This is a genomic window from Pseudoduganella sp. GW821-FHT05F09, assembly GCF_059419605.1.
Genome location: NZ_JBWKSD010000004.1, coordinates 112,405 through 168,337, shown reverse-complemented (window position 1 = coordinate 168,337; position 55,933 = coordinate 112,405). Strand labels below are relative to the sequence as shown.

The window sequence follows — 55,933 nt, the reverse complement described above, 5'->3', positions numbered from 1 at the left end:
GCCGGGTGCAGGCTATCCCAATAGCGGGCGCACAGGCCGGCCAGCAGCGCGTAGCCGTCGCCCAGGCCACGGAAGCCGCGCGTCTTGGCCTGCGCCTCCGCCAGCCAGACCGCCAGCCGCAAGTCCTTGCTGCGGCCTTCGATCAGCGCGGCGCAGCGCGCGGAGACGAAAGGCCAATCGGCCTCCTTCAGCGTGGTCACCCAGGCGCCCTGGTCCAGCGTGGGGTCGTCCGCCAGCCGCGCCTTGACGATTTCATCCACCTCGCTGCCGAAGGAGATATCCTCGCCGCAGGCTTGCTGCACGCTGATGGGCTGGAGCAGTTGCGCAATATTGAACATGTGCCGCCTCCTTTATTTGATGGTGTACTTGAACTGTCCCTGGCGGCTGGCGCCGGCCTTGATGCTGGCGATCGCCACGCCGTCCGCCATGCGCGCCAGCACCGCTTCCGCTATCGCCGGCAGCAGGCTGCCGTTCAGGATGTGGTCCACATTGCGCGCGCCGGAATCGACCTCGGTGCAGCGCGCCAGCACGGTGTCCACCACGGCGCTGTCGTAGCTGAATTCGGCATGGTGGCTGGTGCGGATGCGCTGTCCGATGCGGTCCAGCTTGAGCGCGATGATGCGCGCCAGCACCTCGTCGGCGATCGGATAAAACGGGACCAGCTGCATGCGGCCCAGGAAGGCGGGCTTGAAGTGCTTCATCAGCTGCGGCCTGGCCAGCTCCTCAAGCTCACCGGGCGAGGGCCGCCCGGACACGGGCTTGTTCAGGCAGGCCTGCATGATGGCGGACGAGGCCACATTGGAGGTGGCGATGATGACCGTGTTGCGGAAGTCGATCTCGCGGCCTTCCGCGTCGTCCAGCACGCCCTTGTCGAACACCTGGAAGAACAGTTCCGCCACGTCCGGATGGGCCTTTTCTATTTCGTCGAGCAGCACCACGCTGTAGGGCGCGCGCCGCACCGCCTCGGTCAGCACGCCGCCTTCGCCATAGCCCACGTAGCCGGGCGGCGAGCCTTTCAGGCCCGAGACGCTGTGCGCCTCCTGGTATTCGCTCATATTGATGGTGATGAGTTTGCGCTCGCCGCCGTAGAGCAGCTCCGCCAGCGCCAGCGCCATCTCGGTTTTGCCCACGCCGGAAGGGCCGGTGAACAGGAACACGCCCTGCGGCTTGTTGGGGTCGTCCAGGCCGGCGCGCGCGGTGCGCACGCGCTGCGCCACGGCGGCCACGGCATGCGGCTGGCCGAGTACGCGCGCCTGCAGCGCGGCTTCCAGCTTCTGCACGGCGCGGATCTCGTCGCGCACCATTTTGCCGAGCGGGATGCCGGTCCAGCCGGACACGATGGCGGCCACCGTGTGCGCGTCCACGCGCTGCGGCGCCATCGGTTCGCTGCCCTGCAGCGCCGCCAGTTCCTCCTCCAGCGCCGCCATGGACACCCCGCCGCCCACCGGCGGATAGCTGCCGCGCTGCACCGCCATGGCGGCGTGCAGCGCCTTCTCGCGCTCCCAGCGTTCCAGGTGCTTCTGGTGCTCCTGCATCAGCGTTTCGCGCGCCACGCGCAGCTCGCGCAGCCGCGCGGCGGTGCGGCCGTCCTGCGGCAAGTCGCCCTGCTCGCGCTCCAGCGCGGCGATTTCAAAGCCGATGCGCTCCACGTGCTTCTGCGCCTGCTCCACCTGCTGCGGCGCGGCGCTGCGGGCCAGGGCCACGCGGGCGCAGGCGGTATCGAGCACGCTGACCGCCTTGTCCGGCAGCTGGCGCCCGCTGATGTAGCGGTGCGACAGGCTGACCGCCGCCACCACCGCCTCGTCGCTGATGCGGATGCCGAAATGCTTTTCCATCAGCGGCGCCATCGCGCGCAGCATGGCGCAGGCGATTTCCTCGCTGGGCTCCTCCACCTTCACCACCTGGAAACGGCGCGCCAGCGCGGCGTCCTTTTCGAAGTACTTCTTGTATTCGCTCCAGGTGGTGGCGGCGATGGTGCGCAGCTCGCCGCGCGCCAGCGCCGGCTTGAGCAGGTTGGCCGCGTCGTTCTGGCCGGCCTGGCCGCCGGCGCCTATCATGGTGTGGGCCTCGTCGATGAACAGCACGATGGCGTGCGCGCTCTTGCGTACTTCGTCGATCACGGCCTTGAGGCGGTTTTCGAACTCGCCCTTCACGCTGGCGCCGGCCTGCAGCAGGCCCATGTCCAGCGCCCGTATCTCCACGCCGCGCAGCACTTCCGGCACGTCGCCCGCCACGATGCGCAGCGCCAGGCCTTCCACCACGGCGGTCTTGCCCACGCCCGCTTCGCCGGTCAGGATGGGATTGTTCTGGCGGCGCCGCATCAGGATATCCATCGCCTGGCGGATCTCGGCCTCGCGCCCGATCACCGGATCGAGCTTGCCCTCGCGCGCCTGCTGCGTGAGGCTGGTGGTGTACTGGTCCAGCGCGGGCGTCTTCGCGTCCAGCTGCCGGAGCGGATCGGCGGCCTGCTGCGCGGCCTCATTGTCTGTCTCCGCTGCGGCGCCGCGCTCCTCCTGCGAGCCGCGCGTGTACTTGTCCATATTGTGCTTGAGCTCATCAACCGGGAAGCGCGCGAACAGCCTGGAGCCGCGCGCGGCCAGCTGGGCCAGACCGGGCTCGGTCAGCAGCGCCAGCAGCAGATGGCCGCTGCGTATCAGGTCCGGCTGTGGCAGCGACAGCGAGGAGATCAGCCAAGCGTGTTCCAGCAGCACGGGCAAATGCGCCGAGAACACCGGCGTGCGCGCGCTGCCATTCTTGAAGCGCGCAATCTCCTTGCGCAGGTCGCCGTCCAGCGCCTCCAGGCTGATGCCGCATTTGCGCGCGATCAGCACGAAGTCGCTCTGTTCCTGCTCCAGCAAGGCCAGGAACAGGTGCTCGATGTCGACCTCGTACTGGCCCAGGCCAACGCAGATGCTGGCGGCGCGGGTGGCGGCCAGGCGGGTGGTGTCGTTCAGTTTTGCGATCAGGGTTTTCAGATTGATGCTCATGCCTGTGCTCCGCTGTGGTGGATGGCGTAGTGCAGCGTGGACGGCTGCAGCACGGCGTCGAAGTTGACGGGTTCAAACACGGGAAAGACGGCCAGCACGCCGCTGATGATGAAGTTGACGCGGTTGATGCTGCCGGCCTGCTGCTCGATGCGGGCTTGCACCTGCAGCAGGCGCGGTTCATGGCGCTCGATTGCGGCTTTCAGGCTGGCGCAGATGCGGGTCCGGTCGTCGCTGCTGCTCAGGCACATGCCCGCGAAGTCGACCAGGCCGTAATTGACGATGGAGGCGGCGCATTCGGGGTAATCGGCCAGCAGCGCTTCCGGCAGCGCGGCGCGGGTGTTCAGCAGGTCTTCCAGGTCGCGCGCGACGGCGTCCTTCAGCTGCGCGGCGGTGAAGCCGGCGGCCGCGCTGCCGCGCGCGCCCAGCAGGCGGTCCATCAGGCCGGGGGCAAAGCCGCTCATGGCTGCTCCTTTCAAAAAAATGCCGCAGCGGCTGGCACTGCGGCATGCTGCAGGGCGACAGGCTAGCCGGTCAGGCGATGCGGTTGGCGGACAGGTCCCAGCCGCCGGAGGTGTTGCCGCCGGCGCCGCCGCTGATCTTCTGCTGCGTGTATTTCCAGCGCACCTTGGAGAACTTGAAGCCGACTTCCTCGGTCAGGATGTCGCCCTCCTCCACCGCCGGCGCCACCGCGCCGATCAGCACGTTTTCGATTTCGATCTCGAAGTACTTCACGCGTTCGCCCTGCGCGTCGGCGCGCATGAACTCGAACTTGGCCTTGGGGATGGTGCGGCCGGCCGCGCAGGTTTGCAGCAGGATGGGCGAGGCCAGGTCGGCCAGCTTGGAGATCACGATGTCGCGGTGTTCGCAGCGTTCCGCCGTGTGGCCGCCGCCGGTGGAGGCGGTGGCGGACTTGGGCTGCTCCACGCCGAAGTTGACCGATTTGCATTCGATCCAGTCCTTGTGGCGGTCATCCGCCGATTCGCCTTTGATGCCATCAATGTACAGGTAGACGTCGATTGCCATTGCATGCTCCTAGGTTGTGGTTGATGGTGCTTAGCTTTTGGTCGGTTGAGGCAACTCCGCGACCAATCGGAGGGAAACGGACAGCTCGTCGAGCTGGAAGTGCGGGCGCAGGAAGGACACCGCGCGGTACACGCCGGGCCGCCCCGGCACCTCGTGCACCTGCACCGAGGCCTCGCGCAGCGGGAAGCGGGCCTTCTGGTCCTGGCTGGCGTTATCGTCCAGCAGCACGTACTTCATCAGCCAGCGGTTGAGGAAGTCCTCCACGCCGGAGGCGGCGGCGAAGCTGCCCACCTTGTCCCGCATCATGGCCTTCATGTAGTGGGCGATGCGCGACACGGCGAAGATGTATTGCAGTTGGGACGACAGCACGGCGTTGGCATTGGCCGCCTCGGAGCTGTACTTGCGCGCCTTCTGCGCCGACTGCGCGCCGAAGAAGGCCGCGTAGGCGGTGTTCTTGCAATGCACCAGCGAGATGAAACCGAGGTCGCTCAGTTCCTTCTCGCGGCGGTCGGTGATCGCCACTTCGGTCGGGCACTTGAGCGCCACTTCGCCTTCGTCGGTCTTGAAGGTGTGGGTGGGCAGGTCGTCCACCAGGCCGCCGCCCTCCACGCCGCGGATGGCGGCGCACCAGCCGAACTCGCCGAAGGCCTTGGTGAGCTTGGCGCCGAAGGCATAGGCCGCGTTGCACCACAGGTATTTGTGGTGGTCGGTGCCGTCCACTTCTTCGACGAAGTTGAAGCCCTCCACGCTGTTGCCGTCCACCGGATTGAACGGCAGGCGGCCCAGGAAACGCGGCAGCGTCAGGCCCACGTAGCGCGCGTCTTCGGATTCGCGGAAGGCTTTCCACTTGGCGTATTCCACCGTGTCGAACACCTTGGCCAGGTCGCGCGGCTTGCCCAGTTCACCGTAGCTCTCCAGCCCGAACAGCTCGGGCGAGGCGGCGCTGATGAAGGGCGCATGCGATGCCGCCGCCACGTGCGACATCTGCTCGATGAAGTACATGTCCTCCGGCTGGCGCGAAATCTCGAAGTCGCCCAGCAGCGCGGCATAGGGCGCGCCGCCGAAGGTGCCGAACTCCTCCTCGTAGACCTTCTTGAACATGGTGCTCTGGTCGAATTCCAGCGCGCTCTGGAAGTCCTTCACCAGTTCGCGCTTGGTGGCGTTGAGCATGCGCAGCTTCAGGTTCTGGCCGGTGGCGGAGTTCTTCACCAGGTAGTGCAAGCCGGTCCAGCTGCGCTCCAGCTTCTGGAATTCCGGCGCATGCATGATGGCGCTGAGCTGCCGGGAGATCAGGCTGTCCAGCTCCGCCACGCGCGCGTCCAGCGTGCCGCTCAGGTTGTGCGACACGGGCATGCTGCCTTCCAGCACCTGGTTCACCAGCTCGCTGATGATGTCCTTGGCGCGCTCGTGCTCCACGCCGGATTTGGCCACCTTGCTTTGCTCGACGATCTCGTCGAGCAGGGAAATTGCCGCCACGGCGCTTCCCTGCGCTGCTTGCGGCTGCGCCGCCTGCATTTGTGCCGACATGGTCAGTCCCCCTTCTTCTCAGCGCGCGGCGCCAGGCTGTTGAGCTGGTCCGTGTTGTTCAGCACATTGGTCAGGATGTCCTCCAGCCTGTCGTTGCCGGCCAGCTTGTTGCGCAGGTCGGCCAGCTTGCTGCGCGCATCGAGCAGGCGGCTGAGCGGCTCCACCTGGCGCACCACGGACTCGGGACGGAAGTCGGCCATGGTGCGGAACTGCAGTTCAACCGGGAACTCGCCGCCGCCGGCCAGTTCATTGGCGACCTGGAAGCGCGCCGACGGCGCCACGCCGGCCAGCACTTCGTCGAAATTGTCGCTGTCGATGTTGACGAACTTGCGGTCCTTCAGCCGCTTCTGCGCCGCCTCCGGATTGCCGCCGAAATCGCCCACCACGCCAACCACGAAGGGCAGCTCCTTGTTTTCCATGGCGTCGCCGATCTCGACGTCGTAACTCATTTGCACGCGCGGAGCGCGCACCTTGCCCAGCCGTTTCTGTACGCTTTCGCCACTGGCCATCTTGCTTCTCCTTCAGGTTAACGAATGGCGCCGAATGGATCGGCGGAGGATGCCGCGCCCGGCTTTACCGGCGCCGCGCGTCTGGCGGGCACTGGCGGCGCCTTGCGCGCCGTCGCCGGCGGCGGCACCAGCACGTCCTCGCCCAGGCTGGTGCGCAGTACGCGCGCCAGGTCCTGCGCTTCGGTGCGCAGCGAGCCGCTCAGGTTGTTCTGCTGGCTCAGGTCCGCCAGCGCCTTGGTCGACAGGCGCAAGCCGCTCACCGCGATGATGCTGTTGCCCACCTGGTCGGATGGGTCGCGCTGCAAGGCCTCCTGCGCGTGCAATATCGCCTCGCCGTAGCTGGCGCGGTCGAACTTCATCTGCGCCATCGACAGCCAGGGCGCCTTGTCGGCCGGGTAGCTGCCGGCCGCGCTGCGCAGCAGGGTCATCGCCTTGTCCTGCTGGCCGCCGGCGGCCATGCGGTTCGCTTCGGCCAGCGCGCTGTCCAGCGTGACGGCGCTGGCTTTTTCGGGCCGCAGCAGCGGCGCGTCCGTGGCGCAGGCCGACAGCAGCAGCGCGCAAGCCAGGCCGGGGATGGTGGTTCCGAGTTTCATCATGGTCTCCTTCGGTACGGGTGGAGGCCATTATTGAGGCTGAAAATGCAACAGCGATTGCGTTTGCGCAAAGCCTGCGCTTGCCCGCGCGGCACGGCGGCCCACGGCTTGCGCCGCCTCAAACCCGCGTGCGCCGCGCTTGGATTTAATGGCTGGACCGCCTCCCGCAAAAGGACGTTCCGATGAAAAACCTGCGCCGCATTCAGGCCGCAAGCTTGCTCGCCCCATTGACGATGGCGCCGCTGTTTGCCGCGGCATTCACGCTCGCCGGCTGCGCCGCAGGCTCGATCGCGGGCGCCGCCATGGAGCTTGCCGGCCTGCGAAAACCGCCCGAGCTGCCGGAATTCCAGAAGCCGCCACGGCAGATCGCCATCCATTTGCACGCCGGCGGCAATCTGAACGCGGGCGCGGACGGCCAGCCGCTGGCGCTGGCCGCGCGCATCTACAAGCTGCGCCAGAGCGCGGCCTTCGAGCGCGCCAGCTACGGCGGATTTCTCAACGCGCAGACCGAACGCGAGCTGCTGGGCGCGGACCTGGTGGAAGTGAAGGAAGTACAGCTGATACCCGGCCAGCGCTACGACGTGGTTGAAAGCGTGGGCCGTGAAGCAGCCCACATCGGCGTTGTGGCGCTGTTCCGCAACCCGGCGCCGCAGCGCTGGCGCGCCGCGTTCTCCGCCAGCGAAGCGGAAAAATCCGGCATCACCATAGGCCTGCACGCGTGCGCGCTCACCGTGCAGGGCCAGCCACTGGTTGGCACGCGCTGCCAGCCCTGACACCACCTTGGGAGCATCCATGAGCACAGCAGCAAAGGTACTTTGGGGCGAGGGCCTGTTCCTGCGCCCCCAGCATTTCCAGCAGCAGGACCGCTATCACGAAGCGCGCTTGCGGCTCACCGCGCAAGCGCTGCAGCCCTATTTGTGGGGCGTGCTGGCGGTGGAGTGGGACACGGCGGCGCTGCAGGCCGGCATGCTGCGCCTGCACGCGCTGTCCGCCATGTTCCGCGACGGCGAATTGAGCGACGCGCCCGCCAGCGATCCGCTGCCGCCGGCGGTGGACCTGGGCGCGCTGCCGCCCAACGTACAGGAGGTGACCTACTATGCCGCCCTGCCCTCGCTGGCGCCGGACAACAGCAACTGCGCTCCGGCCGGGGCTCAGAACCATGGCGCACGCTACGCCCAGGCCGAGCGCACCACGGCGGACATCTACACCCAGGCCGCGCCGGCGGAGTTGAGCTATCTGCGCAAGGCGGTGCGGCTGGTGTCCGACCAGGAACCGCACGGCGGCTACGAGTGCTTTCCGCTGATACGCCTGCGCCGCGCCGTGTCGGGTGGGTTCGAGGCCGACCCCGCCTTCATTCCGCCCAGCCTGTCCGTGGCGGCAGCGCCGCGCCTGAAGATCCAGCTGGAGCAGCTGATGGACGCGCTGCAGGCCAAGGTCAACGCGCTGCAAGGACATATGCGCGAACCCAGCCGCAACGTGATCGAATTCCGCTCCGGCGACGTTTCCGCCTTCTGGCTGCTGCACACCGTGAGCACGGCCAGCGCCACGCTGATGCACTACCTGCGCCACCCGGCGCTGCACCCCGAGCGCCTGTTCGAGGCCATGCTGGGCCTGGCCGGCGCGCTGATGACCTATTCCAAAGCCCATACCCTGGCCAGCCTGCCCGCCTACCAGCACGAGCAGCCCGGCCCCTGCTTCGCGCAGCTGGACGCGATTGTGCGCGAGCTGCTCGATACGGTCATCTCGGCGCGCTACTTCTCGATTGCGCTGAGCGAGGAGAGACCCTGCTACCACAAGGGCAAGCTGGATTCGGGCAAGATCGACCAGAAGGCCACGCTCTATCTCGCCATCGGCGCGGCCATGCCCGCCATGGAGCTGGTGGAGGTGGCGCCGCTGCGCATCAAGGCCGGCGCGCCGGACGACGTGGACCAGTGCGTGCTGTCCGCCATGCCGGGCGTGAAGCTGTCGCACGCGCCGCAGGTGCCCGCCGCCATCCCGGTGCGGCCGGACACCTGCTACTTCGTGCTGGAGAACAAAGGCGTGCTGTATGAGCAGATGCTGAAGGCGCAGTCGATCTCGATCTATGTGCCGGCCGGTATCCGCGACCTGCGCCTCGAACTGATAGCGGTGACGGCATGAGCGCGCAGATCGAACGCCGCGTGGCGCCCTCCCTGTTCGGCGGCCGCGCTGCGCCGGGCGCCGCCGCCGGCCCGCGCATCGAATCCCTGCTGGACCTCATGCACGAGGGCTTCTACGTCCTGTTCATGCTGAAGAACGGTTCGGCGCCGCCGGGCGAGCATGAGTTTGCGGACAAGGTGGCGCAGTTCCTGTCGGGCTTCGAAAGCGAGGCGCGGCGCCTGCGCGCCAACGCCGAGGACATCGAGGCGGCCAAGTACGCCTACTGCGCCGCGCTGGACGAGATTATCCTGGCGTCCGGCTTTCCCATCCGCGAGCCCTGGGAGCGGCGGCCCTTGCAGCTGACCGTGTTCGGCGACCAGCTGGCGGGCGAACACTTCTTCGACCGGCTGGAGACGCTGCGCAGCCAGGGCGGCGCGCGCCTGCAGGCGCTGCAGGTGTTCCATCTGTGCCTGCTGCTGGGCTTCAAGGGCAAGTTCGCGCTCGACAGCAGCGACAAACTGGCCTGCCTGACCGCGCGCCTGGGCGACGAGATCGCCCACATCAAGGGCAAGAGCCGGGGCTTTGCGCCGCGCGCGGAGCGGCCCGACCAGGTGGCGCACAAGCTGCGCAGCGACGTGCCGCTGTGGACCTTGTCCGCCCTGTTTGCGCTGGCGGCGCTGTGCGTCTACATCGGCATGAAGACGTCGCTGGACCAGGCCACGCAGCAAAGCATGGCGGGCTACGCCCACCTGGTGAAACTGGCGCCGCGTCCCGCAACTCTGACCGTGACGCTGCCCTGAAAAGCTGGCGCCGGGCGCAAGCCCGGATCCCGAACAGCTACTGCGCAATGCGGAATTCGATGCGGCGGTTGCGCGCGCGGCCTTCGCTGGCGGCGTTGTCCGCCACCGGCCGGTCCGGCCCCTGGCCGGACACCGTGATCATGTCCGGGCTGATGCCTTTCTGCGCCAGGTAGCCGCGCACCGCCTCGGCGCGGGCCAGGCTGAGCGCCACATTGCTGTCCCGCAGGCCAACATTGTCGGTGTGGCCTATCACTTCCACCTTCTTGCCCTTCACTTTCTGCAGCGCCCCGGCCATCTCGTCCAGGATGTCCTTGCCGGACGGGCGTATCGCCGCCTGTCCGCTTTCGAATTCAATGATGCGCTTGGCCAGCGTGGCGTCCAGCAGTTCCTGCTCGGCCGCGCTCACGCGCAAGCCGTTGTTGACCGTGTAGCTGGGATTGAGGCTGACGGCAGCGTCGCTGGCGATCTGCTGCCGCTGCGCCTCGTTGGCCACCTCGCCGCGCAAGGTGACTATATTGCCCTCCACTTTCAGCTCGCCCTTGCTGATCAGCTTCAGATTGGGACCTATTAATTTTTGCACATAGCCGCTCCAGTTGGGCGGCAGCGCCACGTTGCCGATGCCGATCTGGTCCACCACGCGCTCCGCGCCATACAGCTCGCGCAAGCGCTGCAGCATGGCGGCCTTGCTCGCCTCGTCCGGCACGGTGCCCGTCACGACAACCTGGCCGGGCCGGGGCGTGGCGGGCAAGGGATACTGGGCGTAGGCATGGACGGCGGCGCTGCACAGCAATGCGGCTGCAAGGTAACGCATGGTTCGCTCCTCAGGCAAAGGTTTCATGAAACAGCGCGCAGGCCGACTTGAGCGACAGGCGCTCCTGTTCCAGGCACGCCGACAGGCGCAGCACCTTGTGGTCGCTGGCGATCATGTCGTCCACCCAGCCGGTGCTGTCGAACGTGATCTGCTGCGCCTGGGCGAACTGCGGATCGATCACGCCGCGCAACGTGGCGGGCGACGCGCCGCTGAAACCCAGCACCAGCATGGGCCGTCCGGCTTGCTCGCACACCAGCAGCGCCAGTTCTATGTCCGCCTGCCGCAGAAAGGGTTCGGCCAGCGACAGCCACAGCGCGGCTGCGGTGGGACGGTGCAACGGATCGCGCGGCAGCGGCAGCGCCAGGCTGCGGTCCAGCCGCGTGCTGCCGGACCAGCCGAAGGGCTGCAGCAGCAGGCCCACGGCCAGCAGCATGCGCCGCGCCGAGTAGCTTGCGCCATGCTGCGCCAGCATCGCCTCCAGCCCGCCCAGCGAGGTGTGCTCGAGGAAGTCGTCCAGCGCCGCGGCATGGCCCGCGTGATGCGGCTCGACCGCCAGCGCGGAGCTGGACAGGGCGTACAAGTGCGGCGCCGGATGCAGCGCCATGGCCGCCGCCGCCGCGCCGCCGGCCAGCGCGGCCCAGAACGGCGCCAGGGCGATGGGACTGTGGCGCAGGAAGTCGCCCGGATCGGCCACGTCCAGGGCGCCCATGGCCAGGAAGGGAAAGCGCCGCTGCGACTGGTCGCTGCTGGCCACCAGATGGCCCGCAACGGCGCGCTTGCTGCGCGTGCCCACGAAGGCGAAATGCAGCGGCTGCACCGCGTCGTAGTGCAGCTTCCAGCGCGGCTCCGTGGTCAGCTCCGTCATGGTGTCGGCCAGCCAGCCGTCCAGCAGTTCGGCCAGCGCGTGGTTATCCCCGGCCTTGATAAAGTCGCTGCGCGCGGGGATCTTCCCGAAGTAGCCCACGCGGACCATCTGCGGCGCGCTGCTGACAGGTGCGCGGCTCATTGCTGCGCTCCCTGCTGCGCCGTCTGCGGCAGCGCGGCCAAGGCGGACGGCGCCGCGCCGACTATCGCCTCCGGCAGCTTCATGCCCCGGAAGCCCTGGTCCTGCGGCCCGGCGTCGCCGCCGCCAGCCTCCGGGCTGCTGGTGATTTTCAAATCCAGCGCCACGCTGATGGCGCCATTGGTCCAGCGCAGTTCATGCACGCCCTCCTCCTTGCGCTTGCGCGCGGCCGCGTCGATCATGCGCTTCAGGCCGAACTGGCCCGCTTCGTTGAACAGCTCCACGCTGCGGCCGTCGAACGCCACCGCCGTGATGCGCGCGCCCGGCACGCCCTGCGGGCTGGGATGGACCATGCTGGTCCACTGCGCCGGCGTGTTCCGGTAGCGCAGCAGCTGGCCGTCAATCTCCACTGTGTATTCCAGCGTGCCCGGCGCGGGCAGCGGCTGGATCTGGAACACGGTCTGCGCGGCGGCCGAGGGAGCGGCAATGCCGCCGGCACCCAGCGGCGCGATCCAGCCGGGGAAGCGCGCCACCGCCTGCGGCGACAGCGCAATGCCCATGTCGGCCCAGGTGCGCGGCGCCAGCACATCGCCGCGCCGCACCACCAAAGGCCCCATGGACGTGGTGACAAACTTCGCCACCAGGCCGTCGGGGCCAAAGAACTGCCCTATCTCGGCGCTGCTGGCCTCGATTTTCGCGCCCGGCGAGAACGGATACTTTGCCGCCAGCGTGCGCTGGAAGGGTTCGTAGACCTGCGCCAGCCAGGTCTTGTTGATCTCCGCCTCGGCCGGGGCGACGATGACGGCGAAGGTCTGCATCAGCGGGCGCACCAGGATGGGCCGTATTGCGCGCTTCTGGCTATCGCTCATCCCGGTCAGCATCTGTTCGTCGACAAAGCGCAGCGCGTCGGCCAACTCGGAGCCGCTGCCTTCCAGCGTCTGCTGCATGAACTGGCGCGCGCCGGGGCCGGGGTCGCCCTGGTTCTTCAGCGTGTTGAGCCGCGTGCGCAGGCGCGACAAGGTCTCCATATAACCGCGCAGCAGCGTGGCGTCCTTGTCCCTGGCCCCGACCAGTTTGGCCACCGCCGCGAACTCGCGTCCCACCGCGCCCATGGGGCGATCGGTGCGCGCCGGGTCCAGCTGCAGGTTCACATTGACCGGCACGGGCGCGCGCCGCAGCACGGTTTGCATCATCCACTCCTTGAAGCCCTGCTGCGCCTTCTGCACGTCCGCGCTGGCCTGCGTGGGATTGTCCCAGGAGGTCTGCTCGCTGATGGTGCCGAGCAGCTTGATGATGGGCGAGGACTGCGGATCGCCCAGGCGGTTCATGGCCGCCACCGCGCCGTTGAAGCCGCCCAGGTCGGCCACCGCCACGCCCTGCACGAACTTCTGCCACTCTTTCGCGTAGTCGGCCTTGTACATCTCCACCAGGTTTTTCTGGATCTGCTCGGGGCTGCCCTCCAGCGTCAGGTCATCCCTGGTGGAGGTCTTCAGCACCCAGTCCGTACTTTGCAGCTCGCGGCTGGCCGCGTCGCGGAAGGCCCCCTGGACGTACTTCTCCCAGGCCTCACGCGTGAACGCGCCCGGGATGGCGTAGCTGCCCGCGACAAGCCCCTGGTCCTGCTCGCCGACGATGCGCACCACCGTCATGGCAGGAAAGCGCGTACCGGCGCGGGCCTTGATGTCCGCATACACGCGGTCGCGCGCGGGCATGCCACGCACCACCCGCCGCAGATTCTCGCGCGCCTGGTCCACCAGCGCCAGCTTCTGCTCTATGCGCGGCCAGGACGGGTCGCCGGACTGCGCCAGGTAGTAGGTCAGCAGGCGCTCGGCGCTGCGTATCATCTGCTCGCGCGGCATGGCGCCGCGATTGGCTTCCAGCCAGCCGCGCCAGTAGCGCGTGAGCTGGTCGTTCAGGTGGCCCGCCTCGGCGCGCGGCGTATCGGCCAGCATCAGGTAGGTCTTGAGGGCGTTGTAGGCGTCTTCAACGCTGAGCGGGTTGGCCTCGGCGTATTGGCGCGGGGCCGCTGCGGCGGCGGGCGCGGTGCTTGACGTTGCCGCCTGCGGCGTAGCCAGCCGGTCCGCATTGGCGTTCATCTCGAACAGCAGCGCCTCCAGGCTGGCCGCCACCGGCCTCACCATCACCTCCTTGATGCCCGCGTAGTACTCCTCGCGCAGCTTGCGTTCCAGCAGGCCGCCCTGGTATAGCCCCATGCCCAGCAGCCACGGCCGCTCGCGGCCGAACTTTTCAAGCTGCTCGATACGGTCCTGCAGGATTTCAAGCGCTTCCAGGCGCGATTGCAGGTCCAGCCTCTTGTCCTGCAGCTTCACCACTTTGTCCAGGTCCGCCTGCACATTGGCCGCCAGCTGGCGGTTGCCCATATAGGACCAGGTCCATCCGCCCAGCGCGCCGCCCAGCAGCAGCACCGCGCCGAAAAATGCCGCATACCTGAGCCGCGCGCTGGCGCGGCTCGCGTACTGCGACACCAGCGCCTTGTCCGCAAACACCACGTCGCGGAACAGCTTGAGCAGGAAGTAGCCGCCGGCGGAGCCATACGGCATGGGCGCGGCCTGCTGCTGCTCCGGCTTGAGCGCCAGTTCAAACCGTTCGGCGATGCGCTGCGACTGCGCGCTGACCGGCTGCCCTTCCTGCAAGGCGCTGGTGAAATAGAAGCCCCGGAACACGGGCTTGTACTGAAACGGATTCTCCTCGAACAGCGTGGCCAGGAAGGCCCGCAGCGACGCGCGCAAGGAGACGAACTCCATCGGGAATGTGAACACGCCGGGCGCCATGCGCGTGCGGCGCGGCTGCGCCATATTGGCCATGCTCATTTCCACCAGGCCGGCGTGCAGCTCGTCGAAGCCCTGGTCGAAGAAGGCCAGCAGTTCCTCGCTGCCGGCCTTGCGCCGGTAAGGCATGGTGGCGCCCCACACGCGCTCGCGTTCACTGCGTTCGCACTGGCAGAAGAAGTCGCTGAAGCCCGCGATCAGATCCGCCTTGGTGAACAGCACATACACCGGCGCATAGACTTCCAGCCGCTCGATCAGATCCTGCACTCGCTTGCGCAGGCTGCGCGCCAGCTTCAGCGCGCCGTCCGGATCGCTGCGCAGCTCGGCGATGCTGACCGCCACGATGATGCCGTTCACCGGCGCGCGCCTGCGGTGCTTCTTCAGCAAGTCCAGGAAACCGCGCCATTCCGCCAGGTGCTCGTCCTCCACCGCGTAGCGCCCCGCCGTGTCGAGCACGATGCCGTCCGTGGTGAAGAACCAGTCGCAATTGCGGGTGCCGCCCACGCCGTGCACCACGCGCGCGTCCGCAAACGGAAACTGCAAACCGGAGTTGACGATGGCGCTGCTTTTGCCTGCGGACGGATTCCCGATGATCATGTACCACGGCAGCTCGTACAGTGCGCGCGAGCCCGGCATGCGGCCCAGCTTGGAGCCCTTGATGGTGGCGATGGCCTTGAGCATGCCGCTGCGGATGGCGTCCACCTCGTGGCGGCTGGCGCCGTCTTCGGCCGGCGCAGCCTCGGCGGGGACCATCGCTTCCGCCAGGCCGGCGGTGGCGCGCGCGGCGTGGCGGCGCCGCAGCCAGCGCACCAGCAGCCACGCCAGCAGGGCCGCCGCCAGCGCGGCCACGGCCCAGATCAATGCAAGCTCCAGCAGCTCGGCGCCAAGGTAGAACAGCGCCGCCATGGCCACAAAGCCGGCGATGGTGAGGTTGCGGGAGTCGGTCAGGAACAGCCAGGTTCGTCGCATCATGATAGCTCCGGGGCGCCAGTCGGCAGACCCGAGCTATGGTGCCACCTGCCTTGCCATGCATTCTTGAGGCAGAACAAGCCTCAGCGTTTGCGTTGCATGGTTCCGGGCAAACGCAGCTCGGCGTGGCCGAAGTCCATCATGGTCCAGCGGCCGCCCCAGGTCAGTCCCGCCGCTTCCGCCGCCTCGCCATACAGGCGGTAGCCGCGCATGGCCCAGGGGTCTTTTTCGGAGATCACCAGTTTGCCGTCGCGCAGAAAGGCGCAGTCGGCGGCGAGGCCGAACTGGTGGTAGCTCTGGAAGGCGCGCGCATTGGTCACGCTGGCGCCGGCGCTGGCGAGCAAGTCCTGGCGCTCCGGGCTGCGGTAGCCTTCGAGCAGCGCCATGTCGTAGCCATGCTGTTCCTTCATGATGCGGAACACCATCAGCAGCCGCTGCTCGAAGTCCGGATGCAACAGCTGCCAGCTGCGGTTCGCGCCCGCCAGCAAGGGCCGCGCGCGCACCACCTCCACCGTGGTGAAAGCCAGCGGCGGCAGCGATGGCGGCGGCACCAGCTGCTCGCCCTGCAGCAGCTCGGCCACCTGGCTGTTCACCGCCCGCCCGTCATAGTCGAAAGCAGGCAGCGCCACGCGGCGGATGGCCACCAGCGCCAGCATGGGCGGCAGCACCAGCAGCAGCGCGCCGCCGGCCAGCAGCCATGCGTAGCGCTGGCGCAGCAGGACGCGGCAGCGCGGCATCAGCGCCGCAGCCAAGGCCTCGCGCCGGGCCGGAAACAGCAGCAGCCATCCGCTGGTGCACACCAATACAAACAACAGCATCAAGGAAACGACAAGCATAGTGCGCTCCGTCAAAGCGTGGCCGGGCGGCTGGCCGCACACTGATGGCGGCAGTACCGGAATCGCTCCATCGTATGCCCTTGCCCGGCATGCCATTCCGAAGAAAATCAAACCTTGGGAGGATAGATTGGACAAATCCACACCGACGCAGCGGCCGGACCTGTTCTCCGCTGCGCCATCCGGCGGCGGCAGCCGGCGCATCTTGGCCAGCCTGGAAAACAGCGGCAAGACCCAGTCGCCGGCTGCGCGCCTGGCGAGGATACGGCCCAGCTATCTGGTGATGCTGCTTATGCTGCTGGCCATCCTGTCGGCCGGCGTCGCCAGCATCAGCTACTACGGCATGGCGCCGGCGCAGCAAAGCAAGGCATGGACGTCCGCAGCGCCGCTCTCGATCCACGCGCCGCAAGCGGCGCCTGCGGATACGCCGGAGGAGGTACAGCGGCTCGCCGCCGCCATCGTCAACGAGCCGCTTCCGGCGATAGTTCCGGCCAGGCACAGGCAGGCCGCCAACCAGGCGATGCCGGCCGCCGCCTCTCCTGCTGCTGCGGCGGCGGCGCGTCCGGCGCTGCGTGCTGAGCGCAGTACGCCGGCAAGGTCCGGCATCCCGGTGAACAAGACGCGCAGCACACCGCATGAAGGCACATTGCGCCTGGCCTCCGCCGCGCCGCCGGACAGCGACGTGACCCTGCTCGCCGCGCTGGTCGCCCACAGCGGCAGCCAGGCATCCGCCATGCACTACAGCCGCGACGTGGTGGAGCGCCGCGACGGCGACAGTACCGACGCGCTGCTGCGCCGCTGCCAGCGCCTCGGCGGCGCCGAAGCTGGCCTGTGCCGCGCGCGCATTTGCAATGGCCAATGGCTGCACGAAGCCGCCTGCCGCATGCCGGTAAGCGACTGATGCGCCCCGTCCGCGCTAGGCGCGTTCCGATATCTCGATCAGGTTCTGGTCCGGGTCGCGCAGGTAGACCGAGCGGATAGGCCAGTTGGCGCCGGTGCGGGCCACCGGTCCTTCTTCGATCGGCACGCCGAGCCGCTCCAGCCGCGCGATCACGTCGTCTAGCGGAATAGACGCGATAAAGCACAGGTCGAGCGAACCCGGGGTCGGCTGCGCGGCCTTGGGCAAAAATTCCTTGCCATATTCGTGCAGATTGATCTTCTGCCCGCCATACTTGAACGCCACGCGGCCGGCGCCGAAGGTCTCCAGCGCCATTCCCAGCACCCGCGTGTAGAAGTCGATGCAGCGCTCGCGGTCGCGCGTGGTCAACACCAGATGGTCCAGATGGCCTATCATTTTTCCTCAAGCTCCATAATAAATTGCGCCATCGCCTCCAGCGCCGCTTCCGGCTGCTCCTGGTGCGGCGTGTGGCCGCATCCGGCCAGCAGGGCCACGGACGCGCGCGGCGCCTGCGCCGCGATAGCCTCCAGCTGGGCCGGCGTGCCGTACTGGTCGCCGCTTCCTTGCAAGGCCAGCACCCGGCATGCTATCGACGGCAGCAGGTATTCGATATTCCAGCGGCTGAATGCGGGCGCCAGCCAGGTATCGGCCCACGCGCCGAAAATCTGCGCCGTCTTGGCGCCGTGGTAGCGCTCCAGCCCGCGCAGCTTGCCCTCGCCGTAGGCCAGCCTGGCCTCGCGTATGCCCGCCAGCGTCACGTCCTCCACAAACACGTGCGCCGCCTCGGTCACCACGCCCAGCAGGCCTGGCGCCTGTTCCGCCGCATGGATCAACGCGATGCTACCGCCGTCGGAATGGCCGACCACCACATACGGCCGCCCGGCCAGCAGCGCCAGCACCTGCGGCAACTCATCCAGCGCATAGCGGTGCAGATAGTGGATGCTGCGGCCTGTACTCAGCGCATCGGACTGCCCATAGCCGCGCCGGTCATAGACCAGTCCCGCGCAGCCCAGCCGCGCGCAAAGACGCGCTGGAAAATCCTTCCACATGGCTGTGCAGCCCAGGCCCTCGTGCAGGAAGACCAGCACCGGCTTGCGCGCGCCGCCGCCGTCCGCGCCATCCGCCCCTACCCACTCGTAATACAGCCGGCCGCCATCGGCCAGTTCCAGCATCGCCATTGCCATCTCCTCCGTTACGCCAGGCTACAGATTACACTGCCTCCCGCCCGCCGCGCTACGCAGCAGCACCAGCGCGTACAGCAGCAGCCAGGCGCCGGCCAGCGCCATGGCGCGCGGCACGCCCGCCACTTCAGCTGCGGCGCCCCACAGCAGGCTGCCGCCGGTCTGCCCGAGCGCCATCGCCATCAGGTAAACCGACAGCGTGCGCGCCCGCAGCGCGCCCGGAAAGGACAGTTGCGCCGCGCTGTTGAGCGACGTGACCATGGTGGACCACGCCACGCCGCCCAGCGCCGATAAAGCCATCAGCACAGGCCAGGCGCGCACCAGCGGCAGGACCAGCAGCATGGCGCCAAAGATAGCCACCGCCCCCGCCAGCAACTGCCGCCGCTCGAAGCGCGCGCGCAATTCGGGCAGCACGAAAGCTGCCAGCACGGCCCCGCCGCCCACGCAGGCCATCAGGCTGCCAAACGCGCCGCCTTGCAGCAGCAGCACGTCGCGCACCAACAGCGGCAACAAGGCCGTAAAAGCGATGGCCGCGCCGAAGATGCAGACCGTATGCCGCAGCAGCCTGCGAAAAGAGGCCGATCCCCACGCCGCCTGCAGCCCGGTGCGCAAGCCCTGCCAGCTGATTCCGCCTGCCGGAGGCTGCGCCTGGCCTTCTTCCCTGCCGCCGGTGCGCATCCAGTCCAGATACACCAGCAGCAAGCCGGTGAAAGACAAGGCGTTGAACAGGAACAGCGGCGCCGCCCCCACCACGGCGAACAGCGCACCGCCCAGCGCCGGCCCGGCAGCGGCCGCAAAGTTGAAGCTCAGGTTATTCAGCGAAGCCGCCGCCTCCACTTCATCCGGCTGCACCAGCCCGGACATGGCGGCCTGCCATGCCGGCCACATGAAGGCAGAACCGGAGCCCATCATGAACACCAGCGCCAGCACGGCGGCCGGCGACGCGGCGCCGCTGGCGGCCAGCGCCGCCATGCCGGCCGCCGCCAGCGCCATGAAGGCGTTCACGGCGAACAGCAGTTTGGGGCGAGGCAGCGCGTCCGCCACCACGCCTGCCAGCAGGCCAAACATCAGCATGGGCGCGTAGCTGGCGGCAGGCACCAGCGCCGTGGCCTGGGTGCTGTGCGATATGCTGGCCACCAGCCAGGCGGCGGCGAAGGTCTGGGTCCAGGTGCCCAGGTTGGACAGCAGGTTGGCCAGCCAAAGCTGGCGGTAGCGCCGGTGCCGCAGCGGCTGCAGCATAGGGACTTTGCGGCGCGCCGGCGGCGCGGAAGGCGTTGCGGGTGGTGTGGTGTTGTGCATACAATGAGTCTATGCGGCGCGGGAAAACAGCGTCAATCTTGACTCCGGCAATCAACATAAATAAATCAATACAACGACGAGCGGTGCATGAATAAAGAACTCACGTCCAGGGAAGCGGCGGCCCTGCTGGGCGTATCGGCCGCCACGCTGTACGCCTATGTCAGCCGTGGCTTGCTCGCATCCATTCCCGACGGCGCGGCGCGCAGCAAGCGCTATGCGCGTGAGGAAGTGCTGCGCCTGGCGGCGCGCAAGGCCGACGGCAAGCGCGCAGGCCACGCAGTCGCCGCCGCCATGCACTGGGGCGTGCCGGTGCTGGAGTCGCGCATCTCGCTGATCGCCGATGGCAAACTGTTTTATCGCGGCCGCAACAGCAGCGAGCTGGCCGCGTATGCGACGCTGGAGCAAACCGCCGCCATCTTGTGGGACGATGCGCCCGGTGAAGCGGCAGCGCCCCACGGCACGCCGGCGCTGCCCCCGGCAGTGGCGGCACTGGGACGCGCGATGCCGCCATTGGAGCGCGCCATGGCTTTCTTGCCGGTGCTGGCGGCAAGGCCCGCCACGCAGGCGCAGCTGATGCGCATGCTCGCGGCCCTGCTGCTCGATACGGAGATCAGCAGCGCGCCGCTGCATGAACAAGTGGCGCGCGCATGGGGAGTTGACGGCGCGGGACAGGAGCTGCTGCGCGCAGCGCTGGTGCTGCTGGCGGACCACGAACTCAATACATCCGCCTTCACGGTGCGCTGCGTTGCCTCCACCGGCGCCGCCTTGCCTGCCGTGCTGTGCGCCGGCCTGGCCGCGCTCTCCGGGCGCGAGCACGGCGGCCACTACCTGATGGCGAAAGCAGTGCTGGAAGCGCAGCTGCGCGGCGAGGGGCAGGCGCAGCTGCCGCCCATGCAGCCCGGCTTCGGCCATCCGCTCTATCCCGATGGCGATCCGCGCGCAACGCTGTTGCTGGAAATGATGCGGCCCTTGCCGCAGGCGGCCGGCGTGCTTGCGCTGGCGGCCAGGGCAGCCGCAAGCAAGGGCGCGGAACCGAATTCCGACTACGCGCTGGCGGCGCTGGAACTGGTGCTGGATTTGCCGCCCCACAGCGGCATCATCCTGTTCGCGCTGGCCCGCTCCGCCGGCTGGCTGGCGCACGCCGCCGAACAGGCAACGGACGGCGCCATGATACGGCCGCGCGCCCGCTACGTGGGCGACTACAGCGCAGGCTAAAACCGGAAGCGCATCAGCCGCGCTTGCGCGCCTTGGCCTGGTCCTGCTGCGCGAACTCCAGCTCCTCGTACAGCGCCAGGAATTCCTGCGACAGCTTGTGGCGGCCGTCCAGGTGTATCATCGGCAGGCAGCGTTCATGCGATTCGCGCACCTTGATGGAGCTCGACAGCTTGCTCTGCAAAACCGGCAGCCCTTCGGCCAGCAGCTCGTCCACCATGCGCTGCGGCAGGTTGGCGCGCGGCTGGAACTGGTTGACGATGATGCCTTCGATTTCCAGCGCGGGATTGTGGTCCGCCTTGATCTCGTTCACGTTGTTCATTAGCGTGTACAAGGCCTGGCGCGAAAAATCGTCGCAGTCGAAAGGGATCAGGCAGGTGTCCGCGGCGATCAGCGCCGACTGCGTGAAGAAGTTGTAGGCCGGCGGCGTATCGATGATGATTTCCTCGAATTCCTTGGCCAGCTCGTTGAGCGCGTCGCGCAGCTTGTAGATCTTGTGGCGCGACTCCAGCTTCGACTGCAGCTCGCCCACTTCCGGATGCGAAGGCATCAGCGACAGGTTTTCGAAGCGGGTTTCATGCACGTAGCCGCGCGCCGACAGCGAGAACACCATGAAGTTCAGGGTCTGCTCGAAATAGCCCGCCACGGTAGGCTCGATCTCCTTGGCCGCGTCGCCCAGCAGGTAGCGGCTCGAGTTGCACTGCGGGTCGATGTCGATCAGCAGCGTCTTCTTGCCCTTGTGCGCGGCGATGGCGGCAAGGTTCACGGCAATGGTCGACTTCCCGACGCCGCCCTTCTGGTTGAAAATCACACGTTTCATTGCTGCTCCGTAATTTGCGATAGGGTCTGCGAGGGGTTCGACACAATTTTAGCAGATTGCCAACTCGAATCTGTAGCCTACCCCATACACCGACTGCAAACACTCAGCAGCAGCGGGCCGCGCGGCCAGCTTGCGGCGGATATTCTTGATGTGCGAGTCCACCGTGCGGTCGCTGATGTCGCGCAGGTCCTCGTGCGCCACGTCCAGCAGCTGCTGGCGCGAATACACCCGTTCCGGATGCTCGATCAGCTCCGCCAGCAAACGGAACTCCACCGGCGTGAGCGGCAGTGGCGCGCCGGCCAGCAGCACGCGCATGCTGGCGCGGTCCACCGCAAACAGCGGCGCCGCCTGCACCAGCGCCCCGGATGCGCGCCGCAACTGCGCGCGCACGCGCGCCACCACCTCGCGTGGGCTGAAGGGCTTGCACACATAGTCGTCCGCGCCCGCCTCCAGCCCCAGCAGGCGGTCTATCTCGTCCACGCGCGCCGTGAGCATGATGATGGGCGCCTGCAGGAAGGCGCGCGCCGCCTTGCACAGCTCCAGGCCGTCCATCCCCGGCAGCATCAGGTCCAGCAGCACCAGGTCCACCGGCGTGCTGCGCAGCCAGGCCAGCGCCTGCGCGCCGTCGGCGATGCAGGTGGCGCGGTAGCCGCCCGCATGCAGATAGTCCGCCAGCAGCGCGGCGATTTTCGCGTCGTCCTCCACCACGAGTACGTGGGCGTTTTCCATGGTCACCTCAATGTTTCGCCAGCGGCAGCCGCAGGCGGATGCGCACGCCGCCCAGCGCGGACGGCTGCGCCACAATCTCGCCGCCGTGCGCAGCCACCAGCGCTTTGCAAATCGACAGTCCCAACCCGCTGCCGCCGCGCTCGCGCGTGCGCGCGCGGTCCACCCGGTACAGGCGCTCGAACAGGCGGGCGTAGGCGCCGGGCGGCACGCCGGGAGCGCTATCGTCGATCGACAGCTCGGCATGGCCGCCGCGCACGGCCAGCACCACGGCGATGCGCCCGCCGGCCTCGGTGTAGCGCACGCTGTTCTCCAGCAGGTTGATGACCACCTGGTCCAGGCGGCCTGCGTCCGCCATCACCGGCGCCGGCTCATAGCCCAGCGCCCAGGCCAGTTCCAGCCCGGCCGCCGCCGCGCGCGGCCGGTAGCGCTCCAGCAGCGGCGGCAGCGCGTCCCGCCAATCCAGCTCGCGCAGCTCGCAATGCAGGTCGCCCGCGTCCGCCAGCGCCAGCTGGTGCAGGTCGTCCACCAGCTTGGTCAGGCGCAGCACTTCGCCGTGCAGCGACTCCAGCGCGCCGGGATCGGCCTTGCGGATGCCGTCCAGCAGCGCTTCGATTTCGCCGCGTATCACCGTCAGCGGCGTGCGCAGTTCGTGCGACACGTCGGCCATCACCTGGCGCCGCTGCTGCTCGTTGCGCTCAAGCTCCTGCGCCATGGCGTTCACGTGCAGCGCCAGCTCGCCCAGTTCATCACGGCTCAGCACCGGCGCGCGCGCCGAGAATTCGCCGCGCGCCAGGCGCGCCGTTACGCCGTGCACCGCAGCCACGGGCCGCAGCAGATGGCGCGCCAGCGCCGCCGCCAGCGCAACCGCCACCAGCAGCAGCACGCCGGACAGCAGCAGGATGTCGCGCACCTGCGCGCGCAGGAAGCCGGCCGCGCTGGTGTTGGCGCTGCTGGCCTGGCGCAGCTGCAGCAGATGCACGCTGCCCACCTGTTTGCCGTCCACCGTGATGGCCCGCTCGATGCCGGGCGGCGGATCGCGCGGACCGACCAGCGGCCTGCCCAGCTCATCGAGTACCGACAGGCGCTGTGCAAACGCCATCGGGTCGCGCAGCGGTCCCTGGCGCGGGGGCGGATCTTGCGGCCTGGGCGGGCCGTAGCCGCCCGGATGCACCGGCGGCGGCCTTCGCTGCGGCGGCGCGTCCGGCTCCATCTGGAACTGCGGCGCCATCTGGTCCAGCACATCCCGCATGGCGCGCGGACGGCCGCGCAGCCAGTCAAAACTGCCCTCCTGCTTGTAGCGCTCGGCCAGCAGGCTGCTCACCTGCTCCAGATCCTGCGCCTGCATTTCGTTGAGATAGGCGATGAAGCCGCGCTGCAGGTTGACGCTGGCCAGCCACGCCATGGTGCCTATGCACAGGATGACGATGGCGCTGACGGCGAGCGCGATCTTGCGTGCGATGGTCAGCCGCATGCGCGTTCCGGCTGCGGAATGTGGAGTGGGTTCATCCCGCCATCATACCTGCCGAATGTGCAGCAATTGTGCACGCTGCGCCACAGGGCGGCATCCATTTTTCCTCCACATTGCCGCGCCAATATGGTCTCCACCAGAACAAAGAGGAGAAAAACATGCGTGCAACCATACGCTTTGCTGCCACCGGCCTTGCCGCCGCCATCGCAGCCTCGCTGGCCGGATGCGGCGGCGGAACCACGGACAGCACCGCCGCATCCGCAACCCCGAGGCTGGCAGCCGGCGGGCCAAGCCCTGCGATTGCAACGGCGGCGGCTACGGCGGAGGCAACGGCGGCGCCAGCGGCGACGGACGCCGGCACCAGCGCCGAGACCACCACAGCCGTCACCACAACCGTCTCCCGCGCGGCGCTGGGCGCTCCGGCGCCCGCCGCGCCGCTGCCGCAGCCCAACCCCGACGGCGCCTCGCTCACCGTCAGCCGCGCGGGCTACATCGACATGGCGAATCCCTTCTTTACGCCCATGGGCAACGGCCGCAGCTGCGCCAGCTGCCACAGCGAGAACGCCGGATGGAGCGTCACCCCTAGCGGCCTTGCGCAGCGCTTCGAGCAAAGCCAGGGCGCGGACCCGGTGTTCCGCCTGGTGGACGGCGCCAACTCGCCCGCCGCCGCCGTGGCCACGCTGGACCAGAAGCGCATTGCCTACAGCATGCTGCTGACCAAGGGCCTGATCCGCGTGGGCATGGCGATGCCGGCCAATGCCGAGTTCACCCTGCTGCGCGCGGACGATCCTTACGGCTACGCCAGCGCGCGCGAGCTGTCGCTGTTCCGCCGCCCGCTGCCTTCGGCCAACCTGGCCTTCATCAGCAGCGTGATGTGGGACGGCCGAGAAAGCCCGGGCTCCGCCACAGGCGTCAACTGCCTGCTCAACGCGCGTCCCGCGCAGTGCTACGGCAGCATGGACAGCAGCTTGCTGTCCCAGGCCGCCAGCGCCGTGCGCGGCCATGCCGAAGCGGCCCGGGAACTCAGCGCCGCCGACCAGCGCGCCATTGTGGATTTCGAGAGTGGCCTGTACGCCGCGCAGTCCACCAGCAACGCGGCAGGCAGCCTGCTGGCCAACGGCGCTAGCGGCGGCCCGCAAGCGCTGGCCAGCACGGCCTTCTATTTCGGGATTAACGACCTGGAGGCAGGCGACTACCGCACGCAAGCGCCCTTCAACCGCAACGTGATGACGATGTTCGGCGCATGGCGCAACCTGGCCGCGCCGCCCGCCCCGCCGCCACCGCCGCCGTTGCCGGGCCAGCGCAATCCGCCGCCCGCACCCGCGCAGCCCGCACCGGCCAACGCTGCGGACCTGGCGCGCGCATCGATCGCGCGCGGCGAAGCCCTGTTCAACAACCGGCCTTTCAATATCACGCAGGTGGCGGGCTTCCCGCAGCGTCCGGGCCAGGTCCAGCCGCAGCGCGGCAGCTGCGCCAGCTGCCACAGCGCGCCCAATACGGGCAGCCATTCGGTGCCGCTGCTGCTCTCCATCGGCGTGGCCGACGGCCGCTTCCGCACGCCGGACATGCCGCTCTACACGCTGCGCAACAACGCCACCGGCGAGACCGTGGACACCACGGACCCCGGCCAGGCCATGCTCACCGGCCGCTGGCGCGACATCGGCAAGATGAAAGTGCCCGTGCTGCGCAACCTCAGCGCCCGCGCGCCCTACTTCCACAACGGATCGCAGCCGGACCTGCAGGGCGTGGTGCGCTTCTATGACCGCCGCTTCCAGATCGGCCTCACGCCGCAGGAGATGGCGGATCTGGGCGCCTTCCTGAAAGCGCTGTAAGGCAAGCGGGCGGGCCCCGCCCTCCGCCTTATTGCGCAGCCACCTTGAAGAAGGAGACGGCGGCCTGCAGCTCCTCCGCGCGCGCACTCATCTCCTCGGCCGTGGAAGCCAGCTGCTCCGAACCCGCCGCGTTGTGCTGAGTGGTTTCGCTCAGCTGGCCCACCGCCAGATTGATCTGCGCCAGGCCGCTGTTCTGCTCCTCGGACGCGGCCGTGATCTCCTGGACCAGGTCCGAGGTGCGCTTAATGTTGGGCACCATCTGGTCCAGCAGCTTGCCCGCGCGTTCGGCCAGCTCCACGCTGCTGGACGCCACTTCGCCTATCTCCTGCGCCGCAACCTGGCTGCGTTCTGCCAGCTTGCGCACTTCGGACGCCACCACCGCGAAGCCCTTGCCATGGTCGCCCGCGCGCGCGGCCTCGATGGCGGCGTTCAAGGCCAGCAAATTGGTCTGGTAAGCGATATCGTCGATGATGACGATCTTCTGCGCAATCTGGCGCATGGCCGACACGGTCGACTTCACCGCCTGCCCGCCCTCGGCCGCTTCCTGCGCCGCCTGCGCGGCGATGCCGTCGGTCACCCTGGCGTTCCCGGTGTTCTGCGACACCGACGCCGTCATCTGCTCCACCGAAGCGCTGGTCTGCTCCACGCTGGCGGCCTGCTGGCTCGATGCCTGCGACAGCGACTGCGCCGTGCCGCTGATCTCCTCCGAAGCGCGCGTCAGCGCCAGCGCGCTGCCGGACACTTCGCGCAGCACACTGGAAAGCTTGGCCACCATGCCGTTCATGGCGTACAGCACGCTGCTCTTGTCGCCGCTCCGCAACGCCATCGCCACGCCCAGGTTGCCCTGGGCGATCTCGCGCACGATGTCCGCCGTATATGCGGGCTCGCCGCCCAGCTGGCGCATCAGGCTGCGGTACAGCAGGTACATCGCCAGCGCGGACACCAGCACCGAGAACGCCAGCAAGGCCATGGTCACCTGCAGCGCGCGCGCCGCAGCCGCTTCAGCCGCGCGCACGGCATCGCCGGTGCGCTGGTCCAGCAGGGCCAGGAACTCGTTCACCGGCTTCATGATCTTCGCCTTGTTCTGGTGGTAGGCCGCGTCGTGCGTCAGGCGGCGCGCCAGTTCGAGATTGGGCTCGCCCTTCTTCGTGAAGCGGCCCGCGCCATCATCGTACAAGCCCTTGACCGCGTTCATGGCCACCGTCTCCGCCTTCACCAGATCGTCCGACTGGGCGCTCGCCTCGCGCAGCTTGCCCAGCTCCTGTTCCGAGAAGCCCGCCTTCTTCATCAGCTCCAGCAAGGGAACGGCCGCCGTGTCCCCGCCCGGCTTGGGCTGGCCCGCCGCCACAAAGTCCCAATAGATGCGCTCATAGTCCTTCGGGCGCGGCCTGGCCCCGTTGCGGATCTCGAGGATCTCGCCGTACTGCCGTTCAAACGACGCATCCCCCGTCACCACATAGGTTCGCGCCAGCCGCGTCAGGTCGTCCGAGCTTTGGCGCAGTTCATCGGCCAGCAAGTAGGACTGGTAGCGCGCCGCCGTGGCGGCGCTGACGCCGGATTGAGCGCGCGTCACCTGCGTCAGTCCCCACATCGTCAGGCCGGCCAGGCCCGCCATCACGGCAAGGAACAGGCTGATGGTTTGTTTTAGTGACAATGTATGGAGTTTCATGCCGTCCCCTTATAAGAAATGCGCGCAAAGAGTCACTGTACTTATAAGGAAATCGCTTGCAACTTGTACTTTGGTACACCCCCACGTGGGGGATTGCCGCTTCAGGGGCGTCCCGCGTCAGGCTTGTTGTAATCGCACACACCCTGCGGGAAGATACGGCGCAGCCAGTCCTGCTGGGCGGGGCTGAACTGCGCGCCGGCAGGATACGTGCCATCCGCCAGCGCCGTCTCCAGCGGTTTCAGGGCGCACTTGAACACGTCGCCCTTGATGGAGCCGCCCGCCACCATGCGCGGGCTGCTGAACACCGGATAGGCTTTGGTGCAGGCGCCCGGCGGATTGCTGTTCAGGATGCCGTCCCACACCGCCGGCCCGGCGGCGATCAGGGTGCTGCCGCTGTCGTAGCACTTGTCGGTGAACTCCGGCGGCGCAACGCCGCTGGCGAGATGGCGCTCCAGCACCGGCAAGGCCTCCATCACGCGCGTAATCAAATCCTCGTCCAGCCGCGTGAACCAGATCACCTGCCGCTTCGCCTCGCCCGCACCGGCGTCCAGCAGGCGCTGGCGGACGGAGAAGGACTGCCGCGCGTTGTGCATGTCCAGCTTGGGCTCAAGATAGGGCCGCAGGTCGATCACCGGTATGCCCAGCCGCTGCCCGGTAAACACATGGCCGGACGCGTAAGCCTTGTGCATGGCCGCCAGATCGCCCGCGCGCCGCGGCGCAGGCGCGCCCGCGGGATCGCGGCAGGTGGCGCTGCGCAGCATGTTGCGGCTGTCGAACGGATCGGCCTTGTCCCAATTGACGAAGTCGGCCTGCTCCTTCCAGCCGCCCACGCAGGCATTGATGCGCAAAAATTCATCCGCCGTGATGGCGCCGCGCGCCAGGGCCGCGAGGCCATACTGCACGCCGACATTGTCCACCGGGATGGGCGCATAGCCGCGCGCGTCCACGCCGTAGATATCGGCCAGGTCGTTCCAGTGCGTCCATTTCACGCCGGCGAAAACATTCGCAGGATAGCCATACTGCCTGGCGCCGGCGTCGAACCTGGCGTCCCGATAGACCGGATTGAGAACGGTGGGCATGGCCATACGCCAGCCGGCGATGCACTCGGTCGATGAATCGGTGGCGTTCATGCCCTCGATCAGCGCATGGTTGCGCCACTTGGCCCACGGCGAGGAAGGGTTGCGCTCCGCCTCCTCCTTGAAATACTGTTCCAGCAAGGGGCAGTCGGAAACCGGTATGGTCTGCGTCACCATGTCCGGGTAGGACTGGATGGCGATGCCGGCGTCGATCAGGCCGGGCTGGTTCTGCGCAAACATATACTGCTGCACCGCGCCACCGGAACCGCCTATGCCGATGGTGAACAGCGGCTTGCCGTAGGCTTCCACGAAGCGCGCCTTGGTCAGCAAGGCCGTCTGCGCCGCCAGCGCCATATTGTAGTGGACCCCAGTCTCGTTGCCGGTGGAACTGGCCACCGCGTAGCCCTGCGCCAGCAGCTGCGGCATCAGCACGCGCTCGGAGCTGTTCAGGCGCTCGTTCACCCACATGGGTATGCCCTGCTGGTGGCCGATGCCCACGCCGCCGCGCATCCAGTACACCAGCTTGCGGTTCCAGGCCGCCTGCTCCAGCGTGGCGATGGTGTACAGGAAGCGGTTGATGCTGCCCACCTCCACCCGCACCACGAACGGCACCTGCACGCCGTTGACGCTGACGGTGCGCAGGTCCGATGGCGGGTCGGCCGCGTCGTAGGCCTTGAAGCGGCTGCCGTTGTAATAGAAGCGCAGCACGCGGGTCTGGATGGCGCAATGCTGGCTGTGGCCCAGCAGCTCGCGGTCCGCATTGAACACCGGATGACCTATGCCCTGCTGGTTGTCCACCAGCGGCTGGCCCAGGCCCGCTTCCTCGGTGCGGCAAAGGAAGGGCTGCTGCAAGGGCTGCGTCCACGCCTGTCCGCACCAGGCCAGCGCTGCCAGCGCAGCGATGCGGACGGTCCAATGTCTCCAGTTTGCCATGGCCTGCCTCCTTGTGAGCGCCTTCCCCCTACTTCGCCAGCGACGGCGCCAGCTCCGTCCATTCGCGCGTGGAGCGGATGCGGCGTATCGTTTCCCATGTGGCCAGCACGACGGCCGGATTGGACTGCGCATACTCATTGCTGAAAACCAGATAGGCGTCGCTCACCAGGAAGGCCGGCGCAAGAATCCGCAAGGACTTGAAATCGTCCTGGGCGAGAAAGCCCCTGGCGTCCGATTCCCGTATCACCACCGCCTGGTAGCGGTCCGCCTTCAGCATATGCATCAGCTGCAGGGCCGTCTTGGCGCTGTCGACGTTGCGGATCGCCAGACTGTCCAGCGTCTGCCGCACTACGTTTACGCCGGCCGGATAGGACACCGGGCCGCTCGCGCCCCGCAGCGTGCGGCCGTCCCAGCTCACGCCGCTGTCCGCCGTGGTCACCACCACCCAGGTGTCCACGCCCAGCGAGAAAGCGCGGTCCGGCACGCCGTTCTTGAGCGGAAAGCGGACAAAGTCGCGATACGCCTGGAAGGCCTGCACGCCCAGCACGCCATCCACCTGGCCCGCCTTCACCGATTCGATGCATCGCCGCCACGGCAGCACCACGAACTGCGGCTCGGCGCCGGCGGCGCGCACGGCGCTGCGCGCCAGATACTGGGCCTGGCCTTCATGGTCGGGAAAGGTCAGCGGCGCGGCGGGACGGTCGCTCACGCACAGCGTCACGGCGGCATCGGCCCCCGCAGCCGCCAGGGCCGCGCACAGGAACGCATATTTCAATGCGGATGCGGAAAGGTACTTCATAAGTTCAGCATATCATAACGACAAGCCCATGCTTTAGGATGGTGACCATCTATCCAAGGGCAGATACGCTGGCCGGTTGCTGCAATCACAGACCGACCAGGAGAGTAAGAAATGCCATCCCAGCGCCGCGGATCGACGTTGCCCAGTATGCTGGCCAAGCTGGGCGCCATGACCTCTATACGCGAGCTGCAGCTCGTGGAGCAAAGCCTGCTGCGCACGCTGGCCCCGCTGTTGGGTGTGGCGGAAACGTCGCTCTACCGCACCAATGAGCACCACCAGGTCACGCACAAGCTGCACCACTACCGCTCCGACACGCGCGGCCCGGACGGCGCCGCCAGCACCACCGAACGCATAGACGACATCCGCAACGACGCCAGCGTGGCGCCGCACGTGAGCGCGCTGCTCGACTATATGCGCCTGCTCAAGCAGCCCAGCCGGCGCGCCCACGGCCAGGGCTACCTGTTCGGCTATCCGCTGACCCACGGCGACGGCCAGCAACGCGGCTATTTCGTGTTCGAGCGCGAGCAGGACATCACGCCGCTGGAGGAAGCCGTCATCGCCGGCGTGCTGAAGGTGTACACCAACCACTACAACCTGCTCGACACCAGCCAGCGCGACCGCCTGACCGGCCTGCGCAACCGCTATTCGCTGGAACTCAATCTGGACCGGCTGTGGGAGGAGCTGGCCACCCAGCAGGCGCCCGGTGCCGGCCCGGCCGTGGCCGAAGCGCCCCAGCAGGCATACTGGCTCGGCATCCTCGACATCGACCATTTCAAGCGCGTGAACGACCACTACGGCCACATCATCGGCGACGAGATCCTGCTGCTGGTGGCCCGCCTGCTGGGCCGCACGCTGCGCCGCGCCGACCTGCTGTACCGCTACGGCGGCGAGGAATTCATCGCCGTGGTGACGGCGCCCGATTTGGCCGGCGCCACCGCGCTGTTCGAACGCCTGCGCTTGGCCATCGAACAGTTCACCTTCCCGCAGGTGGGCCGGGTCACCATCAGCGGCGGTTTTTGCAGCGCCACACCCACGCTGCTGCCGGGAACCGTCCTGGACAGAGCGGACCGCGCCCTGTACCAGGCCAAAGCCGCCGGCCGCAACCGCGTGCTGCATTACGACGCCCTGATCAGCCAGGGTATCCTGGATGAAGTGGAATGTGGCACCATCGAACTGTTCTAACCCGGACCCGGCCGCCTCATGTTTGACCGTCTCGCCCAAAAGCTGGCGCCGCCCTCCACCGCCAGCGCCCTGCTGCCCCGCACCGGCATCATGGCCCGCCTGGAGCAGGCGCGTTCCTACCGCCTGGTGCTGCTGCGCGCCCCGGCCGGCTACGGCAAGACCTCGGTGCTGCGCCTGCTGCACGCGGACTGGCGCAGCCGCGGCGCTGCCGTCGGCTGGCTGACTTTCGACAGCGCCGACAACGACCCCGCGCGCATGCTGCTCAGCCTGCGCGCCGCGCTGCACGGCGAGCATCCGCAGCCGGACGCGCCGGTGCGCTCGCTCAAGCAGGCGCGCATCACCCATTTGTTCCTGGACGAAGTGGACCAGCTCGACGCCGCCGCCATCCGGCTGCTGCTCTCCATCGCCACCGAAATCCTGGCGCCCGGCCTGCACATCTTCCTGGCCGGGCGCAGCCTGCACCAGGTCAGCGTGGCCAACCTCAAGGTGCGCAAGGTGCTGTGCGAGCTCAACCTGGAGCAGCTGCGCTTCGCGCCCGACGAAACCGCCAGCTACCTGCGGCAAAGCGCGCTTTATCTGGACGAGCGCGAACTGGCCTGGCTGCGCGAGCAAACCGAGGGCTGGCCGGCGGCGGTGGAGTTGCTGGTGCTGGCCTGGCGCCGCATCCAGGGCGGCAGCACGGCCGGCCTGCCCTGCCTGCACGGCAGCGAGCTGAGCGACTATCTGGCGGCCGAAGTACTGCAGGCCCAGCCGGAGGATATCCAGGCCTTCCTGAAAGCCACCGCGCCGCTGGCCTCCTTCAGCGCCGAACTGGCCGACGCCGTGCGCGGCGCCGGCGACAGCGCGCAGCTGATCGCCCGGCTGCGCCTGGCCGGCCTGCCCATCCATCCGCTGGGCGACCAGTGGTACCGATACCACCCCTTGTTCGCCCAGCATATCGCGCGCCACCACGCAGGCCGGCAGCAGGCGCCGGGCAGCAGCGCGGCGCGCGCGGCGGCCTGGCTGCTGGGCCAGGGGCGCGGCCTGGAAGCGTTCGACTACTACATCATGGCCGGCGACCACGAAGGCGCGGCAGACGCCCTGGAAACGCTGGCCGGAGCGCTGCGCGCCAGCGGCCAGTTCCCCAGCCTGCTGCTGTGCTGCGACCAACTGCCGGAAGCGCTGCTGCGGCGCCGCCCCAACATCACGCGCAACCTGGTGGTGGCGCTGAGCTATTCCACCCGGCTGGCGGACGCCGCGCGCTGGCTGGGCTACTTCCGCGAACAAAGCACGCTGCCGGACGCCGACCCGGCCTATGGCGACGCGCTGCGCGCCTACGAGCCGGTGCTGGCCTTCCAGCTGGGCGACGTGGACAGCGCCATCCGCCTGGCCGAGCTCCACTGGCCGGACCAGCAGCACGCCAATCCGCACGAACGCGGCGTGCTGGCCACCGTGCTGGCCTATTCCTATCTGGTGCGCGGCATGCTGCCGCAGGCCGCCGGCATGCTCATCACCGCGCGCCGCATCTGCGCCGAATCGGGCAACATCAGCAACACGGCGGTCGTCATCTTCGTGCAGGCCTACCTGGACGCGGTGGAAGGCCGGCTCGACATCTGCCTGCAGCAGCTGGCCAGCATAGACGCCATCCTGCACCAGCACAGCGACACCATCGCCCCCACCTTCCACTACTCCTACAGCGCCGCCCTGCTGCTGATGGTGCTGTACGAGCGCAACCTGATGGACGCGCTGGCCGACCGCATGAAAGTGGCGCGCGGCCTGGCCGGCATTTCGCTGCATTGGGACACCTTCAGCGCCGCCCTGGTGATCCAGACCCGCATGTGGGCGCTGCAGCACGGCACGGCCAGCGCCAAGCGCTGGCTGGAAGGGGAAATCATGAAAATAGGCGGCAACCGGCCGCCGCAAGTCGCCGCCGCGCTGGAAGGCGAACTGTCGCGCCTGGCGGTGCTGGGCAACAGCCGCAGCGCCATTGCCGCCTACGCTGCACAGCTGGCCCTGCCCTCCGGCGCGCCGGCCGCCTGGATCTTCCCCAGCCAGGAGATAGACGGCGCCGGCATAGCGCAAGCCCGGCTCGACACCAGCGCCGGCCGCCCCGAAGCGGCCGTGGCACAGCTGCGCCCGCTGCTCAGCCACGCCACCGCTACCGGGCGGCTGTGGCGCGCCGCCAAGCTGCGCGTGCTGCTGGCGCTGGCGCTGGAGCAGACCGGCCAGGAAGACGAAGCCCTGGCGCAACTGGCGCTGGCGGCCGAGCAGGCCGCCAAGTCCGGCCTGGTGCGCACCTTCCTGGACGAAGGCACGGGCGTTACGCTGCTGCTGCGCAAACTGCAAGCGCGGCCGCGCAGCCTGAGCCCGGCCGCCGCCGACCACCTGCGCCTGCTGCTGGACTACGCCACCGGCGCGGACGGCGTCCATCAGCCGGCCGACGGCCTCACCCGCACCGAGCTGTCCCTGCTGGCGCTGGTGGCCGAGGGCCGCAGCAACCGCGACGTGGCAAGCAGCCTCGGCCTGTCGGTCAATACGGTCAAGTGGCATCTGGCGCAAATCTTCAGCAAGCTCGACGTGCACAACCGGGGCCAGGCCGTGCACCGCGCGCGCCAGGCCGGGCTGCTGGCCGCCGCCGCGCCGGCCCGGCCGTCCGGCCCATCCTAAAGCATGGTGACTGCCGCCAGGCCCGCTTCTATGCTGGCTGCATGAAGAAGAATCGCCTCTGTGCCCCTGCCGTGCTTGCCGCACTTGCCGTATTGTCCGCCCTGCCGCCCAGCAACGCCGCCCCCGCCCTGATCCTGCAAGTCGTCCAGCGCGCGCCCTATCTGATGGTGGGTCCCGGCAAGCAGATGAGCGGCATTTCGGTCGCGCCCACGGCTGCGGCCTTCCGGCGCGCCGGCATCGACGTGGCGTGGGAGGAAGTGCCGGCGCTGCGCCAGCTGCAGCGCCTGCAGGCCAACCAGGAAAACCTGTGCTCGGTGGGCTGGTACAAGACGCCGGAACGCGAGCGCTACGCCAAATTCAGCGACCCGGTATCGCAAGACTCACCCTGGGCCGCCTTCGCCTCCCGCAGCTACACGCCGCCGCCCAACGCCACCGTGCGCGCCATCTTCTCCGACCCCAATACCAAAATCCTGCTGAAACAAGGCTTCGTCTACGGCGACTACCTGGACCAGGCCATTGCCGCCATGACGGCGCAGCGCATGGACACCAACGGCGACATGCACCAGCTGTTCAAGATGATCGCCGCCGGCCGCGCCGACATCAGCTTTGCGCCGCTGGAGGAAATCCGCTACCACCTGGAGCATGGCTCCATCAGCGGCGGCAGCATTCGCATCATCGAGTTCCCCGAAATGCCGGCCGGCTACCCGCGCCGGCTGATGTGCAGCAAGCGCGTGGATGACGAACTGCTGCGCAAATTCAACGCCGCGCTACGGGAAAACGATCGTGCTATGCTGCGCAAACCGTCAACTTCCATAAAAAAATGACATGAATCCCAAGGTAGACGCCTACCTGCAGCAGGCCACGGCCTGGCAGGAGGAGCTGCAAAAATTGCGGGCCATCATACTCGGCTGCAAGCTGGACGAAGAACTCAAATGGGGCGTGCCCTGCTACACGCACCAGGGCAGCAATATCGTGCTGATCCACACCTTCAAGGACTATTGCGCCATCCTGTTTTTCAAGGGCGCCCTGCTCAAGGACGAGGAAGGCATCCTGGTGCAGCAGACCAAAAACGTGCAGGCCGCGCGCCAGATCCGCTTCACCAGTCCCGCCCAGGTGGACCAGCTGCGCGGCGCCATCAAAGCCTACGTCAAAGCCGCCATCGCGGTGGAACAGGCCGGCCTGGAAGTGCCGTTCAAGACCACGGCGGATTTCGACATGGCCGAGGAATTCCAGGCCAGGCTGGACGACTCGCCGGCCCTGCAGGAAGCCTTCGAAGCGCTCACGCCGGGCCGCCAGCGCGCCTACCTGCTGTATTTCTCCGAAGCAAAGCAAGCCGCCACCCGCAGTGCCCGGGTGGACAAATGCGTGCCGCACATCCTCTCCGGCAAGGGCCTGAAAGATTAGGGATGTGAAACTTTTTCGCTGTGCTATGTTGAATAGACCAGCAAAGGAGGACGCACCATGGGCTATCGGGACGATTTCTACAAGAAAGAAAACATTCTTGGCTACACAGGCGACCTGGCGGACATCAAGTTCACCGTCTACTTCGCCGACGCGGGCGGGCTCAACCCCAAGACCGTGGAAGTGGACGGCAAGCAGCAGGTGCTGGTGCAGTTTGGCCGCATCACGCAGGACCATCCGCACAAGGACAACATCGGGCGCGGCGAAGTGCACGAATGCTATTCTTACTCGATCTTCAACGAAAACGGCCAGGCCAAGGAATGCGTGTACGGGCGCAGCGAGCTGAAGAAAATCGGCATGCGGCAAAAAGGCGGCGAGGACGAGCACCTGTCCTTCCACACCAGCCGCAACAGCTTCGAGCCGGTCAACGGCGGCAACCTCGAAATCCTGGCCTCGGCAATCACGCGCTTCCAGAAAGCCAAGGATAAGGTCGGCGACTGAAAAGGCGAAAATCCGGTGATCTTCCGCTATCCCTCGAAAAGAGGTAGATGTATGCGGGCTGAAATGAGGTACTACTATGTCGGATACAGTGCGAGAGACCGCAGCCAAGCTCATGCAAGAACATAAGCTGATTCACTTGGCACGAGACGATCAAGTTGCTCTCATATCAGCATTGCTGAGCGCCAGCGAGCCTGGTGACCGTCTGCGTCAAGCCGCAGAAAGCTATCGTCAAAAATTGGGGCGGAAGGCACTAACTTCCGTACTAGTCGCACCCGAATGAAATCAAAGTGACTTGCTGGCCATGCTGGCGCCAGCGAGCGCGGCATTCGCGGGTTTTCGATGCGTCCAGGCGCACATATTTTTCCGTGCCTGAGTAAAGACAATCGACATAGTCAGCGAACTGCGGCGCGTCAGTATTCATAGCCCACTTTTGAGATACAACGCCTCTGTGTATGGTCTCGGTTGCGGGCGCCATGATAGGCAGCACGGCGTCATCCAGAGTCTTATTCTCTCGATGAAACGAGACTATCCGCACCGATGCCAGCGTTGCCCGGTCAAGCCCCCATTTAGCAGGTCCTACCGCAGGGCAGCTCAAAGGCCGCGCGGGCGCACCGCAGGCCACGGCCAGGAGCGACAAGGCAAGAGTCAAGTGAAGCTTCATTGCACGATAAAGTAAAGCTCAGGACGCTGTGCCACGCCTCTGCTCGCGGGGCGGCCGAAGTAGATTTTCCGCTTGACCGGGTTTTGGCCTATCCACACACTGGCCACTACCGACTTTTTCGGTTTGCTTGCTATAGCTTTCGATTGCAACGTATGGCATTTCGCACCTCTATGGGCATAAAGCCCCATCCTAATGCGACCTCCGTGCTGTAGCGTTGAGCAGAATCAACTCATGTTCCAGTGTGCCGCCGTCGCCGGTCATACGCGAGCGCCATTGAGCAGCGCTTTCGCGATCCGGATTTACTCCAGTACCAGTAAGCTCACGCCTTGGCGCGGCAGCGCGAAGCGGATAGTGGCGGCGCCATTACTGATCGCCGGCGCCGGCAATGTGGCCGCGTGCATCACCGATGCCCGCTCCAGTTCCACGTATTGTTTTTCGTTGGGCGATTGCGGTGCGCCCATCGCCTTCCAGGCGCTGAAGGCGTTGGCGGTGCTGCCGTCCACGCGCCATTGGGTCGCTTTGGTCTGGCGCCCCAGACCGGTGAGCTTGAGTGCGATGGCGGCGTCAGGACCGGCCACGTCGTCGTCGTGGTAGTGCCATACCAGCACGGCCACCTTGCCGTCGTCGGTGCGCGAGGCCAGAACGCCAACGTCGGCCTTGCCGCGCACGCCGTTCTTCAAGATATCGTCGAGCGGAGTTTCGCCATCACTACTGGCCACCAGTTGCGTGGCGCCCAGCTTGGCGAACATGCGGAACACGTTGAGCACCGGCAGGTCGACCCCATTGCTTGCCAGTTGGCGGTAGCCGGCAAACCACGGCTGGTCCTCGAAGGTAAACGCCCAGGTCAGCGCGCCGTCCAGGTTGACCTGGTTGCGCGCGGCCAGTTGCCAGATGCGCTTGTAGCTGGCCGCCGTGTAGCTGGAATACATGGTGCTGTTGCGGTAAGCGTTTTGCGGGCCGGGGCAGGCGGCGCAGCCTTCGGGGTCGTTCTCGCCAATCACGATAGGCTTGTCCTTGAGCTTGGGCACGCCGGCGATGCGGCGGAAACCGGCATCGACGCCCTGCAACTGCTTGGCTATGCCCATGCGTACATGGCCGTCCACGAGCGTGGGGCTGCCCTTGGCGTGAAAGGCCAAAAAGTCGGTGGGCGTGCCGATTTCGCCGGTGGCGTGGTTGGTGCCGTTGGCCACGTGATCGAGGAAGGCGTCCATGAATTGTCCGCCGGGGCCGGCCACGTCGGGGCCGCCCACGCGCGCTTCAGGCAACGCCCTGCGCACCCCGGCAATGGCGTAGTCGTGCAGCTTGTTGAATTCGGCCTGGGTGCCGGTCCAGTACGATTTTCCGTTGGGTTCGTTCCAGACCTGGAAGTACCAGGTTTTCACTTCGTCGCGGCCGTAGCGCTCCACATTATGCTTGGTCCACTGGTAGGCCAGTTCGCCCCACTTGGCGTAGTCCTTGGGCGGCGCGTTCCAGCCCCCTTCAATCAACTCATAGGCAAAGCCGGGGCGCCAGCTGTGCTGGTAAGGTGTGCCGGGCTTGGCGCTCGACAGCGCCTCGGGCATGAAGCCGATCTGCAAGTAAGGCCGCACGCCGCGCGCCAGGTAAGTGTCGATGATGCCGTCGACCACGGTCCAGTCGTACACCGGTTTGCCGTCCTTGTCTTCGGTATAGGCGTTGGTGCTGCCCCACTTGAAGGCGCCGGTGCCGTCGCCGGTGTTAAGCAGGTTGTGGGTGCGGAAATACACATGGCCGGGGCGCAGCTCGCCAAGATTCTTGAGCAGCTTGCGGCCATCCTTCATGGTGGCGTAATTGGGTTCGTCGGCGCCGAAGAAGCGCCAGATCGGCGTGAGCGGGCCCGCCGACTTGGCGGCGTCGACCTCGATGGCCACCGGGAACGGTTCGGCGGCATGGGATGGAAGCTGGGCCTGGGCGGCTGCGGGCAGCGATGCGATGGCGGCCGCGATGGCCATGACGGAGATGGTGCTGAAAGCGCGCATGGGACTCCTGGAAGGACCGGTGGATATGGCAGGCGAGCCAGTGTAGTCCAGCCGCCTCATGCGCGGCGATGCAGCCGCCGTTTGCTCACCATGTTGATCATGGCCCGGAATGCAGCCTTATGCATTCCGGCTCCTAATTTAGTTAACTAAGTTCCGGACTGTGTTTTAAGCCACTCCCGCATCGCGTCGTTCACACGTGTTTGCCAGCCCCTTCCGGTTGCCTTCAAACCGTCAATGACATCCCGATCAAAACGGATAGTGGTCGCAACTTTGGGGCTGGGCTTGGTGCTGCCGGGAGGACGACCACGGCGGGCCGCAATCTGCTCGGGCGTAGATACACGTCCCAATCCGAGTCCTGCCTGTTCCACGCTGCGCAGCAGCGCCGCCTCAAACTCGGCGACTTCAGGATCAACCACCAAAGCGGCTTTGCTCATCAAACTTCTCCTTCAACTTCAACAAGAATTCGGGCCGCAAATTGTCGAATTTCGCCTTTGCATATACCAGCAACAGGACCACCTCACCACTACGAAGTCGCGCAAAATAAATGACACGCGCACCACCCCGTTTGCCGATACCGGGACGCCCCCAACGCAGCTTGCGCAGACCGCCAGACCCAGGAATAACTTCACCAGCCAATGGATGAAGCGAAATCCAGTCGATGAAGTCCATACGCTCCTCGTCGCTCCAAATTTTTACAGCCGAGGAAATGAACTCCGGTGTCTCAATGACCGTCAGCATTAATTTATTGTACTAACAAATAATAGACAGTTCAAATTACGCTCTTTGCAAGCAAAGGCATTGACGAAAATCAAAACAGGGCTCTGAAACGCAAAAAGCCCAACCGTTTAAGGCTGGGCTTTTTGGTGCTACTGAATTCTGGCTCCCCGACCTGGACTCGAACCAGGGACCTGCGGATTAACAGTCCGTCGCTCTACCGACTGAGCTATCAGGGAAAAGAGGCCACATTATAGTGACCCAGTTTCAGGCTGTCCAGCCCCGGCGGAAAATATTCCGCCGGGTCCGGGCCGCCTGCGGGCTGCTTAGAAGCTGCCTTTGAACTGCACGCCCCACTGGCGCGGCTCGTTGATGAAGCCGGTCAGGTTGTTGAAGTCGATGGCGCCGGTGATGCGCTGGGTGTCGGTGATGTTGCGGCCGAATGCTGCCACTTCATACTTGCCGCCCGCCCAGTTGTAGCCCACGCGCACGCCGCCTTCGGTCAGCGCCTTGCCGGTGAACTCCTTGGCTTCGTACAAGAAGAAATTCACCTTGCTGCGGTAGGACCAGTCGGTCAGCACGAACAGGTTGCCTTCAGCCAGCGGCCAGTTGTAGCGCGCGCTGGCGTTGAAGATCCACTTCGGCGCCTGCGGCAGCGCGTTGCCGTCGATGACCACGCGGCCAGCGGCGTTGATCGGGTCCATCACCGTGCATTGCGCGCACTTGTTCACCGACAGCGACGCGTCGTTGATTTCGGTGAAGTTGTACGAACCGCTCAGCGCAACCTTGAACTGGTTGGTGATGAAGCCTTCGATCTCGCCTTCCAGGCCGTGGCCCTTGGTCTTGGCTGCGTTGATCAGCTTGTTGACGTTGGAGTTGCCGCCAACCACGGTCAGCTGCTGGTTCTTCACGTCGTACTGGTACACGCTCAGCGAAGCGCGCGCGCGGCGGTTCAGCAGGTCGGCCTTCACGCCGGCTTCCACCGAGGTGATGGTCTCGGCGTCGGCCACGGTGATCGGCACCGAGGTCGATGCGGCGGCGATACTCGGCGCGCGGAAGCCGGTCGCCACGCGGCCGTACACGCTCACGTCCTTGTTCAGCGCGTAGGTGCCGCTCAGGTCCCAGTTGATCTTGTCCTTGCTGGCGTCCACCGACGATGGGCCCACCAGCGTGGTGTTGATCGCTTCCAGGGTGTTGAAGTCCTTCTTGTCCTTGGTGTAGCGCAGGCCGCCGCGCACGGTGAACTGCTCGTTCACGGCGTAGTTCACGGAGCCGAAGGCCGCCCAGGCGGTGTTCTTCTGCTGGCTGGTCACGCGGGTGGTGCGCACGCCGGCGGTGCTGAAGTTGTCGGTGGTGCCGGTGGCGTCTTCATTGAAGTAGTACACGCCTGCCTGCCAGTTCAGCGGACCGGCGTTCTTCGACTCCACGCGGAACTCTTGCGAGTACTGCTTCAGGTCGGGGATGCTGCCTGCGGTCTCCACCTGGAACGGCACGGCCGGCGCGTTGCCCGGATTGCCGCCGTCGATGTCGCCGCGGCTCAGGTACTGGTTGATGGCTTCGTAGCCGGTGATCGAGTACAGCTTGACGGCGCCCAGGTCCCAGCTCAGGCGCACGTTGCCGCCGGTGGTTTTCAGGTTCTGGTAATTCTGGCCGTTGGTGGCGATCGTGTCGGCGTCAAAGCCGTCCACCAGGTCGTTCGTGCCCTTCTTGATGATATTGGCGCGGAACAGGCGCGAGCTGCCGGTGGTCACGCGCTGGTGCACATTGAACAGCGCGTTGAAGTCGGCGTTCGGCTTGTACAGCACTTGCACGCGCTCGGCGTGTTCGTTGTAGCCTTCCAGCGAGTCGTTTTCCTTGGTGTAGGTGTTCGACACGTAGTCGTCGCGGTGCTGGCGCAGCGCCGATACGCGCATGGCCCACTCGTTCGACAGCGGAATGTTGAACGCGCCTTCCACGTTGGCGGTGCCGTGGCTGGCGTAGGACAGGTTGTAATAGCCTTCCGTGCCTTTCAGGCTAGGCTTGGCCGATTCGAACTTGACCACGCCGGCCGGGGTGTTGCGGCCGAACAGCGTGCCTTGCGGGCCGCGCAGCACTTCCACGTTGGCCAGGTCGAACATCGGATAGCCCTTGAGGATAGGGTTCTCTTGAACGACGTCGTCATAGATCAGCGACACGGGCTGCGATGCGAAGGTGCTGAAGTCGGCATTGCCGTAGCCACGGATGTAGAAGCGCGGGAACACGCGGCCGGTCGACGATTCCACGTTCAGGCTGGGCACTTTGCCTGCCAGTACGCGGATGTCCTGGCCGCCGGACAGGATCACGTCCAGCTTTTCATCCTTCAGCGAGGAGACCGATACCGGCACGTCGCGGATGTTTTCGGTACGACGCTGCGCGGTCACGGTAACCGTTTCCAGCTGGCCGGCCTGGGCTTGCTGCGCGTCGGCCGATTGGGCCATGGCCGCGCCGCCTGGCACCAGTGCGCTCAGCGCCAGTACGGCGCCGCCGGTGCGGGAAAATCGCTTCTGCATCTTGGACATCTTCATCATTCACATTCCTGTCTGGGTCGTGCTTGGTTGAGAAAGTTGTCTCCAACCCCTCCCTCGTAGGGAGTGTTTTATGTTGCGCAAAATGCAAAAGGCCGCGCTAGTGGCGCGGCCCCAACACCTTGCATCAAAAGTGCGCGAATTATATATGCCCTATATCAACAGGAACAACATATTTTTCGCGATATGTGTTATGCAATTTATTACCTCAGTGCAAAATCCACGCCGCAGAATGCCGGCGAAGTCTTGGCGGTGACGATGAAGATGCGTTCGGACGGCACCGCGCCGGTGCTGCTCAGCCAATCCTTGGCCGCTTGCGCGCGGCGCGCGCCCAGGGCCAGCACGTCCGCCTCGGTGACGGTGGAATTGGCCAGCATCAGCTTTTCCATTTCTTCCGGCGGCAGCGTTTTTTGCAGGCCGAGCGCGTTCTTGGGCTTGGCGAAGGTTTCATCCTTGTACACGCGCGCCAGCAGGGCCGGATATTCGTCCTTGCCCACCACCACGCCGCCCTCCGGCACGGCATTGCGCGCTTGCAGGTCGCGCGTTTTCAGCTGGCGCAGCTTGCGCTCGATGGCTACGTGCTTGAGTGCTTCCAGGTCCGCCACGGGGTCGGCGCGGCCGGTGATGTCGAGCTTCAGGCCGGGGCGCTCGGTCAGCGCCTTGGCCAGCGCCTGCAGCCGCGTTTCGCTGGCGGGCAGCAGGCTGGCGTGGCCGGCGTCGAAGTCCAGCTTGGACAGTTCTTCGCCGCCGCCGAACAGGGAGCCAATCAGCGCGAACGGCGCCGTCACCGTCTTCACGATGGCGTTGCCGATAACCTTGAGGATGATGCCGCCCAGCGAGAACTCGGGGTCGTCCAGCGAGCCGCCGATAGGCACGTTGATGTCGATGACGCCGTTGCGGTCGCTCAGCAAGGCTACCGCCAGGCGCACCGGCAGCTTGGTCGCTTCCGGGTTGGTGCTTTCATTGCCGAAGGTGAGCTGGTCCAGCACCAGGCGGTTCTCCGCCTTGAGCGCGCGGTTCTCCAGCTGGTAGGCCACCTCGAAGGTCAGCTTGCCTTTCTCGATGCCGTAGCCGACGTATTTGTCCGCGTAGGCGGACAGGGAGGCCAGCTCCATGCCGCGCACTTCGGCTTTCAGGTCCAGCGACAGGTCGCGTTTCAGCGGATTGACGCGGCCTGCGATCAGCAGCGGCGCGCTGTTGACTTCTCCGCGCAGGGATACGCTGGCGTTGCTGTTCGGGTCCGACGACAGGCCGGCGACGGTGCCGCCTATGCCTTTCAGGTTGGCCGTGTAATTGGGCTTGATGAAGTTGTCGGTGAAGCGCACGCGCCCGCCGGACAGCGTGAGCTGGCCGATGCGGATGGGCGGCATGGGGGCGGCGTCCGGCGCAGGAGCAGGAGCAGGCGCACGGACAGGTGCGGCGGCCTTGTCGGCCTTGGCCGCCTTGGCTTGCGCTATCGCCGCGGTTGCGCGCGAGCCGGCTTCGGTCAGGCTGCGGTCCTCGTTGGCGGCGCTGCGCTTGATGTCCTGCACATTGAGCCGGCCGGTGGGGTCGATAATCACGCGGGCGAAGAAGTCGCTCAGCGCCACCTTGTCCACGCTCAGGGCGAACGGCTGCAGCTTCACGTCCATGCCGTCGAACGACAGCGCTTTCCAGCTCAGGAAATCGTTGGCGCTGGTCTTGTCCACCGTGGCCAGGTTGTTCAAACTGGCGTTGCCTTTGAAGCCGCCCAGCAGCGCACCGTCCCTGCCGGTCTCCAGCAGCAGCTTGCCCTTGGTGCTCACCGCCGCTTGCGTGAAGCGCAAATTGACGTAGTCGGTGGCGTAAGGCTGCACCGGCAGCAGGCCGATATTTTTCAGGTCCAGCGCCAGGTCGGCATTGAAGGGAGCCAGTCCCAGCGTGCCGGAAACGCCCAGCTGGCCGGTTTTGTTCACCGCCGCTTTCAGGTCGAATTTACTGCGGCTGGCCGGCGCGGTGGATATGTCCTGCACCGCGAGGCTGACCGGGGACAGCGCGAAAATAACCGGCTCCGCGTGGCTGCGGTCCTCAACGCGCAGCGCCCAGTCCTTGATGTCGACATTCGCCACCGTCACCAGGTAAGGCGCGTCCTCCGAGGCCTTGGCGGCGGGAGCAGCCGCAGCGCCGGCAGCGGCGCGTTTGCCCTGCGTGTAGGCGACGTTCGCGCTGGACGACGCCACTTCGCCTATCGCCACTGTCTTCCTGCCTGTGTCGGCCACAATGTCACGCACGGTCAGCGCAAATTTTTCAACGCCGGCCTTGGCGGCTGATTGCGGCGTGTCGTCCGCATAGCGCAGCGACGCGTTGCTGAACACCAGCTCCTTCAGCGAGACTTGCGTGCCGGCGTCCTGCGGCGCGGGCTTGGTTACAGGAACAACAGCGGGGGCAACAGCGGGTGCAACAGCGGCCGCCTTGGGCGCAGCGGCGGGCAGCAGCAGCTGGTCAAAGTTCAGGCGGCCCTTGGCGTCGCGCGCCACATTCACATCCAGGCCGTCGAAGGCCAGGCGCGCCAGTTCGTAGCGGCCTCCGAAAATATCCAGGCTGGCCAGCTTCGCATCCAGCGCGGCCAGTTTGAGCAAAGGCTTGCCATCCGTCTGCGTCATCGCCAGATTCTTCAGGCTCGCCTCGCCGCGCACCACGAGCGCGGCGGCCTTGCCCTTGGGCTGTAAAAAGCTCGCCGTCAAGCGCGTGCTCAGCGACGCGCCGGGCAGCTTGAAGTTCGGCGTGCCCGGCAAGTAGTCCAGATAGCGCGGCAAGTCCACGCCATCCAGGTTCAGGTCCACCGCGAATTCCTTCGCGTCGCTGAAGGGACGCGCCTTGCCCTTCACCAGCAGTGGCGCGCCATTGATCTTTGCGCTCAGCAAAGGCTCGACAAACACCTGCACATCGGACGGCATGGACGACACAAACGGCACGCCCAGCTTCAGTCCCTCCACCGTATGCGTGGCGCGCGCGGGCATGTCCTCGAAGGCGATGCGCCCTCCTTCAAGCTCGATATTGTGCACCGCAAAGCGCGCCGGCTCGAGCGACGGCGGCTGGCTGGCCGCCAGTTCCAGAATGTCGTCTATGCTGTAATGATTGGCGTCCTTGCGCACCAGATGGACATAAGGCTGCTCCAGGCGCACCTGCTGCACCACCGGCGCCAGGCGCCACAGCGACTCGCCCGCCAGGTCCAGCGACAGCGCATCGAAGCTGGCAAAAACCGCCCCGCCCTGCGGCTCCAGCAGCTTGAAGCCGCGTATCTGCATCGCCAGCGTAAAAGGATTAAATGTCACTTCATCGATGCTGAGTTGACGGTGCAATTTGTCGGCCGTGAACTGCACTGCCTGGCTTTTAACGATTGCGGGCAAAGCCAGGAAGCCAATCCCGGCATACAGCGCCACGGCGCCGGCCACCGCAGCGGGTACCACGCGGAGTAATGTTGTTTTCTTCATGGAGCCATATTAGCCAAACTGGCGAACTATGGATAGTTTGCAATTGTGGACTGTAGCGCGATCATGCAGTATCTTGACTGCCATGCCGAACCCGATAGTCCGCCTTTATATCCGCGCCGCGCTTGCCGCCTTGCTGCTGGCCGGCGGCCAGGCCGCCGCCATGGACGTCGTCATCTTCGACCAGCCCGTCAGCAAGGCCGACCGGCGGCGCGAGTACGCGAATGCAGTGCTGAACGCCGTCATGGAGCGCACCACGCCCGAATTCGGCCCCTACCAGATCAAGCACGCGGCGGTGCATATGGAGCGCCCGCGCCTGTTCGAGGCGCTCAAGGAAGGCAAGCTGGCCAACCTTACCGCCTACCCCGCCACGGCGGACTGGATGCGGGAACTGAAGCCGGTGCCGATACCCATCGACATGGGCTTGCAGTCGTGGCGCATATTCCTGATCGACCAGAAAAGCCAGCCCGCGCTGCGCAACGCGCAAACGCTGGACGAACTGGGGCAATTGAGAGCGGGCGCCGGCAGCGCCTGGGCCACGCTGCAGTCGCTGCAGGAGGCGAAGCTGAAGGTGGTCACCGGCAGCAACTACATCGGCCTGTTCCAGATGCTGATGGCGGGCCGCTTCGACTATCTGCCGCGCGGCGTGAACGAGATCTTCGCCGAGTACGACACCCACAAGCCGGCCAACTCCACGCTGGCCGTGGAGGAAACCCTGCTGCTGCACGACCAGATCCCTTCGCTGTTCTTCGTCTCGCCGCGTGAGGTGCGGCTGCACCGGCGCATTACGGCGGGCATGGAGGCCTTGCTGAAGGACGGCACGCTGGAGCGCCTGGTGCTGAGCTACCACCGCAACGACCTGCGGCGCGCCAAATTGTGCGGCCGTAAACGATTCGAGCTGCCCAACCGGCAGCTCGATCCCGCCCTGTTCAGGCGCAAGGAATTGTGGCTCAATCCCTTTGAGGCGCGCCACGGCTTCTGCCCGGCGCTGCTGCCGCGCCAGGCGGCAGCGCTGGCGTTCTGACGATTACATGCCCAGGGACTTGAGCAGCTCGTCGTTGTCCTCTTCCGACGTCGACGCGGCGGTGTCCGCTGCAGGGCTGGAATGGTCCATATCCATCAGCGTGTCCGGGTCCATTTCCTCGTGCGGGTCGAAGTCGTGCAGGCGGATAAACTCGGTGCGGTCGATCGCCAGCTCCAGGTAGAACACATTGTTCTTCTCGGTGTAGAACGACACGCGGCGCATTTCCGGACGGTCCAGCGGGGTGTCCACGTTCAGCATCACCTGCTTGGTCAGCACCAGCATTTTCGGCTGGTTCTGGGTGATGTTGGTTTGCAGCTCACGGCGGATCTTGCCCGTGAAGTCGCCCACGATCTGGTTCATCAGCTCGCCCAGGATGTTGGACACCTCGTCCGAGGTGTGCGAACCGGCCAGCTCGGACTTGGGCATACCCATGTGCAGCATGTAGCGTTCGTACAACTCCATCGCCGTGTCTTTGGTGAAGTTCAGCACCACCAGGCCGGTAAAGCCGCCGTCGAACAACACGAAACAGCCGATATCGGGCTTCAGGCCCACTTTGGTAATCCGCTGTACCATGGCGGAGTAGTGCACCGTACTTTGCGTGGCGATGTTCAGCACGCGCGTGACCGAATCGCACAGACTGGTCAGCAAATCTTCGGTGCCGTATACAACCTTGTCTTCCGTTACCATCATCATCCCTTTTATTTTCTAGCCCGCGAGCACGGCTCGCTTGCACATACCTCAAGAATACTGGCCGGTGCTGCACTCGTCCACCTCATTCGCCCATTCTGCGGCAATTGTGGTTGCAGAAACGAAAAAGGCCCCGCGATTACTCGCGGGGCCTTTCGGCATTCTGGCTCCCCGACCTGGACTCGAACCAGGGACCTGCGGATTAACAGTCCGTCGCTCTACCGACTGAGCTATCAGGGAATTGAGGCCCGAATTATATACGCGGGATTTCGAATTGACCAGAGCCAACCCGAAAAAACTTGGCGGCGCAGCCCCAGCTTGGCGAAAAAAGTTCCACCTGAGCAACCCCATACCGGCCTGGCTTATTCGTTTTTCATCTTTTCGAACTTGTTTTTATTCGTTCTGTTTAGTTTTCGCCAACCGTATATTCAACCCACTGGCTGCCGTCTATCGCCATCAGAAACACTGTCCCGTATCCATCGTGAGGTCTTGAATGCAAGTTGACTCTACCGCCCCCGGACTGCCGCTCGCCGGCGGCGTTCCGCCCGCCACCGCCTGGCACTTGTTCAGCGAACAAGGCGTGCTGCTGGTCGATGTACGCACCGCAGAAGAACGCAAATTCGTCGGCCACGTGCCCGGCAGCGTGCATGTGCCCTGGGCCACCGGCACCGCGCTCACCCGCAACCCGCGCTTTGTGCGCGAACTGGAAGCCAAAATCGGCGGCAAGGACGTGCCGGCCCTGCTGCTGTGCCGCAGCGGCAAGCGTTCCGCGCTGGCGGCGGAAGCCGCCGTCAAGGCCGGCTTCACCGCCATCTTCAATGTGCTCGAAGGCTTTGAAGGCGAAATCGACGCCAAGGAACAGCGCGGCAAGGCCGACGGCTGGCGCTTCCGCGGCCTGCCCTGGGTGCAGGACTGAGGAAACCACATGAGCACTTTCGACATCACCACCGTTGTGCAGGATCTGCACGAAGCGCGGCATAGCTGGCGCCGCGCGCAGGACCGCTCGGCCGAAGCCGGCGGCCGCGAGTTCCCGTCGCGGAATGCGCTGGCCTCCATCCTCGACAGCCTCAAAGGCGTGCTGTTTCCAATGCGCCTGGGCCCGCCGGACCTGCGCCAGGAAAGCGAGGACTTCCATGTCGCCCACGCCCTCGACGCCGCCTTGCACGCCTTGCTGAAACAGGTGCGCCGCGAACTGAAATACAACGCGGCCCTGTCCGGAGCAACCCTGGACGACCTGGACGAGCGCGCCCTGTCCGCCGTGCGCGCCTTCGCCGCCGCGCTGCCGCGCATCCGCAGCCTGCTCGACAGCGACGTGCTGGCCGCCTACCAGGGCGACCCGGCGGCGCGCAGCGTGGACGAAGTGCTGCTCTGCTATCCCGGCGTGCTGGCCATGATCCACTACCGGCTCGGCAACAAGCTGTATGAACTGGGCCTGCCACTGCTGGCGCGCATCGTGGCCGAACTGGCCCACGGCGCCACCGGCATCGATATCCATCCCGGCGCCACCATAGGCGCGGGCTTCTTCATCGACCACGGCACCGGCGTGGTGATAGGCGAAACGGCCGTCATCGGCCAGCGCGTGCGGGTGTACCAGGCCGTCACGCTGGGCGCCAAGCGCTTCCCCACCGACGCCGACGGCAAGCTGCAGAAAGGCCTGCCACGCCATCCGGTGGTGGAGGACGACGTGGTCATCTACGCCGGCGCCACCATCCTCGGCCGCATCACGCTGGGCAAAGGCGCGGTCATCGGCGGCAATGTGTGGGTCACGCACGACGTGCCGCCGGGCGGACGCGTGGCGCAGGCCGAGTCGCGCGAAGGCGCTTTTGCCAACAGCATCGCCGCCGCATAAGCGCGCAACAGGAGCCGAATATGAACGCAGCCCAGAACGCAGCCGACAGTGTTCCCAGCCCGCTGGTGCAGAGTTTCGGCATCGGCGTGCGGCAGCTGCGCAGGGAGCGCGGCTGGTCGCAGGAGCGGCTGGCGGAGAACTCGAATCTGAACCGCTCCTACATAGGCGAAATCGAGCGCGGCTGCGTCATTGCCTCGTTGCTCACGGTGGAGAAACTGGCCGCCGCGCTCAAGCTCACGCCTTCGGCGCTGATCACGCGCGGCGAAGCCATCCGGCAGATGCATGTGCAGCGGGGCACGCAGTTGATGGCGATAGCATGTTGAGCACGCCGCCCGGCGCCAGCACACTCGCAGCTTGAATATTCACCCGCTTTTCCAATCTATCTTTTAAATGGAGTCACGATGTCCGCAACAGTTGGCGGCACTACAGCACTAGGCGATAACGCAGCACGGCAATTAGCAAACGCAACCAAGACAGCCCCGCAGCTCGAGACCATCAGCCCGCGCTGGCTGACGCACCTGCTGCAATGGGTGCCGGTGGAAGCGGGCATCTACCGCCTGAACAAGGTGAAGAACCCGGAAGCGATCAAGGTCACCTGCACCGCGCGCCAGGAAGAAAACCAGCTGCCGCGCACCTATGTCGACTACGAGGAAAATCCGCGCGAGTACTTCCTCAACGCGGTCTCCACCATCCTCGACGTGCACACCCGCGTGTCCGACTTGTACAGCAGCCCGCACGACCAGATCAAGGAGCAGCTGCGCCTGACCATAGAGACCATCAAGGAAAACCAGGAAAGCGAACTGATTAACAACCCGGACTACGGCCTGCTGGCGCAAGTGACGGACGAGCAGCGCATCTTCCCGCTGACCGGCGCGCCCACGCCGGACGACCTGGACGAGCTGCTGACCAAGGTATGGAAAGAACCGGCCTTCTTCCTCACCCACCCACTGGCGATTGCCGCCTTCGGCCGCGAAGCCACGCGCCGGGGCACGCCGCCGCCCACCGTGAGCCTGTTCGGTTCCCAGTTCATCACCTGGCGCGGCATTCCGCTGATCCCGTCCGACAAAGTACCTGTGGCCGACGGCAAGAGCAAGATCCTGCTGCTGCGCGTGGGCGACAAGCGCCAGGGCGTGGTCGGCCTGTTCCAGCCCGGCCTGCCGGGCGAGCAAAGCCCCGGGCTGTCGGTGCGCTTCATGGGCATCAACAACCACGCCATTTCGTCCTACCTGATCTCGCTGTACTGCTCGCTGGCGGTGCTGACCACGGACGCGCTGGCGGTGCTGGACGACGTAGAAATCGGCAAATACCACGACTATCCCGACACCTATAAATAAGCCGCCACGTGAGCAACCTTACGCCATCCCCCTCCCTGCCGGCGGGACTGCCGGCAGGCGCGCCCGACTTGTCCGGCGCGCCGTTCGACCCGGCCGTGCTGGCGCGCCTGGCGACGGAGTTCTTTGCCGCGCCGCCGTTCTCGCCGCGCGGCGTGCAGGCGCCCGCCAATATCGCGCCGGCCGGCTCGCCGCTGGCCAGCCCGGCCGGCTTCGGCCCGTCCGTGCCCGGCACGCCCATACCGCAAGGCCAGATCCCCGGCACCAATTTGATACCGGCCTCGCCCACCCAGGTGCTATCGCTGGGCAACCGCGCGCCCGCGCTGGCGCCGGTGGCCCCGGCCGGCAACGGCGTGCCTGATAAGGTATTCAGCACCCTGCCGGCGTATGAACCGCGCCTGGGCGGCGCCGTGCTGGGCGTACCGGAATCGCTGTCGCCGCAGGCTCCGCAAACGCCGTTTCCATCCGCTTCGGCCACGCCGTCGCAAACGCCGCAGTACTACTTCATCGACTCGGTGGTGCTGCCCAGCGGCTACGTCACACCCGCCAAGCAGGCGCCGCACGACGGCGCACCGCTGGCGGGCAGCAGCCGCCACGCGCCGTTCGACGTGCACGCCGTGCGGCGCGACTTCCCCATCCTGCAGGAGCGCATCAACGGCCGCCAGCTGGTGTGGTTCGACAACGCGGCCACCACGCACAAGCCGCAGTCCGTGATCGACCGCATCAGCTACTTCTACGAACACGAGAACTCCAACATCCACCGCGCCGCCCACACCCTGGCGGCGCGCGCCACCGACGCCTACGAAGGCGCGCGCGAACGCGTGCGGCGCTTCCTGAACGCGCCGGAAGTGAACGAGGTGATCTTCGTGCGCGGCACCACTGAAGCCATCAACCTGGTGGCCAAGAGCTGGGGTGCGCAGAACGTTGGGGAAGGCGACGAGATCATCGTCTCCCACCTGGAGCACCACGCCAACATCGTGCCCTGGCAGCAGCTGGCCGCCGCCAAAGGCGCCAAGCTGCGCGTGATCCCGGTGGACGACAGCGGCCAGGTGCTGCTGGACGAATACAGCAAGCTGCTCAACAGCCGCACCAAGCTGGTCGCCGTCACGCAGGTGTCGAACGCGCTGGGCACCGTCACACCCGTCAAGGAAATCGTGGCGCTGGCGCACCGCGCAGGCGCCAAGGCGCTGGTCGACGGCGCGCAGTCCATCTCGCACATGCGCGTGGACGTGCAGGACCTGGGCGCGGACTTCTTCGTCTTCTCCGGCCACAAGGTATTCGGCCCCACCGGCATCGGCGTCCTGTGGGGCAAGCGCGAAGTGCTGGAAGCCATGCCGCCATGGCAGGGCGGCGGCAATATGATCGCAGACGTCACCTTCGACAAAACCGTGTTCCAGCCCATCCCCAACAAGTTCGAGGCAGGCACCGGCAATATCGCCGACGCCGTGGGACTGGGCGCGGCGATCGACTACGTGAACAAGATCGGCATCGAAAACATCGCCCGCTACGAGCACGACCTGCTGGTGTACGGCATGCAGCAGCTGGGCGCCATCCCGGGCGTGCGCCTGATCGGCACCGCGCGCGCGAAAGCCAGCGTGATGTCCTTCGTGCTGGACGGCTACAGCACCGAGGAAGTGGGCAAGGCGCTGAACGAAGAAGGCATCGCCGTGCGCACCGGCCACCACTGCGCCCAGCCGATACTGCGCCGCTTTGGCGTGGAGACCACGGTCCGTCCCTCGCTCGCGTTCTACAACACCTTCGACGAAATCGACCGCCTCATCACCGTGGTGCGCAGGCTAGCCGGACAAAGGAGGTAAACAAGCCAGCCTCAATAATTTTGGTTTTTCGGGCTATGTAACTATACTTCGTCCGAACAGCCTTCTGTATTGGGGAACACGATGCGTTTTTTATTGGCACTGGCTTTCATGGCAGTAGCGTCGGCGGCAACGGCCGCTGATGCAGATCACCACGATCTGAAAATTTACGGCATGGAAGCCAGGCCTGTCATGTTTAGCAGCGGCGCCAAGCCGGACGGCCTGGCGGTGGAGCTGGCGCGGGAAATGCAGCGCTGCGCCGGCAGCCGGGAGACGATAGAAATCATCCCCTGGGCGCGCGCCAATGCGCTGGCAGCCAGCAAGCCGAATGTGCTGCTGCTGTCCATCGTCCCCACGCCGGAGCGCAGCGGCTACCTGCGTTTTGTCGGTCCCATCTTCAGTTCCCACACGGCCGGATACGCGCTGCGCGGCAAAGCGGAAGAATTGCGCGCCCGCGATCCAGGCCTGCACACGCTGCACGCCGGCGGCCGGCGCGGCAGCGTGTTTGTCAGCCAGGCCCGCGCCAACGGCTTCAACCTGACCGACGAGACCAACACGTCCGACCTGGCGGCGCGCATGCTGATGACAGGACGCTTCGATCTCTGGTTTGAAAGCGAAGTGCTGGTCAAAGACGCGCTGGAACGGGCCGGCTACGCCATGCACGACGTTGCAAGGATGGTGCAGTTTCCGCCGCATCCGGCCTACTTTGCGTTTTCCGCTGGCACCCCGGAAAGCCTGGTCCAGACCTGGGACCGCTGCCTGCGCCAGGCCAAGCGCGACGGCGCCTTCCAGCGCATCCACCGCAAATGGCTGCCGGAGAATGCGCTTCCCTGATCAGCGTGGCAGCGTCCTTTCAACGTTCACGCGCGCCAGGGCAAATGCGTCGCGCAGCACCGCCATATCGCCGATATGGTTCGACAGCAGCAGGATCAGCTGGGCGCTCAGCATTTTGCTCTGGCCTTCATCCAGTTCATGATGCGACTCGGTGAGCATGTCATAGAAGCCGTCGTAGTCGTCGAGGTTGGGGCTGAGTATCAGTTTTGTGTCCAGCATATATCCCCCTCAAGCGGTCAGCATGCGGCCGGTGGCCAGCGCGTGCAGCGTGCGGACGGCCAGCACGGCGACTGACACCGTCAGCATGCACAGCAACACGATGGCGATCCATTCCAGCCCGTGGTTGCCGCCTGGCCCCGTGTACACCAGCGCCGAATTGCACAGCGCCGCCATCGGGAAGCCAACCGCCCACCAGGCCGGCGAAAACGGCGCTGGCTTGGCGGCCAGGCGGTAGCAGACGATCACAAACAGGAACAGGCCAAAGTAGAACAGCAGCGCCGCGAACATATCGACCTTCTGCACCAGGTTGACGTAGGCGATAAAGCCCACCGCAAACGGCGCCACCAATATCATCTTGGACGGGCGCATGCCCTCGGCCAGCGGGGTTTGATGCACCAGCCGCGCAAAGATCAGGATGAAGAAGACAATCGCGCTCACGCCGCCTATGGCAGCGGCCAGCAGGTTGACCTCGCGCGTCCATTCGGCCGTCAGCGCGCCGCCGGTGACCACGATGTCCAGGCTGCCCACGCCCGCGATCAGCCAGGCGGGAACGGCGCTGGCGGCCGCCGCGTTGCCGTTCAGCAGACGCGAAATCACCACCGCGCTCATTGCCAGCGTGACCACCACGCCTACGCTCCACACCACCAGCTGCGCGCTGGCGCTGTAGGCGCCGATCACGCTGGAGAGCAGCAAAATGCTGATGCCCACGGTGCCGAAAAAGCTGCCGATGACAGGGTGCGAGAACTCGGCTTTCACCAGTTCGGGATGTTTGACCAGCTTGCCCAGATAGGACAGGCTCAGTACAGCGAACAGCAGCAAGGCCACTACGCCGATGGCGTTGGACACGGCGATATCGGCGCCGTAGGATTTGCTCGCCAGGCGCCAGGCCAGCGACAGGCCGGCAATGCTCATGACGGAAGCGAACAGGCTGACCGGCAGAAACCGGACAGAGGGACGTGCTTGGGCGGATTGCATGATGACTCCAGTTGAAATAACGTGGAGCCATTCTGCACGAGCAAATGCGGCCTGTGAGCAGGGCCCCCCCCGCTTGACCCAAAACGCGCAGCGCTTGTCCCAAAAGCGGCTATCTGCGCCTGGTCAGGCGGTGCTCAGGCGGCCGCCCTGCCCTCGTCGCCTGCGCGGAAACGCTCGCGGTACAGCTTGGGTGTGGTGCCCAGCTGGCGCGAAAAGATCATCCGCATCTGCGTGGGCGTGTGGAAGCCGCAGCGGAAGGCCACCGTCTTCATCGGCACATCGGTCTCCTCCAGCAGCTTGCGCGCAAAGTCGATGCGCACCTGGTCCACAAACACGGACGGCGTAACGTGCGCATGCTTTGCGAAGGCGCGCGAGAAGGTGCGGCGGCTTACGCCCACCGCGTCCGCGATGTCCTCTATGGTCAGGGCGTCGCTGATATGGTCGCTCACGTACTTGAGCACTTTGGAGACCAGCGAATCCTCATCGGGACCAACCGCCAGATAGGGGCTGTATTGCGACTGGCCGCCGTCGCGGCGGATGTAGACGATGAGGCGCTTGGCCACCTTCATGGCCAGCTCATGGCCCCAGTCCTCGGCGATCAGGGCCAGGCACAGGTCGATGCCGGCAGCCACGCCGCCGCAGGTGAACAGATTGCCGTCGCGGACGAAGATCTTGTCCGGCCTTACATTCGCATCAGGGAACTGCATGGACAGCCGCTCCGCGTGGTCCCAGTGCGTGGTGATCTCGCGGCCCGTCAGCAGCCCGGCGTGCGCCAGCAGGAACACGCCATTGCAGACCGCGCCAAACCGGCCCGCGTTGCGCGCCCGCTCGCCCAGCCAGGCCAGGAAGGCAGGGTCGGGCTGATACTCGGGATAGCGCGGACCGCCCGCCACCAGCAGCAGGTCCGACTCGGTGTGGAAGTTGGGATAGTCGCAATGGATTTTGAACTCCATGCCGCTGGAGCACATTACGCTGTCCGGCCGGCCGCCCACCAGCGTAGTCTGGTAGTGGTCCTTCTCCGGCAGCAGGCGGTTCGCCTCCGCGAAGACATCCAGCGGTCCCGCCACGTCGAGCGCCTGCACCCCATCAAGTACCACCAGCGTCAGTTTCATACCAGGCCCGCCCGTCCAGCTAAAGTTTTTCACGCGAGATCCTACCATGCCAGGGCGGCGTCACCATTTAACAATTCGCTGTCAGCAACTGCGTAGTGCGACCGTCATTGCAGTGGTAACATCCTCTGCAATTAACGCCGGGCTGCGCCATGACTAACCGCCATCCACTGTTCGCTTTATTGGCCTGCCTGCTGGCGGCGCCCGCCTGCGCCGATCCCGGCCAAGTAATCGTGCCGCTGGTTAATTACTATGATTACGCCCCCTTCAGTATGCCGCAAGAGCGCGCCGATCTCACGCGCGAACTGGCCGACTTGCTTACCGCCGGCTCGGCTGGCCGTTACCGCTTTGTGCCAACCCTGCTGCCCAAAGGCCGGCTGGACCAGATGCTGCAGCACGGCGGCTGGCAAGGGATGGTGGCATGGCTGAACCCACGCTTCGTCAACGACGAGACAAAGTCGCGCTATGTGTGGACCAAGGCGCTGATGCAGGAAACCGACCTGGTGGTCTCCCGTGTCGACGCGCCGGTGGAATTCACCGGCGTCCAGTCGCTGCGGGGCAAAGTGCTGGGCACCGTGTTGAACCAGCGCTACGCCGATGTCGAGGACATGATCGCCAGCGAACAGCTGCGGCGCAGCGACGCGCCTTCCCAGGAAAACAGCGTGCGCAAACTCCTGCTGAAGCGGGTCGATGTGGTGTTTATCTCGCGCAGCACATTGAACGGCCTGCATCAGCGCGTGCCGGAATTCGACAACAAGCTGCATGTCTCCGCGCAGCCGCGCAACAGCTTTACACGCCATATCATGCTCACCCCCGGCTTGCCGCCGGAATTGATACGCTATGTGCAAACCACCGCCGCAAAGCTGGACAGCAACCCGTCCTGGCGCGACATCGCTGCGCGTTACCATATCGCAGGCCAAATAGAAAAAAACTAGGGCCCCTCCCCTACCAATGGCAGAGCGCTGCGGCGTCCGCACGCACCCGGTTCGGGTTATGCTTGGCAGTCTTACAATACGACCATGGAAAACCTTCATGCCGGGACTGTTCAGGTATTGCTTGCTGATCGCCTGCTTGTGCTTCGCGTCCCGTGCGACGGCCCTCAATCCGGAGCTGTCGCTG

The 55,933-nt window shown here is 66.1% G+C and carries 50 protein-coding genes and 2 tRNA genes (2 of these 52 running past the window's edge); 21 read left to right on the top strand and 31 right to left on the bottom strand.

Annotated features, from left to right (window positions below):
• From tssA to AC07S4_RS14220, 7 genes are all read right to left on the bottom strand, one after another.
• Nucleotides 1-338 carry the 5' end (the start) of a type VI secretion system protein TssA gene (gene tssA / locus AC07S4_RS14250; RefSeq protein ID WP_494987279.1) on the bottom strand. Its footprint begins 739 nt before the window's first position, so 338 of the gene's 1,077 nt are visible here — the first part of the coding sequence; its start codon is at nt 336-338; its stop codon lies off the left edge, out of view.
• Nucleotides 339-350: 12 nt separating this feature from the next.
• Nucleotides 351-2,987 (bottom strand): type VI secretion system ATPase TssH, encoded by a 2,637-nt coding sequence (gene tssH, locus AC07S4_RS14245; RefSeq protein ID WP_494987278.1) that lies wholly within the window; start codon nt 2,985-2,987, stop codon nt 351-353.
• A complete protein-coding gene (gene tssE / locus AC07S4_RS14240) occupies nt 2,984-3,448 on the bottom strand; it encodes a type VI secretion system baseplate subunit TssE (RefSeq protein WP_494987277.1) in 465 nt (154 codons plus the stop codon). Before tssE ends, tssH begins: the two co-directional genes overlap by 4 nt.
• 70 nt (nt 3,449-3,518) lie before the next feature.
• Nucleotides 3,519-4,010 carry an Hcp family type VI secretion system effector gene (locus AC07S4_RS14235; RefSeq protein ID WP_056405272.1) on the bottom strand — a complete coding sequence of 164 codons (492 nt, stop codon included), beginning with the start codon at nt 4,008-4,010 and terminating at the stop codon, nt 3,519-3,521.
• A 30-nt stretch (nt 4,011-4,040) separates the two neighbouring features.
• Nucleotides 4,041-5,525, bottom strand: coding sequence for a type VI secretion system contractile sheath large subunit (gene tssC / locus AC07S4_RS14230; protein ID WP_494987741.1), 1,485 nt, complete (start codon nt 5,523-5,525; stop codon nt 4,041-4,043).
• Nucleotides 5,526-5,539: 14 nt separating this feature from the next.
• On the bottom strand, nt 5,540-6,046 hold the full coding sequence (gene tssB, locus AC07S4_RS14225; protein ID WP_494987276.1) for a type VI secretion system contractile sheath small subunit: 507 nt from the start codon (nt 6,044-6,046) through the stop codon (nt 5,540-5,542).
• Between the two features lie 17 nt (nt 6,047-6,063).
• Nucleotides 6,064-6,642, bottom strand: coding sequence for a hypothetical protein (locus tag AC07S4_RS14220; protein WP_494987275.1), 579 nt, complete (start codon nt 6,640-6,642; stop codon nt 6,064-6,066).
• A gap of 179 nt (nt 6,643-6,821) precedes the next feature.
• Here AC07S4_RS14220 and tssJ point away from each other — a divergent pair, with 179 nt between their 5' ends.
• The 3 genes from tssJ to icmH are packed head-to-tail and all read left to right on the top strand — an operon-like array spanning nt 6,822 to nt 9,557.
• Complete coding sequence (gene tssJ, locus AC07S4_RS14215) at nt 6,822-7,412, top strand: type VI secretion system lipoprotein TssJ (RefSeq protein WP_494987274.1); 591 nt, start codon at nt 6,822-6,824, stop codon at nt 7,410-7,412.
• A 19-nt stretch (nt 7,413-7,431) separates the two neighbouring features.
• On the top strand, nt 7,432-8,778 hold the full coding sequence (gene tssK, locus AC07S4_RS14210; protein WP_494987273.1) for a type VI secretion system baseplate subunit TssK: 1,347 nt from the start codon (nt 7,432-7,434) through the stop codon (nt 8,776-8,778).
• Nucleotides 8,775-9,557 carry a type IVB secretion system protein IcmH/DotU gene (icmH, locus tag AC07S4_RS14205; RefSeq protein WP_494987272.1) on the top strand — a complete coding sequence of 261 codons (783 nt, stop codon included), beginning with the start codon at nt 8,775-8,777 and terminating at the stop codon, nt 9,555-9,557. Before tssK ends, icmH begins: the two co-directional genes overlap by 4 nt.
• Nucleotides 9,558-9,594: 37 nt before the next feature.
• Here icmH and AC07S4_RS14200 read toward each other — a convergent pair whose 3' ends face one another.
• From AC07S4_RS14200 to AC07S4_RS14185, 4 genes are all read right to left on the bottom strand, one after another.
• Nucleotides 9,595-10,368, bottom strand: coding sequence for an OmpA family protein (locus AC07S4_RS14200; protein WP_494987271.1), 774 nt, complete (start codon nt 10,366-10,368; stop codon nt 9,595-9,597).
• A 10-nt stretch (nt 10,369-10,378) separates the two neighbouring features.
• Nucleotides 10,379-11,374 carry a type VI secretion system-associated protein TagF gene (gene tagF / locus AC07S4_RS14195; protein ID WP_494987270.1) on the bottom strand — a complete coding sequence of 332 codons (996 nt, stop codon included), beginning with the start codon at nt 11,372-11,374 and terminating at the stop codon, nt 10,379-10,381.
• A complete protein-coding gene (tssM, locus tag AC07S4_RS14190) occupies nt 11,371-15,129 on the bottom strand; it encodes a type VI secretion system membrane subunit TssM (RefSeq protein ID WP_494987740.1) in 3,759 nt (1,252 codons plus the stop codon). The genes tagF and tssM overlap by 4 nt, the downstream gene beginning before the upstream one ends.
• Before the next feature lie 83 nt (nt 15,130-15,212).
• A complete protein-coding gene (locus AC07S4_RS14185) occupies nt 15,213-15,965 on the bottom strand; it encodes a M15 family metallopeptidase (RefSeq protein WP_494987269.1) in 753 nt (250 codons plus the stop codon).
• A 127-nt stretch (nt 15,966-16,092) separates the two neighbouring features.
• Between AC07S4_RS14185 and AC07S4_RS14180 the strand changes: the two genes are divergently transcribed.
• Complete coding sequence (locus AC07S4_RS14180; protein WP_494987268.1) at nt 16,093-16,863, top strand: hypothetical protein; 771 nt, start codon at nt 16,093-16,095, stop codon at nt 16,861-16,863.
• Between the two features lie 15 nt (nt 16,864-16,878).
• Here the strand turns inward: AC07S4_RS14180 and AC07S4_RS14175 are convergent, their stop codons facing one another.
• The 3 genes from AC07S4_RS14175 to AC07S4_RS14165 are packed head-to-tail and all read right to left on the bottom strand — an operon-like array spanning nt 16,879 to nt 19,280.
• A complete protein-coding gene (locus tag AC07S4_RS14175; protein WP_494987267.1) occupies nt 16,879-17,256 on the bottom strand; it encodes a VOC family protein in 378 nt (125 codons plus the stop codon).
• Nucleotides 17,253-18,038 (bottom strand): alpha/beta fold hydrolase, encoded by a 786-nt coding sequence (locus AC07S4_RS14170; protein ID WP_494987266.1) that lies wholly within the window; start codon nt 18,036-18,038, stop codon nt 17,253-17,255. The genes AC07S4_RS14175 and AC07S4_RS14170 overlap by 4 nt, the downstream gene beginning before the upstream one ends.
• Nucleotides 18,039-18,062: 24 nt before the next feature.
• Nucleotides 18,063-19,280: an MFS transporter gene (locus AC07S4_RS14165; RefSeq protein ID WP_494987265.1), complete on the bottom strand. Its 1,218-nt coding sequence runs from the start codon at nt 19,278-19,280 to the stop codon at nt 18,063-18,065.
• 147 nt (nt 19,281-19,427) lie between these two features.
• Between AC07S4_RS14165 and AC07S4_RS14160 the strand changes: the two genes are divergently transcribed.
• Nucleotides 19,428-20,555, top strand: coding sequence for a citrate synthase family protein (locus AC07S4_RS14160; protein WP_494987264.1), 1,128 nt, complete (start codon nt 19,428-19,430; stop codon nt 20,553-20,555).
• A 13-nt stretch (nt 20,556-20,568) separates the two neighbouring features.
• Here AC07S4_RS14160 and AC07S4_RS14155 read toward each other — a convergent pair whose 3' ends face one another.
• The 3 genes from AC07S4_RS14155 to AC07S4_RS14145 are packed head-to-tail and all read right to left on the bottom strand — an operon-like array spanning nt 20,569 to nt 23,572.
• Nucleotides 20,569-21,372 carry a ParA family protein gene (locus AC07S4_RS14155; RefSeq protein WP_494987263.1) on the bottom strand — a complete coding sequence of 268 codons (804 nt, stop codon included), beginning with the start codon at nt 21,370-21,372 and terminating at the stop codon, nt 20,569-20,571.
• Between the two features lie 48 nt (nt 21,373-21,420).
• Nucleotides 21,421-22,101 (bottom strand): response regulator, encoded by a 681-nt coding sequence (locus AC07S4_RS14150; RefSeq protein WP_494987262.1) that lies wholly within the window; start codon nt 22,099-22,101, stop codon nt 21,421-21,423.
• 7 nt (nt 22,102-22,108) lie between these two features.
• Complete coding sequence (locus AC07S4_RS14145) at nt 22,109-23,572, bottom strand: ATP-binding protein (protein ID WP_494987261.1); 1,464 nt, start codon at nt 23,570-23,572, stop codon at nt 22,109-22,111.
• Nucleotides 23,573-23,727: 155 nt separating this feature from the next.
• On the opposite strand from AC07S4_RS14145, the gene AC07S4_RS14140 reads away from it, so the two are divergent.
• Nucleotides 23,728-25,401 (top strand): cytochrome C, encoded by a 1,674-nt coding sequence (locus AC07S4_RS14140; RefSeq protein ID WP_494987260.1) that lies wholly within the window; start codon nt 23,728-23,730, stop codon nt 25,399-25,401.
• Between the two features lie 28 nt (nt 25,402-25,429).
• Here AC07S4_RS14140 and AC07S4_RS14135 read toward each other — a convergent pair whose 3' ends face one another.
• The 3 genes from AC07S4_RS14135 to AC07S4_RS14125 form a co-directional block, all read right to left on the bottom strand.
• Nucleotides 25,430-27,070 (bottom strand): methyl-accepting chemotaxis protein, encoded by a 1,641-nt coding sequence (locus AC07S4_RS14135; RefSeq protein WP_494987259.1) that lies wholly within the window; start codon nt 27,068-27,070, stop codon nt 25,430-25,432.
• Nucleotides 27,071-27,171: 101 nt separating this feature from the next.
• Nucleotides 27,172-29,079: a DUF6351 family protein gene (locus tag AC07S4_RS14130; protein ID WP_494987258.1), complete on the bottom strand. Its 1,908-nt coding sequence runs from the start codon at nt 29,077-29,079 to the stop codon at nt 27,172-27,174.
• 28 nt (nt 29,080-29,107) lie between these two features.
• Complete coding sequence (locus AC07S4_RS14125; protein WP_494987257.1) at nt 29,108-29,878, bottom strand: substrate-binding periplasmic protein; 771 nt, start codon at nt 29,876-29,878, stop codon at nt 29,108-29,110.
• Between the two features lie 111 nt (nt 29,879-29,989).
• On the opposite strand from AC07S4_RS14125, the gene AC07S4_RS14120 reads away from it, so the two are divergent.
• The 6 genes from AC07S4_RS14120 (at nt 29,990) to AC07S4_RS14095 (ending at nt 35,888) form a co-directional block, all read left to right on the top strand.
• Complete coding sequence (locus tag AC07S4_RS14120; protein WP_494987256.1) at nt 29,990-31,060, top strand: GGDEF domain-containing protein; 1,071 nt, start codon at nt 29,990-29,992, stop codon at nt 31,058-31,060.
• Between the two features lie 18 nt (nt 31,061-31,078).
• A complete protein-coding gene (locus tag AC07S4_RS14115; protein WP_494987255.1) occupies nt 31,079-33,706 on the top strand; it encodes a winged helix-turn-helix domain-containing protein in 2,628 nt (875 codons plus the stop codon).
• Between the two features lie 41 nt (nt 33,707-33,747).
• A complete protein-coding gene (locus AC07S4_RS14110; protein WP_494987254.1) occupies nt 33,748-34,530 on the top strand; it encodes a substrate-binding periplasmic protein in 783 nt (260 codons plus the stop codon).
• A gap of 1 nt (nt 34,531) precedes the next feature.
• On the top strand, nt 34,532-35,110 hold the full coding sequence (locus AC07S4_RS14105) for a YdeI/OmpD-associated family protein (protein ID WP_494987253.1): 579 nt from the start codon (nt 34,532-34,534) through the stop codon (nt 35,108-35,110).
• A gap of 57 nt (nt 35,111-35,167) precedes the next feature.
• Complete coding sequence (locus AC07S4_RS14100) at nt 35,168-35,608, top strand: hypothetical protein (RefSeq protein ID WP_494987252.1); 441 nt, start codon at nt 35,168-35,170, stop codon at nt 35,606-35,608.
• Between the two features lie 76 nt (nt 35,609-35,684).
• Complete coding sequence (locus AC07S4_RS14095) at nt 35,685-35,888, top strand: type II toxin -antitoxin system TacA 1-like antitoxin (RefSeq protein ID WP_494987251.1); 204 nt, start codon at nt 35,685-35,687, stop codon at nt 35,886-35,888.
• 680 nt (nt 35,889-36,568) lie between these two features.
• On the opposite strand, the gene AC07S4_RS14090 is transcribed toward AC07S4_RS14095, so the two are convergent.
• The 6 genes from AC07S4_RS14090 to AC07S4_RS14065 all read right to left on the bottom strand — a co-directional run bounded on the left by AC07S4_RS14090 (nt 36,569) and on the right by AC07S4_RS14065 (nt 44,975).
• Nucleotides 36,569-38,266: a GH39 family glycosyl hydrolase gene (locus AC07S4_RS14090; RefSeq protein WP_494987250.1), complete on the bottom strand. Its 1,698-nt coding sequence runs from the start codon at nt 38,264-38,266 to the stop codon at nt 36,569-36,571.
• A gap of 146 nt (nt 38,267-38,412) precedes the next feature.
• Entirely contained in the window at nt 38,413-38,700 is a 288-nt protein-coding gene (locus AC07S4_RS14085) for a BrnA antitoxin family protein (RefSeq protein WP_494987249.1), read from the bottom strand.
• Entirely contained in the window at nt 38,675-39,004 is a 330-nt protein-coding gene (locus tag AC07S4_RS14080) for a transcriptional regulator (protein ID WP_494987248.1), read from the bottom strand. The genes AC07S4_RS14085 and AC07S4_RS14080 overlap by 26 nt, the downstream gene beginning before the upstream one ends.
• A 139-nt stretch (nt 39,005-39,143) precedes the next feature.
• A tRNA-Asn gene (locus tag AC07S4_RS14075) sits at nt 39,144-39,219 on the bottom strand.
• Between the two features lie 87 nt (nt 39,220-39,306).
• Nucleotides 39,307-41,526, bottom strand: coding sequence for a TonB-dependent receptor (locus tag AC07S4_RS14070; RefSeq protein WP_494987247.1), 2,220 nt, complete (start codon nt 41,524-41,526; stop codon nt 39,307-39,309).
• 200 nt (nt 41,527-41,726) lie between these two features.
• Complete coding sequence (locus AC07S4_RS14065; protein ID WP_494987246.1) at nt 41,727-44,975, bottom strand: DUF748 domain-containing protein; 3,249 nt, start codon at nt 44,973-44,975, stop codon at nt 41,727-41,729.
• Nucleotides 44,976-45,057: 82 nt separating this feature from the next.
• Between AC07S4_RS14065 and AC07S4_RS14060 the strand changes: the two genes are divergently transcribed.
• Nucleotides 45,058-45,996, top strand: a complete 939-nt coding sequence (locus tag AC07S4_RS14060) for a hypothetical protein (protein WP_494987245.1) — start codon at nt 45,058-45,060, stop codon at nt 45,994-45,996.
• Between the two features lie 3 nt (nt 45,997-45,999).
• On the opposite strand, the gene AC07S4_RS14055 is transcribed toward AC07S4_RS14060, so the two are convergent.
• Nucleotides 46,000-46,686 carry a DUF3334 family protein gene (locus AC07S4_RS14055; RefSeq protein ID WP_494987739.1) on the bottom strand — a complete coding sequence of 229 codons (687 nt, stop codon included), beginning with the start codon at nt 46,684-46,686 and terminating at the stop codon, nt 46,000-46,002.
• Nucleotides 46,687-46,847: 161 nt separating this feature from the next.
• Nucleotides 46,848-46,923, bottom strand: a tRNA-Asn gene (locus tag AC07S4_RS14050).
• Nucleotides 46,924-47,176: 253 nt separating this feature from the next.
• On the opposite strand from AC07S4_RS14050, the gene AC07S4_RS14045 reads away from it, so the two are divergent.
• The 6 genes from AC07S4_RS14045 (at nt 47,177) to AC07S4_RS14020 (ending at nt 52,511) form a co-directional block, all read left to right on the top strand.
• The gene (locus tag AC07S4_RS14045; protein ID WP_494987244.1) at nt 47,177-47,599 is read left to right on the top strand and encodes a rhodanese-like domain-containing protein; all 423 of its coding nucleotides are present in this window, start codon (nt 47,177-47,179) and stop codon (nt 47,597-47,599) included.
• A 9-nt stretch (nt 47,600-47,608) separates the two neighbouring features.
• On the top strand, nt 47,609-48,532 hold the full coding sequence (gene epsC / locus AC07S4_RS14040; RefSeq protein WP_494987243.1) for a serine O-acetyltransferase EpsC: 924 nt from the start codon (nt 47,609-47,611) through the stop codon (nt 48,530-48,532).
• Nucleotides 48,533-48,552: 20 nt separating this feature from the next.
• Nucleotides 48,553-48,855, top strand: a complete 303-nt coding sequence (locus AC07S4_RS14035) for a helix-turn-helix domain-containing protein (RefSeq protein ID WP_494987242.1) — start codon at nt 48,553-48,555, stop codon at nt 48,853-48,855.
• Between the two features lie 78 nt (nt 48,856-48,933).
• On the top strand, nt 48,934-49,866 hold the full coding sequence (locus AC07S4_RS14030; RefSeq protein WP_494987241.1) for a family 2A encapsulin nanocompartment shell protein: 933 nt from the start codon (nt 48,934-48,936) through the stop codon (nt 49,864-49,866).
• 8 nt (nt 49,867-49,874) lie between these two features.
• Nucleotides 49,875-51,680: a family 2A encapsulin nanocompartment cargo protein cysteine desulfurase gene (locus tag AC07S4_RS14025; RefSeq protein WP_494987240.1), complete on the top strand. Its 1,806-nt coding sequence runs from the start codon at nt 49,875-49,877 to the stop codon at nt 51,678-51,680.
• 189 nt (nt 51,681-51,869) lie between these two features.
• Nucleotides 51,870-52,511: a substrate-binding periplasmic protein gene (locus AC07S4_RS14020; protein WP_494987239.1), complete on the top strand. Its 642-nt coding sequence runs from the start codon at nt 51,870-51,872 to the stop codon at nt 52,509-52,511.
• On the opposite strand, the gene AC07S4_RS14015 is transcribed toward AC07S4_RS14020, so the two are convergent.
• The 3 genes from AC07S4_RS14015 to AC07S4_RS14005 form a co-directional block, all read right to left on the bottom strand.
• Complete coding sequence (locus AC07S4_RS14015; protein WP_161072047.1) at nt 52,512-52,730, bottom strand: DUF2783 domain-containing protein; 219 nt, start codon at nt 52,728-52,730, stop codon at nt 52,512-52,514.
• A gap of 9 nt (nt 52,731-52,739) precedes the next feature.
• On the bottom strand, nt 52,740-53,705 hold the full coding sequence (locus AC07S4_RS14010) for an SLAC1 anion channel family protein (protein WP_494987238.1): 966 nt from the start codon (nt 53,703-53,705) through the stop codon (nt 52,740-52,742).
• Nucleotides 53,706-53,839: 134 nt separating this feature from the next.
• Nucleotides 53,840-54,817 (bottom strand): GlxA family transcriptional regulator, encoded by a 978-nt coding sequence (locus tag AC07S4_RS14005; protein ID WP_494987237.1) that lies wholly within the window; start codon nt 54,815-54,817, stop codon nt 53,840-53,842.
• Between the two features lie 149 nt (nt 54,818-54,966).
• On the opposite strand from AC07S4_RS14005, the gene AC07S4_RS14000 reads away from it, so the two are divergent.
• Together AC07S4_RS14000 and AC07S4_RS13995 are read left to right on the top strand one after the other, a co-directional pair.
• Nucleotides 54,967-55,749, top strand: coding sequence for a substrate-binding periplasmic protein (locus AC07S4_RS14000; RefSeq protein WP_494987236.1), 783 nt, complete (start codon nt 54,967-54,969; stop codon nt 55,747-55,749).
• 97 nt (nt 55,750-55,846) lie between these two features.
• On the top strand, nt 55,847-55,933 hold the 5' portion of the coding sequence (locus AC07S4_RS13995; RefSeq protein WP_494987235.1) for a sensor histidine kinase. 2,853 nt of this gene lie beyond the right edge of the window; 87 of the gene's 2,940 nt are visible here — the first part of the coding sequence; it begins with the start codon at nt 55,847-55,849; its stop codon lies beyond the right edge, outside the window.

What these genes read in the sequence shown, in the direction of transcription:
- AC07S4_RS14235 (WP_056405272.1), bottom strand. Translation starts at nt 4,010, where the DNA reads ATGGCAATCGACGTCTACCTGTACATTGATGGCATCAAAGGCGAATCG.
- tssM (WP_494987740.1), bottom strand. Translation starts at nt 15,129, where the DNA reads ATGCGACGAACCTGGCTGTTCCTGACCGACTCCCGCAACCTCACCATC.
- AC07S4_RS14200 (WP_494987271.1), bottom strand. Translation starts at nt 10,368, where the DNA reads ATGCGTTACCTTGCAGCCGCATTGCTGTGCAGCGCCGCCGTCCATGCC.
- tssJ (WP_494987274.1), top strand. Translation starts at nt 6,822, where the DNA reads ATGAAAAACCTGCGCCGCATTCAGGCCGCAAGCTTGCTCGCCCCATTG.
- AC07S4_RS14045 (WP_494987244.1), top strand. Translation starts at nt 47,177, where the DNA reads ATGCAAGTTGACTCTACCGCCCCCGGACTGCCGCTCGCCGGCGGCGTT.
- AC07S4_RS14020 (WP_494987239.1), top strand. Translation starts at nt 51,870, where the DNA reads ATGTTTAGCAGCGGCGCCAAGCCGGACGGCCTGGCGGTGGAGCTGGCG.
- AC07S4_RS14080 (WP_494987248.1), bottom strand. Translation starts at nt 39,004, where the DNA reads ATGCTGACGGTCATTGAGACACCGGAGTTCATTTCCTCGGCTGTAAAA.
- AC07S4_RS14010 (WP_494987238.1), bottom strand. Translation starts at nt 53,705, where the DNA reads ATGCAATCCGCCCAAGCACGTCCCTCTGTCCGGTTTCTGCCGGTCAGC.
- AC07S4_RS14055 (WP_494987739.1), bottom strand. Translation starts at nt 46,686, where the DNA reads ATGATGGTAACGGAAGACAAGGTTGTATACGGCACCGAAGATTTGCTG.
- AC07S4_RS14175 (WP_494987267.1), bottom strand. Translation starts at nt 17,256, where the DNA reads ATGATAGGCCATCTGGACCATCTGGTGTTGACCACGCGCGACCGCGAG.
- tagF (WP_494987270.1), bottom strand. Translation starts at nt 11,374, where the DNA reads ATGAGCCGCGCACCTGTCAGCAGCGCGCCGCAGATGGTCCGCGTGGGC.
- AC07S4_RS14105 (WP_494987253.1), top strand. Translation starts at nt 34,532, where the DNA reads ATGAATCCCAAGGTAGACGCCTACCTGCAGCAGGCCACGGCCTGGCAG.
- AC07S4_RS14130 (WP_494987258.1), bottom strand. Translation starts at nt 29,079, where the DNA reads ATGGCAAACTGGAGACATTGGACCGTCCGCATCGCTGCGCTGGCAGCG.
- AC07S4_RS14000 (WP_494987236.1), top strand. Translation starts at nt 54,967, where the DNA reads ATGACTAACCGCCATCCACTGTTCGCTTTATTGGCCTGCCTGCTGGCG.
- AC07S4_RS14170 (WP_494987266.1), bottom strand. Translation starts at nt 18,038, where the DNA reads ATGGCGATGCTGGAACTGGCCGATGGCGGCCGGCTGTATTACGAGTGG.
- AC07S4_RS14125 (WP_494987257.1), bottom strand. Translation starts at nt 29,878, where the DNA reads ATGAAGTACCTTTCCGCATCCGCATTGAAATATGCGTTCCTGTGCGCG.
- AC07S4_RS14135 (WP_494987259.1), bottom strand. Translation starts at nt 27,070, where the DNA reads ATGAAACTCCATACATTGTCACTAAAACAAACCATCAGCCTGTTCCTT.
- AC07S4_RS14220 (WP_494987275.1), bottom strand. Translation starts at nt 6,642, where the DNA reads ATGATGAAACTCGGAACCACCATCCCCGGCCTGGCTTGCGCGCTGCTG.
- epsC (WP_494987243.1), top strand. Translation starts at nt 47,609, where the DNA reads ATGAGCACTTTCGACATCACCACCGTTGTGCAGGATCTGCACGAAGCG.
- AC07S4_RS14145 (WP_494987261.1), bottom strand. Translation starts at nt 23,572, where the DNA reads ATGCGGCTGACCATCGCACGCAAGATCGCGCTCGCCGTCAGCGCCATC.
- AC07S4_RS14110 (WP_494987254.1), top strand. Translation starts at nt 33,748, where the DNA reads ATGAAGAAGAATCGCCTCTGTGCCCCTGCCGTGCTTGCCGCACTTGCC.
- AC07S4_RS14065 (WP_494987246.1), bottom strand. Translation starts at nt 44,975, where the DNA reads ATGAAGAAAACAACATTACTCCGCGTGGTACCCGCTGCGGTGGCCGGC.
- AC07S4_RS14120 (WP_494987256.1), top strand. Translation starts at nt 29,990, where the DNA reads ATGCCATCCCAGCGCCGCGGATCGACGTTGCCCAGTATGCTGGCCAAG.
- AC07S4_RS14140 (WP_494987260.1), top strand. Translation starts at nt 23,728, where the DNA reads ATGCGTGCAACCATACGCTTTGCTGCCACCGGCCTTGCCGCCGCCATC.
- AC07S4_RS14185 (WP_494987269.1), bottom strand. Translation starts at nt 15,965, where the DNA reads ATGCTTGTCGTTTCCTTGATGCTGTTGTTTGTATTGGTGTGCACCAGC.
- AC07S4_RS14070 (WP_494987247.1), bottom strand. Translation starts at nt 41,526, where the DNA reads ATGATGAAGATGTCCAAGATGCAGAAGCGATTTTCCCGCACCGGCGGC.
- tssE (WP_494987277.1), bottom strand. Translation starts at nt 3,448, where the DNA reads ATGAGCGGCTTTGCCCCCGGCCTGATGGACCGCCTGCTGGGCGCGCGC.
- AC07S4_RS14155 (WP_494987263.1), bottom strand. Translation starts at nt 21,372, where the DNA reads ATGAAACGTGTGATTTTCAACCAGAAGGGCGGCGTCGGGAAGTCGACC.
- AC07S4_RS14100 (WP_494987252.1), top strand. Translation starts at nt 35,168, where the DNA reads ATGGGCTATCGGGACGATTTCTACAAGAAAGAAAACATTCTTGGCTAC.
- AC07S4_RS14150 (WP_494987262.1), bottom strand. Translation starts at nt 22,101, where the DNA reads ATGGAAAACGCCCACGTACTCGTGGTGGAGGACGACGCGAAAATCGCC.
- AC07S4_RS14090 (WP_494987250.1), bottom strand. Translation starts at nt 38,266, where the DNA reads ATGCGCGCTTTCAGCACCATCTCCGTCATGGCCATCGCGGCCGCCATC.
- AC07S4_RS14035 (WP_494987242.1), top strand. Translation starts at nt 48,553, where the DNA reads ATGAACGCAGCCCAGAACGCAGCCGACAGTGTTCCCAGCCCGCTGGTG.
- AC07S4_RS14005 (WP_494987237.1), bottom strand. Translation starts at nt 54,817, where the DNA reads ATGAAACTGACGCTGGTGGTACTTGATGGGGTGCAGGCGCTCGACGTG.
- tssK (WP_494987273.1), top strand. Translation starts at nt 7,432, where the DNA reads ATGAGCACAGCAGCAAAGGTACTTTGGGGCGAGGGCCTGTTCCTGCGC.
- AC07S4_RS14165 (WP_494987265.1), bottom strand. Translation starts at nt 19,280, where the DNA reads ATGCTGCAGCCGCTGCGGCACCGGCGCTACCGCCAGCTTTGGCTGGCC.
- AC07S4_RS14060 (WP_494987245.1), top strand. Translation starts at nt 45,058, where the DNA reads ATGCCGAACCCGATAGTCCGCCTTTATATCCGCGCCGCGCTTGCCGCC.
- AC07S4_RS14030 (WP_494987241.1), top strand. Translation starts at nt 48,934, where the DNA reads ATGTCCGCAACAGTTGGCGGCACTACAGCACTAGGCGATAACGCAGCA.
- tssB (WP_494987276.1), bottom strand. Translation starts at nt 6,046, where the DNA reads ATGGCCAGTGGCGAAAGCGTACAGAAACGGCTGGGCAAGGTGCGCGCT.
- tssC (WP_494987741.1), bottom strand. Translation starts at nt 5,525, where the DNA reads ATGCAGGCGGCGCAGCCGCAAGCAGCGCAGGGAAGCGCCGTGGCGGCA.
- AC07S4_RS14015 (WP_161072047.1), bottom strand. Translation starts at nt 52,730, where the DNA reads ATGCTGGACACAAAACTGATACTCAGCCCCAACCTCGACGACTACGAC.
- AC07S4_RS14160 (WP_494987264.1), top strand. Translation starts at nt 19,428, where the DNA reads ATGAATAAAGAACTCACGTCCAGGGAAGCGGCGGCCCTGCTGGGCGTA.
- AC07S4_RS14095 (WP_494987251.1), top strand. Translation starts at nt 35,685, where the DNA reads ATGTCGGATACAGTGCGAGAGACCGCAGCCAAGCTCATGCAAGAACAT.
- icmH (WP_494987272.1), top strand. Translation starts at nt 8,775, where the DNA reads ATGAGCGCGCAGATCGAACGCCGCGTGGCGCCCTCCCTGTTCGGCGGC.
- AC07S4_RS14115 (WP_494987255.1), top strand. Translation starts at nt 31,079, where the DNA reads ATGTTTGACCGTCTCGCCCAAAAGCTGGCGCCGCCCTCCACCGCCAGC.
- tssH (WP_494987278.1), bottom strand. Translation starts at nt 2,987, where the DNA reads ATGAGCATCAATCTGAAAACCCTGATCGCAAAACTGAACGACACCACC.
- AC07S4_RS14085 (WP_494987249.1), bottom strand. Translation starts at nt 38,700, where the DNA reads ATGAGCAAAGCCGCTTTGGTGGTTGATCCTGAAGTCGCCGAGTTTGAG.